Source organism: Mucilaginibacter sp. P1_A3 (genome assembly GCF_056406855.1).
On sequence record NZ_JBFTZJ010000001.1, the window covers coordinates 461,371 to 519,041 of the forward strand.

Below are 57,671 nucleotides of genomic sequence, written 5' to 3' on the forward strand. Positions count from 1 at the left end.
TCCATATCAGGAAAGTAATTAACGCCAGTTGCAGCCCTCCTACTTTCCAGGCAATGCCAACCAGCGTTTGCGTTGATGAAGGCCCCGGTAATACCTGCGAGAGGGCATTCAGCTCCATCAATTCTTCTTCGGTAATATAGCGCCGCTTATGAACAAACTCACGCAGCAATACCGCAATATGAGCCTGCGGACCTCCAAAAGCGGTAAAAGTGTATATTAAAACATCCCTGAGGAATAGCAAATGACGTTTTTTCAAAATCAAAAAGCTTAATAGTCGTCGTCATCTTCTTCAATTCCCATAGCTGATCTGTAAACAGCCTGCAATTCCGAAAAAGCATGATTATCACGCTTCGTTTTGGTTACTTTCATGCCGTTTTCATAGGTTGTAATGGCATCCTGTTTACGATTAAGTGCTTCGTAAAGCTTCCCTAAGTGGTAGTAAGTACCCACATAACCGGGGTGATTATTAATAAGGTCTTCGTAATAACTCAATGCCTTATCTACCTGATTAAGACGCAGATATTCTGTAGCAAGTGCGTATTTTAAAAACTCGTCGTTGGGTTCATTCTTTATAAATTCCAGTAGCTTATCCAATCTGCTCAACTCCATTTTAAACTCTATCTTTTTTAACTAAATTTGCAAAAACCTATTGATATGAAAATCCTGGTATGTGTAAGTAATGTTCCTGATACCACCACAAAAATAACCTTTACTGATAACAACACCCAATTTAATACAAATGGTGTTCAATTTATATTAAATCCTTACGATGAGATAGCACTTGCGCGCGCTATTGAGTTAACCGATGGCGGTAAAGGTACAGTAACTGTTATTAATGTTGGTGAAGTGAGCACAGAGGCCACTATCCGCAAGGCTTTGGCAATTGGGGCTACCGATGCTGTACGTATAAATGCCAAACCTCACGATGCCTGGTATGTAGCTTATCAAATAGCTCAATATGTAAAAGCTAATCCTTTCGATTTAATCCTGACCGGTCGTGAATCAATAGACTATAATGGTTCAAAAGTAGCGGGTATGTTGGGCGAGTTATTAGATCTGCCATCAGTATCTATTATTAAAAAGCTGGATGTAAGCGAAAGCAGCGCTACTGTTGAACGTGAGATTGAGGGCGGTAAAGAGATCCTTACTATTCCTTTCCCCTTTGTAGCGGGTGCGGCTGAAGGCGTGGCAGAACCTAAGATCCCTAATATGCGTGGTATTATGTCGGCACGTACTAAACCATTAATTGTTGTTGAGCCTTTAGAGGTAAAAACATTTTCAGAGATCGTCAGTTATGAAACACTGTCTATTCGTGGGCAGGTAAAACTGGTTGCTGCCGATGACACAGCCAAGCTTGTTGAACTTTTACATACCGAAGCACGCGTTATTTAATTTTACCCCAAATCGACCTTTACAAAACACATGATCATATGTCAGTTTTAATATATGCGGAAAACGCCGGCGGAAAGTTCAAAAAGTCAATTTTTGAAGCAGTGAGTTACGCCCGAGCAATTGCCGATCAAAATAACACCAGCCTTGTGGCAATTTCCATTGGAGATGTAAGCACAGGTGAATTAGCTTTATTAGGTAAATACGGTGCCGAAAAAGTATTAAATGTTACTGGTGAAAAACTTAAAAATTTTGTAAACCAGGCCTACGCCTCTGTGATAGCCGATGCTGCCAAACAGCAGAATGCTGATATAGTGGTGTTATCTAACACCTTCTCCGGCCGTGGTTTGGCTCCCCGTTTAGGTGTAAAGCTGGAGGCAGGACTTGCCGATGGCGCCGTAGCCTTACCCGAGCAAAAAAACGGTAAATTTACCGTAAAAAAGACTGCTTTTTCGGGCAAAGCATTTGCCATAGTTGAATTAACCTCTGCAAATAAGGTTATTGCATTGGTGCCTAATTCCTATAAAGTTGTTGAAACAGGTGGATCTGCGCAGGTGGAAGACTTTAGTGTTGAAACAAAAGAATCTGATTTTAAAGCGTTGATCAAAGAGATCGTACGCTCAACTGATAAAGTTTCATTGCCTGATGCTGAGATAGTTGTTTCTGCAGGCCGTGGGCTTAAAGGCCCCGAAAACTGGGGCATGATTGAAGAGCTGGCCAACCTGTTGGGAGCCGCTACAGCATGCTCAAAACCGGTATCAGACGCTGGCTGGAGACCCCATAGTGAACATGTTGGACAAACAGGCATAGCTGTCAGTCCAAATTTGTATATTGCGATAGGAATTTCAGGGGCTATTCAGCACCTGGCAGGCATCAGTTCTTCAAAGGTTATAGTGGTTATCAATAAGGATCCCGAAGCTCCCTTTTTTAAGGTGGCAGATTACGGTATAGTTGGCGATGCATTTGAAGTAGTGCCCCAATTAATAGCGGCGGTTAAAGAATATAAGGCTTCAGCATAAAATAAAAGGTGCGATGGGTAACAACATGAAAAAAATTAAGCTGGATATAGTAGGATTATCATACAGCCAAACTCAATCCGGCGCTTATGCTTTAGTTTTAGGTGAGGTGAGTGGCAGGCGCAGACTACCTATTATTATTGGCAGTTTTGAGGCTCAGGCTATTGCTATAGAAATAGAAAAAATGACCCCGAGCCGCCCGCTAACGCACGACCTTTTTAAAAGTTTTGCGCAGGCCTACCAGATAGAGGTGCAGGAAATTATTATTTATAACCTGGTTGACGGTATCTTTTATTCCAAGCTCATCTGTAGCGATGGTAAACGTTCGGTTGAGATTGATGCCCGTACATCAGATGCTATAGCAGTAGCTGTAAGGTTTGATTGTCCAATTTTTACTTATGAATTTATACTATCAACAGCAGGCATTGTAATTGAGGGTAACGATTTCGTTTACCTTGAAAATATCAATGAAAGCCAGGACGATAAATCAGCGGGCACATCTGTAGGCAGCGGTTTTGCATCCCTAAGCATTGATGAACTAAAAACAAAATTACAGGAGGCGCTGGCCGAAGAATCGTACGAGAAAGCGGCTAAAATCCGCGACGAGCTAAATAAGCGTAAAGCATCCTGATTTCGGCTTTGAGAATTTCGGCTGGGGATTATCAAATACATATTCCGCAGGCGAAATTCTCAAATCCTATATATCGAAATTCGAATAATAAAACACCTCTCTTGTAAGCTCATCAGCAAGGCGTAACATTTAGGCTCAATTCGCTAAATACTGTCCCCCTTAGCTTTCTGATTTACATTTATTTCACTACTTTTCGCTTTTAATTTAACACAGAAAAATTTATTTAAATCCTGTACTGTATGAATATTAAGTTCCGCTTAATACTGATGAATTTTATGCAATTTTTTGTGTGGGGGGCATGGTTGCTTACTGTAGGTGCTTATTGGTTTCAAAACAAAGGGTGGTCTGGTGCGCAGTTCGGGGCAATTTTTTCAACCATGGGCATTTCATCCATATTTATGCCTGCTCTTGCTGGTATCATATCGGATAAATGGATCAATGCCGAAAAGCTGTATGGTACATTACATATTTTAGGGGCTATAGTTTTGTTTTGCGTGCCAATGGTAACAAGCCCCACAGTATTTTTTTGGGTTATATTGCTCAATATGATATTCTATATGCCAACCTTATCTTTATCTATAACGGTTGCTTATTCGGCTTTAAAAGGCGAAGGTAAAGATGTGGTTAAAGTTTACCCTCCTATTCGCGTATGGGGAACAGTTGGATTTATTGCAGCGTTGTTGGTGGTAGATGTTACCAAAAGCGAGACCAGTGCTAATCAATTTTATATTGCATCCGGCGTGGCATTGGCATTAGGTATATTTTCGTTCTCGCTACCTAAATGCCCTCCATTATTAGGTAAAGCGGGTAAGAAAACATTGAGGGATGCGCTTGGTTTAAATGCGTTCGAACTATTCAAAACACCAAAGTTTGCCATCTTTTTTGGGTTCTCGTTACTTTTAGGTGCAGCCTTACAGCTGACCAACGCTTACGGCACTACATATATTTTAGACTTTGCAAAAACACCTGCCTATAAAGGTTTATTTGCCGTAGAACATTCCAGCGCGATCATTTCCATTTCGCAGGTATCCGAAACGCTTTTCATTTTAGCTATACCCTTCTTTTTACGCAAGTTTGGTATCAAAAATGTAATGCTGTTCAGTATGCTGGCCTGGGTTTTACGTTTTGGTTTATTTGCGTTTGGCAATCCGGCCAGCGGTTTATGGATGATCATCCTATCCTGCATTGTTTACGGTATGGCCTTTGATTTCTTTAATATTTCAGGATCGTTATTTGTAGAAACACAAACCACTCCCGAAATACGCGGCAGTGCGCAAGGCTTGTTTATGATGATGGTAAACGGTTTCGGTGCTTTTTTTGGAAGTATTGCCAGCGGCTTTATTATTGATAAGTTTTTTATTCATGCCGATGGAAGTAAAGACTGGCATGGTATCTGGCTAACTTTTGCTGCTTATGCCTTGGTGATCGCGATTATATTTCCTTTCGTTTTCAGGTATAAACATAATATTGCATTGGAGCGTGCGATACAACACGCTTAAATCAATTGGCCAATAAGTCAATCTTATTCACTAACGCATAGCATTACCCATTTACGAATGAAAAAACATTACCGCGAGGAAAATGATTGCCTAAACTGCGGAACAACCTTAGAGGGTAAGTTCTGTTATAATTGCGGACAGGAAAACCTACAGATAAAAGAGAGCTTTGGGCACATGATGACCCACGCGATCAGCGATTATTTTCATTTTGATCACCAGTTTTTTCATACGTTAAAGCCACTGCTTTTTAACCCGGGTAAACTTACCACCGAGTATATGGCCGGGCATAGAGTACAATACCTGCACCCAGTAAAAATGTACATTTTTATAAGCCTGGTATATTTTGTACTGCTATTTAAAAGCAACACGCCGGAGATTGTAAAAATAACCGATAGTGAAGCTAATACAGAGCAGTCGACCGATAGCCTAAAAACTACCCTCAAAAATGGCATCAACAATAGCGTAATACTTAGTCCTGCCCAAAAGAAAGTTATCAATAACAAAGTTGACTTTAAAGCGGACAGTATTAAAAATGCTAATGCTGTCGCCCATAAAAAAGACACCATTAAAACTTATCAGCAGTATCTTGCGGTTCAGCAAAAGCTGCCGGCTAATAAGCGGGATAATTTTATAGAACAATATTTAGAGAAGAAACAATTTCAATGGGCGCACGATGGCAAATCGGCTAATGAAATAATAAACGAAGGAATGAAACATAATTTACCCAAGATGATGTTTTTATTTTTGCCTTTGTTTGCACTGATATTAAAGATCGCCTTTATTAAAAATAAAAAATTTTACGTAGAATACCTGATATATTCATTTCACTTTCATTGCTTCCTGTTTCTTTTTATTACCATATTAATGGTGATTCAATTGCTTATTCCACACCGCTTTATTGATGTTATCGTGATAATGGATATAGCTGCCCTATTAACGATACTATGGTACATGTATCGATCACTAAGGGTTGTTTATGGCCGGAGTCCTTTAAGAACAGTGACAAAAATGATAGGGATCTCGTTTAGTTATTTTGTGGTTTTTGCTATTTGCCTTACCTTATTAGCAGGGGTTACTGCGCTAACATCATTATAACATCAGCATGTTCAGAATTTAATAATTAACAAGTTGTTAAATCCTGAACATGCACAAATGTTGATTCAGGGACTTATTTCTTCCCTATCGCATATTGAATGCCGCCCAATAAATGTTTCAAATACAATGGGTCAGCGTATGATTCATCTGTATGGCCTAACTCTGTATAAAAAGCCCTGCCGCCATCAAAACTATGGTACCAGCTCATGGGGTGATTGTCGCCATTCTCGCCACCGGTATAGCTTTTTTCATCAATTTTGATCAGTACATGCAGGTCATCACCTATCCATTTGTAGTTGTACCACTCATCCCAGCGTTTCCAATCCTGCGGTAAATGTTTGGTAGCAATAAAATTATGATCAACTACATGCAAAACGGCGTCCTGCTGTTTGGGATGACTTTTAAAATAAGCGCCAACCAATTTCCCATACCAGGGCCAATCATATTCGGTATCAGTAGCAGCATGTACACCTACAAAGCCTCCACCTGCTTTAATATATTGCTCAAACGCAACCTGTTGGGTATCATTTAATACATCGCCCGTAGTGCTTAAAAATATTACAGCTGCATACTGTTTTAAATTTTCGGTTGTGAACTTTTCTGCATTAGTAGTGCTATCCACGTCAAAACCATTCTCTGCCCCTAATTTCATAATGGCAGGTACCCCTACTGCTATTGAATTATGGTGAAAGCCGGCAGTTTTGCAGAAGATTAATACTTTGGTTTTGGCCGCTGCATTAATAATAGAAGCGCCTATTAGGAGGCAAATAATAGTTAGTTTTTTCATATTTATAGTTAGGTTATTTTTAAACATGTTGATCGCCCAAATAACTTTGTTTTTACTTAGAGTTCTTTATTTTCACTCACCTAATCAACCATCTACAAATTCCCCTTTTTCAACTCATCTGCCGCAAAATTTGCTGCACGCGCGGTTAATGCCATATAAGTTAGTGATGGATTTTGACATGCGGAAGATGTCATCGCTGCGCCATCAGTAACAAAAACATTTTTGGCATCCCACACCTGGTTATGTTCGTTCAATACTGAAGTTTTAGGGTCGCGGCCCATGCGCGCTGTACCCATTTCATGAATGCCATCGCCTATGTTATGTCCTCTGTCATGTGTTTGAACGTTTTTAACCCCGGCACTTTCAAGCATTGCTTTGGCTTCTTTAACAATGTCGATGCGCATCTTCATCTCATTCTCTCTTATCACCGCATCCATAGCTAAAATAGGCAAGCCCCATTTGTCTTTACGGGTTTTATCCAACGTAATCTTGTTATCGTGATATGGCAGTAGTTCGCCAAAACCACCGATGCCTATTTGCCAGTCCCCCGGTTCGGTTATGGCATCTTTGTATTGCGCACCAATATTCATCTCTGCAATTTCACGGCTCCAGCCTGTTCTGCTCGCTGCGCCCTGGTAACCAAAGCCACGAAGGTAATCGCGCTTATCGCCAAATAAGTTGGCAAAGCGTACCACATAAATACCATTGGCCCGTCTGCCGTAGTAATATTTATCCTCAAAACCCTCTACCGAACCGGAAGCGCCCAGGTTGTAGTGGTGATCCATAATATTATGCCCTAATTCGCCACTGCTGCTACCTAAACCATCTGGCCAGATATCAGTAGCGGAGTTCATGAGTACCCATGCGCTGTTTAACGCCGAAGCATTGACGAATACAATTTTAGCATGAAACTCATATGTTTGATTGGTCTCGGCATCAAGCACCTCTACACCCGTAGCTTTTTGGGTATCCTTATCATAAATAATTTTAGTAACTATTGAATAAGGCCTAACTGTTAAATTTCCCGTAGCCAAAGCAGCCGGTAAGGTTGATGATTGTGTACTGAAATAGCCGCCAAACGGGCATCCCTCCCAGCACCTGTTCCTAAATTCGCATTTGGTGCGGCCTGGTATCGCTGCCGTAAGGTTGGCCACCCTGCCAATAATCATATGCCTTTTACCCCCATAGTTCTTTTTAATGCGCTCGGCAACATCTTTTTCTACCCAGTTCAGGTCCATGGGCGGTAAATAATGTCCATCAGGTAATTGTGGTATGCCCTCCAATGATCCGCTGATGCCGGCAAATTTCTCCACATGATCATACCATGGTGCCAGGTCTTTATATCTGATAGGCCAGTCTATTGCCCAGCCATCCTTTGCATTTGCTTCAAAGTCAAAATCACTCCAGCGGTAGCTTTGCCTGCCCCATAAAATAGACCGACCTCCCATCTGGTATGATCGCCACCAGTTAAAAGGTTTAACCTCGTGATATGGTGCCTCCTGCTCATTTACCCAATAGTCCATTATAGCTTCCTGCGCGCCCCAGTTACGTGAAATTACAGGCCTTGCTTTACGTTGCTCCTGTGTTACAGTTCCACGGTGTTCAAAATCCCAGGGATCTTTTGCAGCGGTTTTATAATCTTTAATGTGTTCAAAATTTCTTCCGCGCTCAAGCATAATGGTTTTTAGGCCTCTCCCGGTTAATTCCTTAGCCGCCCAGCCACCGCTGATTCCAGAGCCGATAACAATAGCATCATAGGTATTATCGGCTTTAGCTTTGCCGCTTACATTGTTTAATGGCATAATTTCACTAATTGGTTATAAGTAAATTAAGAAATGGTTTTGCAATTGGATAAAACAATATTATCAATTAAAATTAACTAAAGCAATCATTTGAAAATAAAACTACAATCGATTGTTGCGCAGATTTTAAACCATTATGGTTTGATTGTTACTTTTATAATGCCGGCAAGCAATCTGTTTCCATTTTTCTTACTTTTGCTTTGATCACCATTTTGCTACTATGCTCAAAGTAAGTCACCTATTCATCTACCCAATTAAATCCTTAGGCGGTATTGCGGTTAATAGCGCCGAGGTTACCTCGCGCGGCTTTAAGTATGACAGGCGCTGGATGCTGGTTGATGAACAAAACCGCTTTATTACGCAGCGTGAGCATACACAGATGGCATTGATAAAGGTGCAGATAGAAGACGATGGTTTATTGGTGAGTCACCATTTAAATGGATCTGTTAAAATACCTTTTCGATACCAGGAGCAAACTAAACACAATGTTGTCATCTGGGATGATACCTGCACAGGGGTATATGTTGGGGTTGAGTTTGATGAATGGTTTACTAGGGTTTTAGGGTTAAAATGCAGGCTGGTTTTTATGCCCGATGATGCGGAACGCGAGGTTGACCAGCGCTATGCCCTGCCAGGTATGATTACTTCTTTTGCAGATGCCTACCCTTTTTTGCTCATAGGTCAGGCTTCGTTGGACGAACTGAATTCACGTCTTCATGAGGCTTTGCCTATGAATAGGTTTCGCCCAAACATCGTTTTTATTGGCGGAGAGGCTTTTGAAGAAGATCAAATGAACCAAATGGACATTGCCGCTATTAGTTTTTATGGCGCCAAGTTGTGTGCCCGCTGTATCATGACCACTATAGACCAGCAAACCGGTATAAAAGCTAAAGAGCCGTTAAAAACATTGGCCAAATATAGGTTTAAGAATAATAAAATACTTTTCGGCCAAAATTTGATCCATAAAGGTACGGGCACGGTAACTGTAGGTGACGCCATTACTGTTGTAAGTACGCACAATGAGGAGCGGTTTATAGTTGAGGATAAATCATCACTAAAATGAAACCAACCGTCATAATTGAATATTGCCCAAAATGCAACTGGATGATGAGGGCTGCCTATATGGCCCAGGAGTTGCTTACTACTTTTACTGATGATGTGTATGGTATAACGCTTGTACCCAGCGAAGTAAGCGGCAGATATACCATAAGTATTGACGATGTTGTTTTGTTTGACAGAAAAAAAGAAGGTCGTTTCCCGGAAATAAAGGAATTAAAGCAATTGGTAAGAGATAAGGTTAATCCGGAAAAAAGTCTCGGCCATTCAGATAAAAAGTAGTGTTATGTTAACCTGCCGGCCATTTTCATTACAATAATTCATTTTACCATAATTTAAAAACAAACTAAACTTAAGCGCCTCCGTTTTTAATACGAAAGAACAATGATGCTATTAGCTTTCAAAATTTGTTAATTTTAAATCATTAAAAAGGTAAATAATATAGTATAGTGGTACTCTATAGTATTACTCGATATTTTTATTTAATATTGTTTAACTTTGTAAGTTTTATTTTAGAAAATGCTTTCCAAAAAAACTAAGTACGCTATTAAAGCATTGGTAATCCTGGGCAAAAACATGGATCAGCCACCAATGCAAATTTCACGAATCGCCGAGGCTGAACGTATCCCTAAAAAGTTCCTTGAGCAAATACTACTTGATCTTCGCAACGCGGGTTTCCTGTATAGTAAAAAAGGTGCTGGTGGTGGCTACAGTCTTAATCGCGACCCCAAAGAAATATTTTTGGTAAGTATTATGCGTATAACCGACGGCCCTATTGCCATGGTGCCCTGCGCCAGCTTAAATTTTTACCATAAATGTGATGAATGCCATCAGGAAACAACCTGTGGTATCAGGGATGTTTTTGTTGATGTAAGAGACGCAACCCTAAAGATATTAAGCGAAACCAGCATAGCTGATATCATATCGCGCGAGCAAACGCTCATCAACGTTTAATCTCATAAAACTGTCAAATCGATTCTTTTTTCAATTAAATTCTACCATTTCCCTATACTATGTATATATTTGGTAAATGAATAACATGTGCCCAATTCATACAAGTTATAAAATGCCCCTGCGTTGCTATTTGGCAGTTGGCAAGGCACGGCTATAATTTATATTAACCACACATGCCTCTTTAGCCAAAGCCAAAGAGGCTTTTTTATATAATTGATTAAAATAATTAAGATATGCAGAGCTTCAGAACAGAACTGGAGAACCCGATAGTTGAACAGGACATTATAGATCTGGAAAAAAAGATAAGGGCTTTTCGGGAAGGTAAAATTCATGACGAAAAATTCAGGAGCCTCCGTTTAGCACGTGGTGTTTATGGCCAACGACAGCCAGGTGTACAGATGGTACGTATAAAACTACCATTTGGTAAAGTTACATTTAAGCAATTATTAAAGATTGCCGATATATCTGACGAATACGGAAGCCGTAACCTGCACCTTACCACCCGCCAGGATATCCAGATTCATTACGTAAGTCTTGACCGCACTCCGGAACTTTGGGCCCGGCTGGAGCAGGATGATATTACCCTGCGCGAAGCATGCGGAAATACGGTAAGAAACGTGACCGCCTCTCCTACTGCTGGTATCGATCCGCTGGAGCCGTTTGATGTTTCGCCTTACGCTCACGCTACTTTTGATTATTTTTTGCGAAACCCAATTTGCCAGGAGATGGGTCGTAAGTTCAAGATCTCCTTTTCATCAAGTGACGCTGATACCGCATTTTCCTATGTTCATGATATCGGCGCAATACCTAAAGTTAACGCTAAAGGCGAGCGCGGGTTCAAAATATTATTGGGTGGTGGCTTAGGAGCACAGCCCATATTGGCCAGTATAGTTGAGGAGTTTTTACCCGAGGATCAGTTGATCCCTTATATAGAAGCCATCATCCGTGTATTTGATCGCTATGGCGAACGTAATAACCGGAATAAAGCCCGCATGAAATATCTTATTCAAAAATTAGGATTGGATGAGGTTTTACGCCTGGCTAAAATTGAAAGAACTGCTATTAAGGTAAAAAGCTACCCTATTAACCGTGATGCTGTTGCTTTACCCCTCCTTCCTACAGAAACAAACTATGAGCAGGTTGAGGTAAGTAATCCATTCCGTTACGAACAATGGTTAGCTACAAACGTATTTGAGCAAAAGCAACAAGGTTTTTACGGTGTATATATTAAAGTTCCTGTTGGCGATATCTCTTCAGATACCGCCCGCGAGTTGGTTAAAGTTTTGGAGCCATTGGTAGCCAACGAAATTCGCATCACCCAAAACCAGGGCTTGTTGTTAAAATTTGTACGTAACGAGGCACTGCCTGTTTTATATGAAGGTTTGGCCAAGCTGGATCTTGCCACGCCTGGTTTTGATACCGTGGCCGATGTAACTACTTGCCCCGGTACAGATACATGTAACCTTGGTATCAGCAATAGTATGACCATGGCCCGCGTGCTGGAAGACCTGATCTATAATGAATACGAAGACTTTATTTATAACCGCGACATTAAGATAAAAATAAGCGGATGTATGAATTCATGCGGACAGCATGGTTTGGCACATATTGGTTTCCATGGCAGTTCACTTAAGGCCGGCACCAGGGTGTTGCCTTCTGTACAAGTAATGTTGGGCGGTGGTACTGTAGGCGATGGCGTTGGCCGGGCTGCCGAAAGAGTAATCAAGGTCCCATCAAAAAGAGCTACTGATGTTTTAAGGATGGTATTGAATGATTATAAAGAGTTTTCTCCCGAAGGTGAAACTTTCCATGCCTATTATGACAGGCAGGGTAAAGATTATTTTTACCGGATGTTAAAACCTCTTGCCGATTTAACCACCCTTACCGATAATGAATTTGTGGATTGGGGACACCAGGAAACTTATGTTAGTGCAATTGGTGTTGGTGAGTGTGCCGGTGTGGTGATAGATTTAGTTGCTACCCTTTTGTTTGAATCTGAAGAAAAAATGGGTTGGGCTAACGGCTCTTTTAAAGAAGGCGCATGGTCTGATGCTATTTATCATTCTTATAATGTATTTATAAGTTCGGCTAAAGCGTTGTTGCTTGATAAAGGCATAAACAGCAGTACACAGATTGGTATAATCAGAGAGTTTGATGCACAGTATGTTGCAACGGGCGAGTTTGCTATGCAGGGAAGTTTTAATGACGTGGTATTGCAGATTAACCAGAATGAACCATCGGCCGAATTCGCAGCTGCATATTTAGCACAGGCTACTGAATTTTTAGGAAAAAGTAAAGCTCAAAGAGAGGCATTGGTACAATAATGACTGATAAAATAAAAGAACCCAAAATAACTTTAGTGGGTGCGGGTCCTGGTGATGCCGATCTGATTACAGTTAAAGCTATAAAAGCGTTAAAAACGGCCGATGTTGTTTTGTATGACGCATTAGTGAATGAAGAGTTACTTGACTACGCCCCAGAAACAGCTACACGGGTATATGTTGGTAAACGTTCCGGCGATCACACTTACTCACAAGAAGTTGTAAATAAATTGATGGTTGATTATGCCATTAATTACGGTCATGTTGTAAGGCTTAAAGGCGGCGACCCATTTGTATTTGGTCGTGGTTTTGAGGAACTGGATTTCGCGGCATCGTTTAATATTCCGACATCTGTTATTCCGGGGATATCGAGCTCAATAGCGGTTGCCGAATTACAGAATATCCCTGTTACACACCGCGGTTTAAGCGAAAGTTTCTGGGTAGTTACCGGCACCATATCAAACGGTAAAATATCACCTGATATGTATGATGCGGCCCGCAGCAAAGCAACTGTTGTTGTACTGATGGGAATTAACAAATTGGCCGAAATTGCAGAGATATTTAAGAATGAAGGTAAAAGCAAATTACCTGTGGCAGTTATACAAAGCGGCACCACAGTTGATGAAAAAGTTGCTATAGCTACAGTGGATACCATTGTTGATGCTGTTAAGGAAAATAAGATTGGTTCGCCGGCTATAATTGTGTTGGGCGAGGTAGTTTCGTTGCACCCAAAATTTCAGTTGATCAAAGAGATTTATGACGTTGTTGCCCAAGGATAAAAGTTTAACCAAGATTGAGCACGAAGATATCGGCGGCAACCAATTGTTCCCCGTATTTTTGAAGCTGAATAACCTGCATACAGTATTGGTAGGCGGAGGCAACGTGGGCCTTGAAAAGCTAACTGCTATTTTAAACAATAGTAATTACGCCAAGGTAACCATAATCTCCAGGGAGTTTTTGCCAGAGATACATAGCCTTGCATCAGTTTATGAAGGCTTAAACATTATCCAGAAATCATTTACTGATGACGATCTGAATACCGCGGAGGTAGTTATCGCTGCTACTAATGATAGCGACCTGAATAATTACATCCGCCAATCGGCCCATGACCGCAAATTGCTCATCAATGTAGCCGACAAGCCCGAACTCTGTGATTTCTATTTAGGATCAATAGTGCAAAAGGGTGATCTTAAACTGGCCATATCTACCAACGGGAAATCGCCAACCGTAGCCAAACGTTTAAAAGAAGTACTGAACGAAAGCCTGCCCGATGAGCTGGACGCCACCCTGCAACAAATGAGCGCTTTAAGAAATACGCTCAGCGGCGATTTTGCCGACAAAGTTAAAAAGCTTAACAGCGTAACGTCGGTACTGGTTGAACCCAAATCGGCGGTAATTAAGAATTTTATCTGGCTGATATGGTCAACTATTATTCTTTCCATAGCCATAGTTATAACTGCCCTATATTTTAGAGAACCAGCGTTTAAAACATTTGTAGAGGGTGTAAACCCGCAGTTCTACTACTTTTTAGGGGCCGGCTTTTTATTTGCCATGATTGATGGGGCCATAGGCATGTCATATGGTGTTACCTCTACTACCTTCTCCCTGTCAATGGGCATCCCTCCTGCTTCGGCCAGTATGGGTGTTCACCTTTCAGAGATCATGAGTTGCGGTATTGCCGGTTGGATGCACTACCGCATGGGCAATATCAACTGGAAACTGTTTAAATTACTGGTGATACCTGGTATTATTGGAGCCGTAACTGGTGCTTATTTGTTATCGTCGCTGGAGCATTACAGCATGTACACCAAGCCTGTGGTTTCCGTATATACTTTAATATTGGGTTGTGTAATATTATCAAAAGCGTTTAAAGTAAAGCGCAAAAAGTCGGTAGATAAAGTAAAGCGGATTTCGCTATTAGGTTTAGGCGGTGGCTTTATTGATGCTGTTGGTGGCGGTGGCTGGGGATCTATCGTATTATCAACACTAATAGCAGGTGGCCGCAGTCCTATATTTTCATTAGGTACGGTAAAGCTTTCAAGGTTTTTTATAGCGATGATGGGTTCTATTACCTTTATCGCCATGGTAAGCAGCGATCATTGGCAGGCTGTTGCCGGTTTAATATTAGGTAGTGCTTTGGCATCACCTATTGCAGCAAAAATTTCTAACAAGATATCCACCAAAACCATCATGGTATCAGTAGGTATCATTGTAATATTGGTGAGTGTTAAATCAATTGTTTCCTTTATTTTAAAGGTGATATAATATGAACGAGGTAGTTAAACACATACAAGCATCTACAGCAGGTTTAGATCCTGTTGAAGCCCTTACCAGGCTGGCTGAACTTTTCCCTGGCGAAATTGTGTTTTCGACCAGCTTTGGCTGGGAAGACCAGGCGATTAGTCATATGATCTTCGCCAACAAATTGCCTATCAAGGTTTTTACTTTAGAAACCGGCAGGCTTTTCCGCGAGACATATTCTGTTTGGAGCAGTACTATGGACAGGTATAAACAACCTATTCATGCCTACTATCCTAACCAGGAGTTGTTGGAGCAAATGGTAAGCGCCAAGGGGCCAAACAGTTTTTACGAATCAGTAGAGAATCGTAAAGAATGCTGTGGCATCCGTAAGATAGAACCGCTGAAGCGGGCTTTAAAAGGCAATAAACTATGGATCACCGGTATTCGTGCCGATCAATCTGTAAATCGCCACGATATGGAAGATGTGGAATGGGATGAACAAAACCAATTGGCAAAGTATCATCCTATTTTTCATTGGACTTTAGATGACGTGAAGGCCTACATCAAAAAATACAACATTCCTTATAATTCTTTGCATGACAAAGGCTTCCCGAGTATTGGCTGTATGCCATGTACCCGCGCCATAGCCGAGGGCGAAGATTTCCGGGCCGGTCGCTGGTGGTGGGAAGATCAATCCAAAAAAGAATGTGGATTGCATGAAGTAACGGCGAAGTAAATAAAGACACTTTTTAATTATAAATTTATGCCAACCTGTCTGATGATCGGTTGGCTTTTTGTTATGACTCGATTTTAGGATTAGGCGGGACTTCTTATTTGTTTTTTTTGCTGAAGAAACTTTTTATTATCCTGAACGATTTGAAGCATCTGTTATTCGCTATACTTTTCGCCTTATACAGTTTGGGTTAGATCCTTCATTGCTACCTATGACGTTGTTGCAAAAATAACTTTTTGTCATCCTGAACGCAGTGAAGGATCTATTATTCGCCATGCTTATTCGCCCTGTACAGTCTGTGAATAGATCCTTCGTTCCTCAGGATGACAAACTTTTTAAAAGGTCATTTCCCCTTCATAGTTTTACGAAATTTCATTATTCAGGATTGACAAATTTCCTTAACGTCAATTTCCCTTCAAAGTCCCGGAGTTTTTATCTTCATATTGACGTGTCTTGTAAAACAAAAAGCGGATAAGGTTTCCCTCATCCGCTTCTAAAAAAACTATATAAAACGTATTAAAAAGCTGCTATTTATTTACCTGCAAGCAATCCATCCAGAGTAACCGATATATAATACAAGCCGCCAATAGTTGGGCCACCTGCATACTGGTAATAACGTTTGTTAAATATATCGCTTGCTCCTGCTTTAAATGTAGCATAGTATTGCGGCACGCGGTAGGTAACCTGGGCATCAAATGTACCTATTGAAGGAACACTACCGGTTACCAGCGGACTTTCCCACAGGAATGAATTTTGCCATTTGTAAACAATGTTAAAGCCTACATTTTTCGCTACTTCGCGGTTACCAAATGATACGTTACCAGACCATTCGGGCGTGTTAAAGCCAGTAACAAAAATATCCGATTTGGATTGTGCTTTCAATTTATTAAAGCTCACGTTACCAGATACTGTATATCTTTTATAGAAATTGTAGCTGATACCGGCAGATGAGCCATAGTTATTATAAATATTTTTAGCATTGGTGTAAACGCGGTACCTGCTCTGGCCCTGGCTTGCAGCGTTATTTGCTGTAGCTGTAGTTGGGTCGCGGTTGATATCAAGCATAGACAATACGCCTGCATCAGTGCCTACTTGTGTGCCATTTGGCACAAATACCTGTACTTGTCCAAGAAAGCCGTTGTAACGATTTGTATAAGCATCAATATCAATAAATACTTTATTATCTAACACAATACCCTTGTAGCCCACTTCATATGAAGTGATCTGCTCTGGTCTTGATGGTGGCAGGTCGGCTACTTTCAACAGGTTCCTGTTGGCTAACGCAACCTGATCGCTACCTCCTGCTGCATTCACAGCAGCGTTAAAGGCAACTACAGATGATTGTGTATAGCTGTTACCCAAATAGCCTAATCCTTCATTAATAAAAGGTAAGCTACCCACACGTTTAACACGACCGTTGTTTACATAAGACAATGCCTCGAACAATGATGGGAACCTGTAACCGTTCTGGAAGGTAAACCTGAAATTATGGTTCTCATTCACGCTATAAACCGCAGCTAAACGAGGTGTAAATTTAGGTTTAAAATAAGGGTTGTAATCCCACCTTACCGAGCCAAATAATTTTAATTTTTCATCGAAAAAAGTTTTAGTTACCTGGGTAAAGGCGCCATATTTTTTGTAGATCACATCTTTACCAAAGCTACCATCCGCAAGCGGCGTATTTCTATCAGCTATCGCACGACTAAAGTCAACAAAGTTGTTACCATCAGGGGTAATTGAATATACACGCACATCGCCGCCAACCAACAGGTCAACAACTTTCACCTGACTTGTTAAATCCCATTGCGCCTCTGCGTTATACATATGGCTTTTTTGTACCAATGCGGCCCCACCGGTAAGAGGAGCATTTGGCAATAGCTTTGCATTATATATATCCCAATTATTGATACCAATAATTGTTTTTCTTAAAGCATCAAATTCAGGTGTACCCGGTTCTACCCTGCCTTTATCGGCAGCTGCACGTGCAGCTTGTTCAGCTGCAGCAAGGTTTGCTGATGTTAAAACGCCACCATTGTAAGCTTTAAGGGCATTTCCATAAGTTGTACCCCAGGCGGAGTTGCTTGCATGATTCAGGTCAAGGTTATCTGCCAAAGGTTTTACGTTGAATGAATTACCTGTATTCTCAATTGATTCATAAGCACGTACTAAAAATTCCTTTCCTTTTAACTCAACTTTATGGTTTTGCACAGTGGCTCCCTGTAAGGAAATTTTGTTACCGCGTTGAAACACACCATCCATCTTGCCATAGCGATAAGTGTATGATAATATGGTGCTGGGTGTTAATTTATAAGCCAATGTACCATCCAGTTTTAAATTGGATACCTTAGGGTTAACCAGGTCAACTTCATTATATCCTGTACGGGCCACGGTAAGGCCTGGTCTTGCTACGCCATCTACGGTAATGCCTTTTACAACAACAGTATTACTGCCTGCAAGCGCATCATCACCATATTTGTTCCAGCCATCGTAAGCTGCATTGTTTGTTCCGGTTAATTCAGGATAAGCAGGATTTGCAGATTTTAAATTGGTTGGATTCTGATCCTTGCGGGTATCTGATTGCCAATCCTGGCCTTGCAGATAACTGGCGTTCAGTTTAAAAGCAAACTTATCGTTAAAAGCTTTGGCAAAGCGTATAGCAGTTTCGTTAAGTGCACTTGCCCCTAAACGATCGTTACCAACATGGTTTAAACCCTCGCGGTGATAAACGCTTAATCCCTGGTATTTGAAAGGATCTTTGGTTAATAAATTGGATAAACCATTTATAGCGTTAGTGCCATAAAGGGCAGCGGCTGCACCCGGCGTAATTTCAATGCTGGCGATATCCAGCTCGGTTGGGCCAATGGCATTACCAAGCGGTACGCCTAAGGTTGCCGATTGCATATCAACACCATCAACCAGCTGCATGAATCTAAAGTTGTTTGGGCTATTAAAACCACGTGTATTAGGTACTTTCAGCGTAATACTGGTGGTGGTCATTTGTACTCCCTTCACGTTCTCCAATGCGTCATAAAAACTTGGGCCGGGAGATTGTTTCAGGGCATTGATACTCAACTTTTCGATAGCCACCGGCGAGCGTAGTAGTTTTTCTTCCTTGCGGGAAGCCGTAACCACCACCTCGTTGATCAATAACGATTGGCTGACTAATTGGATATTTACGGAACTGTTTGCATTTTTAATATAAAACTCCTGCGGCTGAAAACCTATTGCGGTAAAAATTAAAGTATAGGGTAATTTAGCACTGGTAGTTAAAGAAAATTTACCGGTACTATCAGAAAAAGTTTTGTTTGTAGTTCCTTTTATGCTTACAGTTGTACCTACTAATGGCTCGCCATGATCATCTTTTACAATACCACTTATTATATAGGAGCCATTAAGTTGTGCGTGGCCGACGGCCGGGACAAGAACCAGGAAAAGTACAATGAACTTTAATGAATTAATAAATATTTTCATGAAAAGGGAATAGCGAAAATTTAAAATATGTGTTGATTAATCTGATGTTAAATAGATGTAGGATGATACTATCAACAACAACACATAGTGGAGAGCTGCATTTTAAACAAATTGGAGGCATTAATCAAGTAAATATGATACATAATCTATGGAATTAGTCGACAAAAATATAAATTATTTCTTTTGTACCAAGACTTTTATTCTTTTTTTCGTCTTTTAAGGCCGAATCTGATTATCAGCCCTATTAAATCTACCATTTTAGTGGATATATTTTAAAATAATCCGGCTCTGTTCCACCTCAATTTTGTAATATTGGCGGCTCAACATGTACTAAGCAATGTCTTTTAATTACCAACGCATCATTATTAAAATCGGCTCCAATGTTTTTACCCAGGAAAATGGCTTGCCCGACCTGCAACGTATAGAGCATTTGGTTGGTCAGATAGCCGCGATAAAAAAACAAGGCAAAGAAGTGATCCTGGTTTCATCGGGAGCCGTTGCATCAGGCAGAAGCCTGATCACCATCTCCGAAAAATATGATGCTATTGCCGCAAGGCAGCTTTTAGCTTCCATAGGCCAGGTAAAGCTCATCAATACTTATTCTCAGCTTTTTGAGCGTTTTGGAATCCTTTGTTCGCAGGTATTGGTTACCAAGGAAGATTTTAGGGACAGGATGCATTACCTTAACATGAAAAACTGCCTCGATCTGTTGTTACAACACCAGGTGATACCCGTTGTTAACGAAAATGATGTGGTATCAGTAACTGAGCTGATGTTTACAGATAATGATGAACTGGCCGGACTAATTGCTTCCATGCTGAACGCGCAGGCATTAATCGTTCTAACTAATGTGGATGGTATTTATAATGGCGATCCAAAAGCGCCCGGATCCGCGGTGATTGAGGAGGTTGAAGGCTCTGTGGTTAACTTTGCCGAATTTGTTTCTTCCGGTAAATCGCAATTTGGTCGTGGGGGGATGATAACCAAGTCAACCATGTCGCAAAAAACGGCTCAGTTGGGTATAGCTGTGCACATAGCCAACGGTAAAAGGGACAATATCCTTACCGATGTGCTGGAGAACAAAGTGATTCATACGCGCTTTATTCCCAATAAAACAGCCTCCGGCAAAAAGAAATGGATTGCCCATTCAGAAAAATCGGCCACAGGTGTGGTACTGGTAAATGAGGGTGCTAAAAAGGCCCTCTTATCAAATAAAGCTACCAGCTTGTTACCTATAGGAATTACAGAGGTAATAACCGATTTTAAAAAAGGTGATATTATTAAACTGGTTGATGAAAACCATAAACTGATTGGCCTTGGCATTGCAGAGTACGGCGCGGACAAAACACGCGAGCAAATCGGCCAAAAAAATCAGAAGCCTTTGGTGCATTATGATTATCTTTATTTACAGGGTTAACACATGAATTATAACCAATATTTCGAAAACGCGCTAATAGCAGGCAGGAAAGCTACGCTTGCTCCTGCCCTCATCAACCAGATTTTACATGATGTGGCTGCTGAAGCCATCGCTCAAACTCATTTGATATTAGCCGAAAATCAAAAAGACCTTGACCTGATGGATCCGGAAGATCCAAAATACGACAGGTTGAAACTTACAGCAGCCCGCATTGAAGCTATTGCCGGTGATATGATCAATGTGGCCAACCTGGATAGCCCTTTGGGAAAGCAGCTTTCTGAAACACACATGCCCAATGGTTTGTCCATTACTAAAAATCGGGTACCGCTGGGTGTGGTAGGCGTAATTTATGAAGCAAGGCCCAATGTTACATTCGATGTGTTTGCGCTGTGCTTTAAAACCGGCAACATCAGCATTTTAAAGGGCGGCAGTGATGCCGATCATTCAAACAGGGCAATAGTTACCGTTATTCATAAAGTACTTGCTAAACACCATATAGATCCTAACGTAGTTACCTTGCTGCCGGCAGAGCGTGAAGCAACCGCCGCATTATTAAACGCTATTGGTTTTGTGGATGTGTTGATACCACGCGGCAGCCAGTCGCTGATAAATTTTGTGAGGGATAATAGTAAAGTACCAGTTATTGAAACAGGTGCGGGCATTGTGCACACCTATTTTGATGAGTCTGGCGACCTAGTTAAAGGTGCAGAGATCATTGCCAATGCTAAAACACGCCGGGTTAGCGTATGTAATGCATTAGATTGCTTAATTATTCATGCGGACAGATTAAATGATTTACCGCAGTTAAGCCACATCCTTAAAGAGAAGGAAGTTGAACTTTTTGCCGATGAACGCGCTTACGAGGCGTTAAGAAAAGATTATCCGGAAACGCTGCTTCATAAGGCCAGGCCAGAACATTTTGGCACCGAATTTCTATCGATGAAGATGGCGGTTAAAACGGTTGATAATTTTAAGCAAGCATTAGAATACATTGCAATAAACAGCTCCAAACATAGCGAGGCTATAATATCTGAGGATGCTGAAAACATCGCAACCTTTTTAAATGATGTTGATGCTGCTGCAGTTTACGCCAATGTATCTACCGCGTTCACAGACGGAGCCCAGTTTGGCTTGGGTGCCGAAATTGGCATCAGCACGCAAAAACTTCATGCACGTGGCCCTATGGGCCTGGAAGAGCTTACCAGCTACAAATGGATTGTTAAAGGCGATGGGCAAATAAGAAATTCTTAATACTAAATCAATGCGTTGCTTATATACATTTATAATGAGTTATTTAGGTGGTATCTATATTTCACAAGTAGAAGGGGGAGATACTAACCAGGCAATGGATCTGTGGATAGAGAATTTAGATACAAACCAAATAAAGGGCTTTTCAAAATCAGACAAAAAGAAGCTAATCGAAGTTGGATTTTCAGATGATGATAAAGACGTACCGATTACCGGAGTACGAAATGTATCATGTTTTTGTGTTAGAACAAAAAAAGGGTTTGCAATTATCAACATTATAAAAACAGCAGAAAACTAATATATTTTGTTCCCGTCAAAACCCCAACCGAAAGTTTATTGCATAAAAAAAGGTGCTTCCAAAAAAGCACCTTATTTGTTTCCTGATGAGCTTAGTTACTTAATTAAGTAATTCGCTACAGCAATAAAGCAAATAATCATCAAGATCACTCCTTGCAATTTCTGTTCTAATGTTAACTGGCTTATCATTCTATTAAATTAATTAGGGTAAAGCAAATTTATATTGTAATCTCAATGTTACAATAGGCAACATCATTTTTACGTTTATTTTAATAAATAGTAATAAAAGTTTTAGAATAGTCAGTCCTACATTTATTCATTAAAAAATTAGCAAAAAATATGTTTTAACATTGAAATAGTGTTACCGTAACACCACGTTAAAACCGGTATTTTAAACTATAAAAAATCCATTAAACGCGTTTTTCTTATTCATTGATTAAAAAGCTTTTTTTTATTGAAATTTTATTTTCCCTGAATAAGAAAATATTATCGCCCTATGAATAAAAAATATACCAGGATTTGACTTTTATTCCAAACACGTCAGATATATATTTTCCAAAACATTTGGAATTATTGTATCACCGCTGTTACATTAGTGAATATTATAAACCAATTAAAAATGCCAAACCACATTCTGACCGTATACCTGTTAGTCGCCTTTATGGTGGCGGGCATACTTATCAACTCTCGCATTAAGCAATGGCTAAATAAAAAAAGTTAGTCATTTGCATTAAAGATTCTAATTCGTATAGATTTCTTAACCCATCCAGTTTATAAAAGTATAGCCCGTTGTACAACAGGCTATACTTTTATAAACAAAAAAGTCAATGTGCTAATATTATAATTTACTTCAATTAAAGCTTCATATTGCCATCATAAAACATTGATATATAGATATAATTAACTATAAATTAACTACATTTATAACGGGTTTGCAAATTTGATAATGATGAAATAACCGTTCACGTCATCAAATCTTTAGGCTTACAAACCTCTTTAATAAATTCTTACCCTCTCCTGACCCAAGCCATTATCAATATAAATCACAATACCGTATCTTTGCACCCATTATGAGTAAGCATGGCAGAATCCTGGTGGCAATGAGTGGTGGTGTAGATAGTTCCGTAGCGGCAGTAATGCTGCATGAACAGGGCTATGAAGTAATTGGCCTCACTATGAAAACCTGGGACTATGCTTCATCGGGTGGCAGCTCTAAAGAAACCGGATGCTGCAGCCTGGATAGTATCAACGATGCACGTGCCCTGGCCGTAGGTTATGGCTTCCCACATTATATACTGGATATTCGTAGTGAGTTTGGTGATTTTGTCATCGATAACTTTGTTGATGAATATTTGGCGGGCCGTACTCCTAACCCATGCGTATTATGTAATACCCATATAAAATGGGAGGCGTTGTTAAAACGTGCCGATAAGCTCGATTGTGAATTTATTGCCACAGGTCATTACGCCAACATTCGCCTGCAGGACAGCGGCCGTTATGTAATATCAAAAGGTAAAGACGAAAACAAAGATCAGTCATATGTGCTTTGGGGAGTATCTCAGAAAAACCTGGCGCGTACAAAATTTCCGTTGGGTAGTTTTTCTAAACCCGAGATCAGGCAAATGGCTATGGATATGGGACAAATAGAATTGGCGGGCAAAAGCGAAAGCTATGAGATATGTTTTGTACCTGATAACGACTACAGATCGTTCCTGAGGCACAAAGTTGAAGATCTGGAAGAACGTGTTGCCGGTGGTAACTTTGTACTCACTAATGGCACCGTAGTAGGCAAGCACCAGGGTTACCCCTTCTATACCATAGGGCAGCGCAAAGGTTTGGGCATTGCTTTAGGGCACCCCATGTTTGTTACCAGCATTGATCCTCAAACAAACACCGTTGTTTTAGGTACTGCAGATGAGCTTGAACGCAAACAAGCCTGGGTTAAAAACCTTAACCTGGTTAAATATGCCAGTATTACCGAGCCTATTGAAGCCATCACCAAAATCAGGTATAAAGATGCCGGTACCCAAAGCAGCATTGTGCAAATGGGCGAGCATATGAAGGTTGATTTTCACCATAACGTTTCTGGTATAGCTCCGGGTCAGTCTGCCGTTTTTTATGAAGGTAATGATTTATTGGGCGGTGGTTTTTTAATGTAATCCTTTATGTTTTAAGGTTGGAGTGCTGCAATGTTATCGATTGCGGCATCCGGTGTTTAACCTTCCGATTTTATTACAGTATATGCTCGCCAAAGCAACATTTCAACCTTAAAACATTCCAACTTTCCAACATTTTTAGCAAAAACAAATTGGCGTTTCGCTTTCTTTATGTTTTATTTGCAAAAAATAACTGCTTAAATGGCCAAAAATTTACTAATAGTTGAGTCTCCGGCGAAAGCCAAAACCATCGAGGGATACCTTGGTAAAGACTTTGTAGTGAAGTCGAGCTACGGGCATATCCGCGATTTGGTAAAGTCTGAAGATGCGATAGATATAGGTAATAACTTCGCTCAAAAATACGAGGTGCCTGCCGATAAAAAACAGGTAGTGAGCGAGTTGAAGAAATTGGCTAAAGAAGCAGAGATGGTTTGGCTTGCATCGGATGAGGACCGCGAGGGAGAAGCCATATCATGGCATTTATTTGAAACCTTAGGGTTAAAAGATGAATCGACCAAGCGTATTGTTTTTCATGAGATCACTAAACCTGCAATATTAAAAGCAATTGACACCCCGCGTAAAATTGACTACAACCTGGTGAATGCCCAACAGGCGCGCCGTGTTTTGGACAGGCTTGTGGGTTTCGAACTCTCCCCTGTTCTGTGGAAAAAGGTTAAGCCATCACTTTCTGCAGGCCGTGTGCAATCGGTAGCTGTAAGGTTAATTGTTGACCGCGAACGCGAGGTAAATAAATTTACATCAGAAGCCGCTTTTAAAATAGTGGCCATATTTGGCAAGGGTAAAGAAGCTTTTAAAGCAGAACTTGCCGAGCGTTTTTCTAAACAGGAGGATGCTGAAAAATTTTTACAGGATTGTATAGCTGCTGATTTTGATGTGCGCTCGCTGGAAACCAAACCAGCCAAACGTTCACCTGCTGCGCCGTTTACTACATCAACCCTGCAACAGGAAGCAAGCAGGAAACTGGGCTATTCTGTAGCACGTACCATGCAGGTTGCGCAAAGGTTATATGAATCTGGTTATATCACCTATATGCGTACAGATTCGGTAAACTTATCCGAAACCGCATTAGATGCAGCTCAACAGGAAATAGTATCAGCTTATGGCCAAAAATACCATCAGCTAAGAAAATATAAAACCAAGAACGCAAGCGCCCAGGAGGCTCACGAAGCTATAAGGCCCACCTATTTTAATAACCATACCATTGCCGGCGAATCTAATGAAAAACGCCTATATGAACTGATCTGGAAACGTGCCATCGCTTCTCAAATGAGTGAAGCGCAATTTGAGAAAACTGTTGCAAAAATCAGTATATCAACACGTAAAGATGAGTTGACGGCCAATGGTGAGGTAATGAAGTTTGATGGCTTCCTGAAGGTTTACCTTGAATCTCAGGATGATGAGGATGAGTCACAGCAAGACGGAGAAAATGCAATGCTTCCTCCCTTAACCACAGGGCAGCGCTTAGCCTTACAGGAGATGTCGGCTACCGAACGTTTCTCCCGTCCGCCGGCACGATATACGGAGGCAAGTTTGGTTAAGAAACTCGAGGAGCTTGGTATTGGTCGCCCGTCTACCTACGCCCCTACCATTTCTACCATACAAAACCGCGGTTATGTTGTAAAGGAAGAGCGCGAAGGCAAATTACGCAACTTTAGGGTGATGACTTTAAAAGGTGATCTGATCACGAAAGAGCAAAAATCTGAGAACACCGGTGCCGAGCGTGGCAAATTGTTCCCTACCGATATTGGCGCTGTTGTAAATGATTTCCTGGTACAATATTTTAAAGAAATAGTCGACTTTAATTTTACTGCAAGTGTTGAAAAGCAATTTGATGAAATTGCACAGGGACTAAAAGAGTGGACAGATATGATCCGCAAGTTTTATGATCCTTTTCACAAAGGCGTTCAAAGCACAATAGAAACTGCTGATAAAGCCACCGGCGAGCGCGAATTAGGTGTTCACCCCGAGAGCGGTAAAAAAATATCTGTACGTATTGGCCGTTACGGCCCGTTTGTACAGGTTGGTGAAAGTGCTACTGAAGAGAACAAAGAAGAAAAACCGCTTTATGCCAGTTTAAGAGCAGGTCAAAGTATAGAAACCATCAGCATTGAGGAAGCTTTAGAACTGTTTAAACTACCTAAGGTTGTTGGTGAATATGAAGGCAAAATAATGAAGGTTGCTATCGGTCGCTTCGGACCGTACATTAGCCACAACAGTGCGTTTGTATCTTTACCAAAAGAAATTGATCCGCATGATGTAACAGAAGAGCAAGCTATAGAGCTGATTAATGCAAAGCGAAAAAAAGACGCCGAAAAATTAATTAAGGCTTTTGACGAAGATGAAGAAGTAAAAATACTGAACGGTCGTTGGGGCCCGTATATAGAGTTTGGCAAACTTAACGTTAAAATCCCTAAGGATAAAGATCCATTGACCTTAACCTACGAAGAATGCAAAGCCCTGGCAGATGCCATGCCTAAGGATGCAAAAAAAGGAAGGTTTGGTAAAGCTGCGGCTGCAAAACCCGCTGCTAAAAAAGCTCCTGCCAAGAAAAAAGTAGCAGCTAAGAAAAAGTAATTATCTGAAATAAAAAATGATAAAAGACCTCCCCGATAACAGCGTTAAAGACATTGCCATTGCAGTAGCCCTGGAGCGTGAAAGCGTGGAGAGTAAAATCTGGTACGTATATCTCATCAACTTAAAAAATGAGCCTATCGAGAATGTACTTATCACTTCAAAAGGTTACGGGGAAAAAAATGGAGAGCAAATAAAAACCTCTACTTTAAGGCACATGATCCCGGTTGTTGATAGCAAAGGCTATAAGCTTATTGAACCTATTGATGAGCAAACCTTCGGACTGAATAATGAGTATTGGCTGAGTTATTATATCGGCACCAATATTTTCGATAAAAAATTTATTTTTCTGCCCGAAAGTATTGTCGAAATGAATTTCATCAAACTACCGGTGCTCAATAAACCAGGTGTGATGATATTGTAACAACAAATTAATAGATAAAACTATAATATACGAGCCGGGAGATTTCATTTTCCGGCTCTTTTTGTGTGTAAAGATCATCCGGGAATGACAGGCTATACCTTACTCCTGTATCGTATTTCCTCAATCCATCTTACGTCTGGATTTGTATTAAATATATTTTTCAATTAATTATTTGTTGCTATAAATTTTATACATTCATGCAATAAATAAACCTATTTCATGGATAACGGGTACACCAGGTTCCGCAAGCGTAAAAGCTTGATCACAATTGGTACTGCACTCGCAGTACTATTAATTATAGCCTATCTTATTGCAAATGGCCGCAAAAAAACCATAGTCGACCCTGCCTTTAGCAGGTACATCGAATCTTATACAACCGGTGTTATCTCCAGGGAAAGCACTGTAAGAATCCGGCTTGCAAGCACAGTTCAGATAACCCATCAGCAAAATGAAGTGGCAGACAATGACCTGTTTGATTTTTCTCCATCAGTAAAAGGAAAGGCTTATTGGATTGATGCCCGCACTATTGAATTTCGTCCTGATAAAAAGCTCGATCCTGATAAAAGCTATAGTGCCGAATTTAAATTGGGTAAACTTATTGATGTACCCTCTAAATTTAACAGGTTTAAGTTTGGCTTCCAGGTGGTTAAGCCCGATTTTAATGTAGCATTTAACGGATTGCAAACCGCTACCAGTACTTCTATTGATGAAATGAAGCTGGAAGGCAATATTCAGACTGCAGATACAGAGGATCCCGCATTGGTTGAAAAAATCATCACAGTGAATTATTTGTGGCCTGTTAAAATCAGCTGGACTCATAATGCTACTACAAGAAACCACGCATTTAAGATAACGGGGCTAAAACGCCAGTCGGGTGCGGTTGCGCCTGTTACCATTAACTGGGATGGTAATGCCCTAAACGTTGATAAAAAAGGCGATCAGCATTTTGATGTACCCGCTATCGGCGATTTTAAGGTATTAAATATTCGGGCTGTACAGGATAACGACCAATATGTACTGGTACAATTTTCAGATGCTATCATGGTTGGGCAGGAATTAAATGGCCTTATTGGTATTACTAATGTAAACGACGCTGCTTATACCATTGATGGCAGCACGGTTAAGGTATATGCACCCGAACGCTTACAGGGCGATTATGGTGTATTTGTAAATGAAGGGGTAGAAAACATCTCACACAAAAAAATTACCAAAACTTACAGCGCCAATGTGTTTTTCGAGAATCGTCTCCCCAACGTGACTATCCCGGGTAAAGGTGTTATTTTGCCCGATTCCGGTAAATTGATGATGCCATTTGAGGCGGTGAATTTAAAAGCTGTTGATGTAAGTATCATTAAAATATACGAGAGCAACGTACCCCAGTACTTTCAGAATAACGATTTTAACGGTGGCCAGGAGTTGCGGCAGGTGGGTAAACCTATTATTCAAAAAACCATTCGCCTGGATACAGATAAGGGACTAAACCTGAATAAAAAGAACCGTTTTATGTTGGATCTCGACCAGATGATCCGAACTGAACCGGGGGCTATTTACAGGGTGATCATCGGTTTCAGGCAGGATTATTCACTGTATAACTGCAGTTTAGGCGGTACAGTTAAAAAAGGCAGCGGTGACGAAGAATACGAAGGAGGAGAAGATTACAGTAATAACGCCAACAAAGTAAGCGATGAGGATGATGATTTTTGGTCGAGATATGACAATTTTTATCCCGACGGCTACAGCTGGCGGGATAGGGATAATGCGTGCACCCCATCCTACTACACTAAAAAACGTTGGGCTACCCGCAATATAATTGCTTCGAATATTGGGTTAATTGCTAAACGCGGCAATGATAACAACGTGTTAATTGCGGTTACCGATATAATGAGTGCCAAACCGATGGATGGTGTAGAGTTACAATTGCTCGACTATCAAAAGCAGGTGATCTTAAAAACAACTTCGGGCGCTGACGGATTGGCCAGCTTTGATCTGAAACGAAAACCTTATTTACTGGTTGCAAAAAAAGGCAGGCAGCGCGGTTATTTGAAACTTGATGATGGCAACTCGCTGCCCCTCTCCCGTTTTAATGTGAGCGGAGAGCAGATTCAAAGCGGATTAAAGGGCTTTATTTATGGCGAACGTGGCGTTTGGCGTCCCGGCGATAGCATATTCATGACTTTTATGCTGGAAGATAAGCTGAAAACCCTGCCAGCAGATCATCCTGTTGAGTTTGAACTGACAGATCCAAACGGAAAACTATACAGGCGCATTACGCAAACAAGATCACTGGATAATTTTTATAGTTTCCATACCGCAACCGAAACTTCATCGCCCACGGGCAACTGGACAGCTAAAGTAAAAGTCGGTGGTGCCTCCTTTGAGAAAAAGATCAAGGTAGAAACCATTATGCCAAACCGCCTAAAGCTAAGCCTCACATTTGGCGGCGCAAATGAACTCACCAAGGGCAATAATGCAAATGGCAAATTAAGTGCGCAATGGCTGTTTGGTGGTGCCGCCCAAAACCTTAAAGCCAAAGTAGATGCTTTTTTAACACCGCAGACAACCACCTTTAAAAACTATAAAGATTATGTTTTTGATGATCCTACACTGGCTTTCAATACCCAAACACAAACCGTTTTTGATGGTAAACTAAGTGCCGATGGCAACGCCAATATCGATGCTAATGTAAATGTTGAAAAACAGGCGCCGGGACAACTGAGGGCCAATTTTTTAGTAAAGGTATTTGAGCCAGGTGGTAATTTCAGCATTCAGCAGGTTACCATGCCATATAATGTTTACAAAGGTTATGTGGGCATAAAAACACCATCAGGCAGCGAACTTTCTGGTATGTTGGTTACAGATAAAGATCATCAGATTGATATTGCCGATGTTGATGTAAATGGTAATGCTTTTAGCGGTAGCCGCGATGTGGAGTTGGAATTATACAAAGTACAATGGCGCTGGTGGTGGGATCAAACCGGGAATGAGATGAGCAATTTTACCCAGGATAAGTATAACAAGCTCATCAAAACCCAAAGCATTCAATTAGTAAACGGGCGTGGCAAATGGACATTGCGTATTCCTAAAGCTGATTGGGGACGTTATCTTATCAAAGTAAAAGACCAGCAAACAGGCCACTCAACCGGCAAGATCATTTATGTAGATTGGCCAAACTGGTCAGAAAGGTTGCAGCAAAGTAACCCAACAGAGGCCGCAATGTTGTCATTTACTTCGGATAAAACAGCCTATAAGGTTGGGGAACAGGCAACTTTAACCATACCTACTGCTGCAGATGGGCGTGCTTTAATCAGTTTTGAAAATGGTAGCAAGGTTTTAAAAACAACCTGGATAGATACAAAAAAAGGGCAAACTCAATATAGCTTTACCGTCGCCCCGGAAATGGCTCCTAATGTTTTTGTGAACGTAACCTTATTGCAACGGCATTCACAAACAATAAATGACCTCCCAATCCGCATGTACGGAGCAATACCACTTACGGTGAATAATCCCGAAACGATCCTGAAACCGGTAATCAGTATGCCAGATAAGATCAGGCCTGAAACACAATCAGACATAACGGTATCCGAATCTTCGGGCAAAGAAATGACCTATACCATTGCCATTGTAGATGAAGGTTTACTGGATATTACCAATTACAAACTCCCCGATCCGCACGATACTTTTTATGCCCGTGAAGCTTTGGGCGTAAAAACATGGGATCTGTTTGATTATGTAATAGGTGCCTGGGGCAGCGGCCTGGAACGGATATTAAGCATCGGTGGCGATGGCAACCTTGGCACCAACAAGAATGTATCTGTAAATCGATTTAAGCCCGTTGTTAAATTCATGGGGCCCTTTCATCTTGGCGCAGGCGAAAAGCAAACCACGCCCTTTAAACTGCCTCAATACGTAGGCTCTGTAAAGGCAATGATTGTAGCAGGGCACAATGGCAGCTATGGGGTGGCCGAAAAAGTTGTGGCAGTTAAAAAGCCGCTGATGATATTGGCCACATTGCCGCGGGTACTTGGCCCATCAGAGAAAGTGCAATTACCTGTTACTGTTTTTGCTATGGAACCCAATATAAAAATGGTTACAGTATCTGTACAAAGTAACGCGTTTAGCAACCTTGCCGGTAATAACATACAAACGCTCACATTTACTAAAACCGGCGACCAACTGGCTACTTTTGACCTCGTGGTTAAAGATTTTGTTGGTATAGGCAAAGTAAAGATCATCGCCAAAAGTGGATCAGAAACAGCTGCTTATGATGTAGAACTGAATGTACGCAACCCTAACCCACCAATAACCCGCATTATTGAGAAAGAACTTAAACCGGGCGAGGCATGGAGCACAGCTTACCAGGCAATAGGTATAAGCGGCACCAACAAAAATACCATGGAGGTAGCCTCCATCCCACCGCTAAACTTAGATAAACGGTTGGACTACCTGATTGATTACCCGCATGGTTGTGTGGAGCAAACTACTTCGGCGGCATTCCCGCAATTGTATTTGGGGCAGTTGCTTGATCTTTCTCCAAAGCAAAAGGCAGAATCAGAAAGAAATATCAAAGCAACAATTGCCCGGCTGAACGGCTTCCAGGTGGCAAGCGGTGGTTTAAGCTACTGGCCGGATGGAGGCGATGCCGATGAATGGGGAACAAATTATGCCGGCCACTTTATGCTGGCGGCACAGGCAAAGGGTTACAGCATGCCTTTAGGGTTTATAGAGCAATGGAAAAAATATCAAAAGCAAAAAGCTTTAACATGGGCACCAGATAGTAAGCGTTTTTATGGCGATGACCTGAACCAGGCTTACCGCCTGTATTTGCTGGCATTGGCCCGTTCACCAGAGTTAGGCGCAATGAACCGGCTGCGTGAGTTTAGATACCTCAGTATCGAAGCCAAATGGCGGTTAGCTGCGGCCTATAAACTGGCCGGGCAGCCAGAGATGGGCATCGGGATGATAGCGAGTTTACCAACCACAATAAAACCCTATAATACCATGTTTGGCACCTATGGTTCCGACCTCAGGGATGAGGCTATGATCTTAGAGACCCTTACCCTGCTCGGCCAGCAGGCAAAGGCTGCCAGCCAGCTCAGAACTGTTGCGGCGAAGCTTTCACAGGATGATTGGTATAGTACCCAAACAACGGCTTATTCGCTGATAGCTATTGCCCAATATTGCGGGCAGAATAAGGCAGCAGGTAAGTTGACATTCAATTTTCAGTCGGACGCTGCCAGGTTTGATATCAATTCACAATCATACATTTGGCAAAGCTCCTTAGCTACAAATGGAGGTAAAGTAAACATCAGGAACATGGGTACAAACCGACTGTATGTAAGGCTGATACAAAAAGGACAGCCATCATCTGGTCTTGATGTTAAAACGTTTATTGATCCACAGGTGCTACAGATGCGTGTAGGCTACTTTACCCTTGGTGGTAAGCCAATAGATCCATCCTCATTAAAACAGGGAACCGATTTTGTGGCACAGGTTAACATTAAAAACCCCGGCAGGCGTGGCCGATATGATAATTTGGCGCTCAGCCAGATCGTCCCATCGGGATGGGAAATATTGAACAGCCGGATGCTGAATAGTGACGAGGCATTTAAATCATCGCCTTCAGATTATCGTGATATCAGGGACGATAGGGTAAACACTTATTTCAGTTTGCCAGAGGGCCGTGAGGTTACCTACTATGTAATGCTAAACGCGGCCTACGCAGGCAAGTACTATTTACCAGCTGTATATTGCGAGGCGATGTATAATAATTCGATCAATAGTTTGATTAAAGGACAATGGGTTGATGTGCTGAAATAGAGAAACTTTCACCCTACCACAAGTTGTGTAGTCCAGATTTACGAAGTTTCTAAAACTTCGTAAATCTTTCGCCGTTTTGTAAGCATCCCAAAGAATTAAATAATAAAAACAGAAAATTAATTAGCAAACGCATCCAGCGCGGCGGTTGGTTTACCAGAATTATCAAAAGCGCCTAAACCATAGCGCTGCCAGTTGTTATAAGACTCCGGCTCCCAGTAAAAAACACCCTTACCGCCATTGTTATTAACCGATTTTACTTTGCCGATGATATCTGAAAGGAAAGCCTTGCCCTCAGTTGGCGCATCGGCCTCCATCCCTACTTCAACTACCATTACCGGCGTAGAATACCGGGAAACCATATCATTCATATTGGTAAGGCACTGCGCATTTAACGTTTGCCAGTTGTTTTTTGAGGGATAAAGTGACATGCCTATGATATCCCATTTGGCGCCATTGGCTTTCAACCCATCGAACATCCAACGGAAAAGATTATTATCATAACCATTGGAGAGATGCACAATTACCTGCGTTGTTGAACTAACTTCTTTAACTGCTACGTAACCGCTTTTGACGAGGGCGGCGAAATTGGCCATATTTTTAGATGCGCGGCCATCTTCCCATAGCACACCATCGTTAGTTTCGTTGCCAACCTGTACCCATACAGGGGTTATGCCATTATCTTTTAGCGTGTTCATTACACTTTTGGTATAATCATGCAAGGTGGCAGTCAGTGTTGCAAAATCAAGGGCGGTCCAAGTGGCGGGTTTGGTTTGCTTACCAGGATCGGCCCACCAATCGCTATAATGAAAATCGATCATGATTTGAAAACCCTGAGCTTTGGCACGAATTGCCTTCGCCACTAAGTCGACCGTATTACAATAGCCATCTGTTGGGTTAACCCAGGCGCGCAGTCTAATGGAGTTAAAACCTAAACTTTTTAATATTACAAAAAGATCCTGTTGTGTACCGTTCTTATCGTAAAACTTTACTCCTTTAGCTTCCATTTCGGTTACCCAGCTAATGTCAGCTCCCTTGGCTTTGGTTTCTGGTGGTTCAATTATAACAACAGGAATATTTGACTTTCTTTTTGAGCAGGAAAAGCTCAAACAAAACAGGATCAAAAAACACGAACACGAAAAATTCTTCATAATAGCCACGAATTTCATAGGCACGAATCTCACAAATTGGTTCGAATTTCACGAATTAGATTTTGGCACGAATTATAATGCAAAATGTTTAAAATAATAAGTTCCATTAGAGACTATATAAATAAACGAATAAAAAATACCGCCATTGCGAGGTGCGAAGCAATCTCTAAACTATACAGAGGGGCTCTACAAGGGCGATCTGCCTATGTAGAGATTGCTTCGTTCCTTGCAATGACGTGGTTATTTTTGTGTTCTAAAACCACAGCGTCTTAGGTATATTTATTTAGTTGATCCGGATTTAATTGGTACACTTAATTCATGTTGCAGGGCTTCTATAGCATTTGCGAGGTAGGCCATTGGGGCATTCCAGTTAATGGTGATCTCATTGGCGGCATAAGCGCGGGTATCGTCAATATAAGCTTCATCCGGTACCTTTGATGGTACTTTTATGCCATCCTGCATACCGGGATTAGGGCCGCCTACCAATAAACCGGGTACAGGATCAATTATCCCATCGCTTGCCGAAGGGCGATGATGCGGATTCATTGGTGTTTTACTACCGTAACCGGTTACATAAGAATAACCGGTAGCATTCCGGCCTAAAATGTAATCAAGGTCCGCCAAAGCATTATTAAGGTATTTTTTATCATGCGATAATTTGTAAGCCTGCAACAGTAAAACGCCTTCATTTGCCGCATCGGAATTACTGCCCCAGCCAAAATGTTTTGGAGATAGTGTCATCGATGTTTGATAGGCGTTATCATTAACTCCATTAATTAAATCATCCGCAGTATTTAGCAACCTTTTTTTTATTTCGGGTAGATCGTTAATGGTTTTACCGTTTGCATTTTTTACAAGAGCATAATACCCCAATAATTTTACCTGCGCCCATGAAGGTACAGGCATCTTATCGTCAGGAAGCAGGTTTATATTTTTAAAAAATCTAACATCATTTGTGGTAACAAATAACTCGGCTGCCGCCCAGATAAACTCATCCGTAAAGTTATTATCACCATAGCCGCCTGTAGTTATAGCCGGGGTATACTTCTTATTTATTTCATCCTGCCGGTAAGCTATATTGGGATTGTTCTGAGCCCATAACCAGGCATTTTTGGCTGCTATAAGGCATGAATCGGCCAGACCGGGCACCTGTTTAGGAAAATGTCTCATTATCCGGGAAGCCTGGGCCATAACCGCGGCAAAATCCAATGTTGCTGCCGTGCCTTTTTGCACCACATAGCGGGGTTCTGTACCTTTATCGGGCATTTCAAACTTATCAAAAGCGGCATTGGTTAATTTATGGTAAACACCGCCATCGTTGGGGTCTTGCATGGTGAGCATCCATCGTAAATTCCATAAAGACTCGTTCAATACATCGGGCATTCCGTTGCCACTTTCGGGAATATTAAGCTTTACCGAATTCATATGAACAGGAAAATCTTCATACAAAGAAAGCAAAGTACTTGTAGAAATGCCGCTGTTAACAATGTATTTATTATAATCACCGGCATCATACCAACCTCGGGGCGATGAGATATTTGTACCTGCGGGCCTTTTTTCGCTTGCTGCAGAAGGATGGATCAACACCTTATTATCCGGGTGACCTTCGGCCCTGTTCCATTTGCCCGCAAATTTCTCAGTCAATGGAGTTGAGGCCCGCATAAAGTAATAAGCCTTGATAACAGCATTGGCTACTTTTGCATGAACATCATTTTTTATCCAAAAAGAATAAGAAACAACACCATCAATATAGAGACGGTATGCTCCAGGCTTTTTAAAATTACTAAAATCGGCTATGTAGGTTGTTTTTCCCGCAAATGAAGGTGTTGCCGATGCCTTAAGCGTACCTCTGAACACGATGTGCTTATTTCTATTTACGATAGAAAACTTCCCGACTCCAACCCTATTTAAAACAATCGCCTTTTTAATAGCATTAGGATAAAAACCAAGTTGATTTAATCTTATAGGATTGGATACCGTATCTTTTGTTTGTGCCAAAGCCGTTTGGAAAACGAATATTGCCAAAACAAACAAGAGCCATTTTCCCGGCACAATTTTCTTATTATTTAAATTTATAGGCATGGGATTAAACACATTTATAGATTTTTCAAGCGTTATAATGGTTGTATAAATATAGGTGTACGTTTTACAATAAGTATAATACTATTATGGCTAATTAGCTTAAAAACATAATACAAAAAAAACATATTGTGATGTAAAAAAAAACGATCTAAACCCATATAAAACTTTAAAATCAAGACTCAGAAAAAACGTGCAAAAAAATGACCCACCGATACCGGCAGGTCATTTCCTATGTTGTATTGGGGATTAACGCGGAATTTATAACGAAAATATTTTGTAAGCCAAGGAAAGGCTGAAAACACTTACACGTGTGTGCGAGTACTCAGGTGATCCGTAACCGATTTTATTTAACCCTCCTTCGTATCTCAAATCGACAGAAAAGTCTTTAATATCTACACCTGCACCTACTTGAATACCGTAGTTTGCATCTTTATAATTTAATTTTACAGCATTTCCAGCAGCAGCGCTATAATTCTGGTCTTTATTTACAGCAAAAGACAAAACAGGTCCTCCATAAAAACGGCCTCCAAAACCAAAAGCGCCAATCTTGGTACCTACTAACAATGGAAGATCTACACTGGTAAATTTAGCTTTGTTAACATTTCCCAAATCATCTTTAACGTCGATATTTTTTGATGTGAGATATAACTCTGGCTGAAAATTAAGGCCAAGTCCTCCTACCCTTGCCCATACCCCTGCAAGATAGCCGGCTTTGTTACTATTATCATATCTTCCATTTGATGGAAAGCTTGAGAAGTTTAATCCCCCTTTTGCACCAAAAGAGAAGCTTGGTATTACCTGTGCCGACGCCATGCCTATAGTTACCAGGCAAATAGTTAATGTAAGTAAGATTGTTTTTTTCATTTTCAAAGGATTATGTTTATTAAGGTAAAATATATTAAAACGGGTTAGATGATGCTAAAGATGAACAATTTAGATACCTGATAAATTAGGAATATCCGGTTTATAAGGCTTGCTTTTAAATACAAGGCTTTATAAACCGGATATCATGAAATTAATCTGCGTTAAAAGTAGAACTTTTTTGTAAATACTACAGCTTTACTGTTCTTTTTTAAAGTGTTAATTTACCCTGGTAATAATCCAATATTTTATTGTAGATGTAGCAATCATAACGGGCGTTAATAAGGTTGATTTTTGACCTGTCGAGGTTATTTTTGGCAAGTACAAAATCGTATGATGTTAAAACACCTGCGTTAAAGCGAATCTCGGCTATCCTGAATGATTCGCCGTAAGCTTTTACCTGGTCGGTAAGTACGCTATATCTCTCATAAGCCGAAGTCATGTTTAAATACGCCTGTTCAACATTTTGCTTTAAAACAATTTTGGTGTTATTTTCTACATACCTGGCTTCCTGCAGGTTTATCTTAGCTAACGCAACTTTATTGCGGTTTTGAAAGTAATTTAAAATTGGGATATGTAAACTTAAACTAACCTGTGTATTATAATTGTTTTTAAACTGATCATAATAGCCTATGTTTTGGTTGTTATAATTGGCCTGCCTGCTGTATACAGGTAGTTTAGAACCACCCGCACCATTTACAAATGCACCGGTATTTACAGTAGTTGAATCAATAAAGGTTGCTTTTTGGGCCGCGCTTGAGTAGTTGGTGAAAATACCACCACCCAAAGTAAGCGTAGGCAACAAGGCTCCCTGGGCAACCTTAACACCTTTTTCGGCACTTTTGCTCCTTAACTCTGCGGCCTTAATGTATGCCAGTTGTTGTAAGGCGGCATCATACACCATGTCTGATGATGCATCAGTTTTACTTGATACATCCTGAACGGTTAGTGGCTCCAATTTAAGGTTTTTGTTGTAAGGGATATTAAGCATTTGCATCAGGTTAAGCTTTGAAACTTCCAACGCGTTTTTTGCTGATACAAGGTTTAGTTGATTATCGCCGTATGTACCTTTAAGGTCATACAAATCTGATGGTAACTTGTTAGCTCCTTCTTTTTCCAATATATTCAGGCGTTCAACCTGTTTTTTTGATACATCTAACTGATTAGATACCTGGTTCAATAATTCTGCATTATCCAGCACCAGCAGGTAAGCGGTGATCACGTTTATGGTTACCTGATCTTTAGCCTGCTGAAAATCCATCTTGCCCGCCTGGAAGGAAAGCGATGTTTGTTTAATGTTATTTAAATTTTGGAAACCGCTAAATAAAGTAAGGTTACCATTTAAACTGTAGTTACCATAAGTAAGGGATTGAGTGACATAGCTGTATGTATACGGGTTAAGGTTACGCCCGTTATTAATGCCATGATTAACATCGCCACTAATGGAGGGAAGCAAATACTCTTTGGCTTGTTTATAGCCAATATTAAGTCGTTCCATTTGCAGCTCGCTTTTCTTTACATCAAGATTGTTTTTTATGGCGATGTCAACACATTGCCTGATGGAAAGAACAGAATCTGTTTGTGCCTGTGCATTTATTGCCTGCAGGGCTACCAAACTAAAAAATATAAATTTAAAATATCGCATTACTATATGATGATCAGAGTTGTTTTGAGGATTCTATTTTCCCGTCGAGCAGGTTAATGATACGGGTACCGTATTCGGCATTTTTTTCAGAGTGTGTTACCTGGATAATTGTTACTTTATCCTCCTTGTTCAGCTTCCGAAACAACTCCATAATGTCTTCGCCTTGTTTAGAGTTAAGGTTACCGGTTGGCTCATCGGCCAGTAAAAGTTTAGGTTTGGTAATTAATGCACGCGCTATACCCACCAGCTGTTGTTGCCCGCCCGATAATTGCGCCGGGAAAAGATCTTTTTTACCTACGATGTTGAAACGATCAAGTATATCAGCAACCATGGCTTTACGTTCGGCACTTTTGTAGTCCTGGTAAATTAGCGGTGTTTCGATGTTTTCATAAACAGTAAGTTCATCAATTAAATGGTAGGCCTGGAAAACAAAGCCGATATACTGCTTGTACAAAGCCGAGCGCTGTTTTTCTTTAAGCTGATGTACTGCATGGCCGGCAAAGTAATGAAAACCATCTGAAGGCTCATCAAGCATACCGATAACGTTTAGTAAGGATGATTTACCTGAACCTGAAGGGCCCATTATCGAAATAAATTCGCCTTCATCAACCTCGAGGCTCAAGTCATTAAGCACATAATTTTTAAGTCCGCTTACCTGGTAGTATTTTGAAATATGCTGAAGTGATAACATGTTTAGTTAGTGAATTAGTAGATTGGTGAATTAGTGATTTGCATTTTAGTTAAAGCAATAATAGTGATCATTTTAATATTAAAGTATCAATAATATACCAAACTTTCAATACGTTGATTATTAACATATTATACAAAAACAGATAAGTAAAGACTGTTCGCTTACGTAACAGGGTGCGTACGTTTATGATACACCGGGGAATAGAATCAAGAAGTTAGAATCAAGATACAAGATAAGTAAGTTAGTAAAACAACACAGAAGTCGGGAGCATAATGCAGCCCGACTTCTATCTTGATTCTTGACTCTAACTTCTTAACTCTTTCCCCTATTCGCTCCTCAAACTTTTAACTGGGTTACTCGTGGCTGCCCTGATGGCCTGGAAACTGATAGTGCCCAGTGCTATCACGAGCGCCAGGGTGCCGGCAATGGCAAATATCCACCAACTTTCGTCAATGCGATAGGCAAAACCTTTGAGCCAATAATAGTTCATAAAAATTCCTGCTAAAGGCGATGCCACCAGGAAGGATATGGCGACGAGTATAAGAAAGTCCTTAGATAGCAGGTTAACAATACCCGGCACTGTAGCCCCTAATACCTTACGGATACCAATTTCACGGGTACGCTGTAGCGTACTGTATGATGCCAGGCCTAACAACCCAAGGCATGATATAAATATGGCCAGTACAGCAAAATTTAAAAATAATTTGCCAAATCGCTGCTCGGCACGATATTGCCTGTCAAAAAATTCGTCTAGAAAGTAATAGCTAAATGGCCTGTTGGGGATAAAGGTTTTCCATTTACTTTCTATAGCTGCCAGCGTTGCAGGAGTGTTTTGCGAAGATATTTTTACCGAAATAAGACCCAGGTTTTTCAGTTCGATACGCATGCTCAAAGGTTTTATAACCTCCTGCAACGAGCGGAAGTGGAAATCCTTCATCACCCCTACTATCTTACCCTCGCGCCCCCATTGTTTAAAGCGCCTGCCAACTGCCTGCTGCGGCGAACTATAACCAAATAGCTTAACAGCGGCCTCGTTCAATAACATAGCCTGGGCTGTATCGGTTCCAAATCCTCTCGAAAATGCCCTGCCAGCTACCATTTTAATTTTAAACTGGTTCACATAATCCCAATCAACAAAGTACAGATCGAGGTTGGCTATCTGGAGATCACCTTTTTTATTTTCAATCTCAGAATAGGCTCCGGGATTGCCACCACCCGGCACACTTGATGAGTTTGCTGTTGATTTTACACTGGGTATTGTTGCAATAGCCTCTTTTAAGGCATTACCTGCCGGGTCGCCATTGGTATCCAGGATCAGCATCTGATCTTTGGTAAAACCAAGGTCGCGGTTTTGCATGAAACTCATTTGTGTATATACAATGATAGTACCTATAATGAGTGCAATTGAAATGGTAAACTGTGCTATAACCAGCGTTTTGCGTAACGCATTACCTTTGGTACCACTGCTAAACCTCCCCTTTAATACCGAAACCGGTAAAAAGGCCGATAATACCAAGGCCGGATACAAACCTGCAATTAAGCCAATACCAACCGATGTGATAAATAATAGCGTTACATAATACCAATTTGAAAAAATACCAGCGCTTATAGTTTTGCCAGCCAATTGGTTAAATAAAGGCAGAAATAATACCGACAACACAATGGTAAGTAAAAAGGCAATCAGGCATAATACTACAGACTCGCCTATGAACTGGCTGGCCAGCTGCGACCGTTCGGCACCTACTACTTTACGGATACCGACTTCCTTTGCACGCTCAACAGAACGTGCTGTAGTAAGGTTTACAAAGTTAACACAGGCTATAAGCAATATAAAAATGGCCACAATACCAAATACATATACATTGGTTATACTGCCTGACTCCTGGCCATTTCGTTTGGAATACAGATACACCGTTTTCAAGGGTTCTAACAGTAATTTAAAAAACATCTGCTGTTTCTTTTCTTCGGCACCATTCCTGCGCTCAAGGAAAGCCGGTAATTGGGCTTCAAGCGTTTTTGGATTTGTTCCCGGTTTCAAGAGCAGGTAGCTTGATGCGCCGAAATTGCCCCATTGGTTATCGAGGCCCTTATTGAATTTTTGTGTGAGCGATACCATCGAGATCAGCATATCAGCTTTGATCTGCGAGTTTTCGGGTATATCCTTCATGATGCCGGTTACTTTGGCAGGGATCGCATCACCTGTAATCAAAACGGTTTGCCCCATAGGATCCGTATTACCAAAATATTTTTTTGCGGCCGACTCTGAAAACACGATGGTAGCTATCTCAGATAGTGCTGTTTTAGGATCGCCTTTTACCAGCTTAAAATCAAAAACCTTAAAAAAAGTGGAATCTGCAAAAGCAGACCGCTCCTCCTGGAATTTAACGTTTCCTTTTCGCACCAAAAAGCTACCGCCGCTTATGCGTACAAACGATTCAACAGCCGGGAAATCATTCTTGATATTTGGCGCAAAAGGCCAGGCTGTAACACCTGTATTAATGGTTTCTGTAGGCGTTTTAATATCGGTTACTAACCGGTATATTCTATCGGCCTTGCTATGCATATTATCATAACTTAACTCAAAGCCTACATACATAAAAATAAAAAAACAGGCCGTTATCCCTATGGATAAGCCTGTTATATTAATAATAGAAAACGCCTTGTGTTTCCACAGGTTGCGCAAAGCGATCTTGAAATAGTTTTTTATCATTTTATTGGTTCATTAGTTCACTGGTTCATTGATGGCATTGTTTATTAATTCACAGGTATTTGTTATAGAAGTATCAGGTCATTGTAGCTTTGAACAGACGAGCACCAATGAACCAGTGAACCAATTAACAAATTATTCGCTCCTCAGGCTTTTCACCGGATTGGCAATCGCTGCCTTAATAGATTGAAAACTCACTGTTGCAAAAGCGATTATAACAGAAACTCCTCCGGCAAGGGCAAATACCCACCAATCGATGTTAATACGGTACGCAAAATCCTGAAGCCATTTATTCATTGCAAAAAAAGCTATTGGCCAGGCTATGATGTTGGCTATAAATACAAGCTTAATAAAATGGCTGGAAAGCAATAAAACAATATTTTGAACAGATGCTCCTAATACTTTACGCACACCAATCTCTTTAATTCGTTTTTCGGCTGAGTATGATGCCAGGCCAAATAAGCCCAGACATGATATAATAATGATGAGGCCAGCCAGGATGCTTACCACGTTGCTAACCTGGTTATCCACCCGGTAAACTTCGGCGAAATGATCATCTAAAAATTGGTATTCGAATGGAATATCTGGAAACGTGCTTGTCCACGTGGATTTAATAAAGGCAAGCGCTTCTTGAGTTCTGCCACCATTTATTTTGACAGACATGGTACTAAAACCCCACTCCTGCTGACTAAACATGAACATTGTTTCAATTTTATAATGAAGCGAATTAAAATTAAAGTCTTTGGCTATACCTGTTATTCTACCTAAAGAATCGTACCCAAAACGTTGACCAAGCAACGAGCTAACTGGCATGTTTTTATGATCCTTTAACAACTCCTTTGCTAAGGCCTCATTAATGATGTATTCCCTGCCGTTAGTTGTTTTTTCTTTAGAGAAGTTGCTGCCGGCTACCATTTTCATCTTGTAGAAACTGACATAGTCATGGTCTACAATTAATTGAGTTGAGGTAAGGTCCCGCACCGGCGAATCGTTCATCTTAAATCTTATCCCCGACTGATCTAAATGGCTACCCAATTGATCCTGCGACCCGGTAACGCCCTGTATCAATGAATTGTTTAATAACTCATCTTTAATAAGTGCGTATTTTGCCGGTGTAACCATGTTAAGCGGAACATTAACTACCTGTTCGCGGCTAAAACCGGGATCCTTTTTTTGCATAAAGCGTAATTGCTTAATAACAAATATGGTAGCTATCATTAATACAATAGCACTGGTAAACTGCCCCACTACAAGGATATTGCGAAGCGACCCCTTGTTTTTGCCAGTTTCCACGCTGCCTTTTAATACTTTAACTGGTTGAAAAGAAGAAAGAAATAATGCCGGGTAGATACCAGAAATTAAACCAATAAAAATAGTTGCTATAAAAATAGATGCTATAAGCCCCCAATTATTTGTCAACGGTAAACTAATATCGCGCTGGCTTAAGGTGTTAATATAAGGCAATACGAGAGAAACAAATACAGTAGCAAAAACAAGCGCTATTAATGAAAGCAGCACGGTTTCGCCCAAAAACTGAATAGCCAATTGAAAACGCTGAGCTCCAATTGATTTTCGCACCCCTACTTCTTTAGCACGTTCTGCCGACCGTGCCGTAGATAAATTGATAAAATTTACACATGCGATAGTCAGCACAATTAGCGCTATCATAGCAAACAGATTGGTAAGCTTTTGATCAAACTTTTGATAATTTATATAATCCAGTCCTATATCCGCGGAGTTAGCATGAACATCTTTGAGTGATAGTAAAAACAGATCATAAAACTTCCAGTTATCTTTATTCATGTACTTTTTTTGATAGGCTGGAAATTTCTTCTCGAGCGCTTTCACATTAGTACCTGGCGCAAGTTCAAAATAAGTGTTTAGCCAATTGCCTCCCCATGCATTAAACATCCATGGTTTCATGATGGTATTAAAAGAAAACAATGCATCAAATTGTAGCTGGGAATTTTTGGGGATATTGGCCAATATCCCCGTTACAGCATAGCTTGTAGTATCATCGCCATAATGGGTAATGGTTTTGCCCATGGGGTCTTCCTTGCCAAATATTTTTTGCGCGGCTTCCTGTGTCAGCAAAACGCTGTGTGGTTTCAATAAAGCTATTTTCCTATCTCCTTTTATCAGCTTAAATTCAAACATATCCATGAAGGTAGAATCAACAAAAAACACCTGCGGCGAAAACATCTTCTTTTGGCCGTACGTGATTTGAAACTTTTGCTGCCAGCGTACACGCGTGAAATTCTTTACCTCGGGAAATTCATTTTTAATCGACGGCCCCATCGGGAACATAGATAACGCGACTTTTTGAGAAGCGGTCATTCCCGGAAATTTCTGCACCTCGTTTAATCGGTAAATGTTTTTAGTATGCAGACTGTCAAAACTCTTTTCATAAAGAACAAAAAGCATAATAACTATGCAGGCGGCCATACCTATGGAGAGGCCGATTATGTTAATAGCCGAGAAAACCTTGTTCTTCCAGATATTTCTCCATGCTATTTTGAAATAGTTCTTTATCATTTTATTTTTTATTAATCAATTCGATATGCTGTCATAGCCATTTGTTCGTATCTATCATCAAGTACTTGTAGCCAGATTGAAAACTATTCACTCCTTAAACTTTTCACCGGATTTGCTATAGCCGCTTTAATAGCCTGAAAACTTATGGTTATTAATGTAATCACAATTGCTACTATAGCCGATATTATAAACACGCCGGGGCCAACACTTATCCTGTATTCATACTTTTGCAGCCAGCCCTGCAAAAAGTATAAAGCAACGGGCGAGGCTATTACACAGCTGATGATCACCAGTAATACAAAATCTTTAGATAGTAAAAACCAGAGCTGACTAACCGTAGCGCCCAATACCTTGCGCACACCAATCTCTTTGGTACGTTGCTCTGCTATATAAGCCGCTAACCCGAAAAGGCCGAGGCATGAAATGAATATAGCCAGCAAGGCGAAAATGCCCGATAGCTTACCCACTAACACTTCCTGCCCGAATTTTCGATTATAATCGTCATCAACAAACCTATAGGTATAAGGGTAAGCGGGATTATATTTAGCAAAAATCCTGTTAAGCTGGTCAATTGCCTGGTGCGGATTGATGTTTGACGATAAGCGATAAATAAGGTTATCCTGCGGAACAGAGCTATATAAAAACATAGTTGGATCGGCTTTGGCAAATGGCGAGAGCATGAGCGCGTCTTTTACAACACCAATGATCCTTAGCTGCCTTCCACCATACTTTATCACTTTACTAATAGGATCTTTTAAGCGCAGGCGTTTTATGGCTGCCTGGTTAAATACCACGTTTTGAGTATCAGAAGCTACATTACCATAATTCCGTCCCGATTGCATTTGCATGCCCAAGGTTTTAAAATAGTCGTCGGATACCGTTATGGTACCCATTTCAACAGTTTCAGCTCCCAATTTACCTGGCCAGTAGTCGATATTATTATGCAGCCAAATATCAGTTGCGGGGCTTGATGATTGTGTGATACTTTGCACTACGCCGCTTTGAAGCAGGTCATTTTTAAGGGCATTGTAATTTTTCCCAAGGTCCGCGTTTGAATAAGTAGTAAGCAAACGACTTATATTATAACCCGATTCTCTGTTTTTAGCAAATTGAATCTGCCTGTAAATTACTACCGTACTGATAATTAAAGCGATAGAACAACTAAACTGCATTACCACCAAAATCTTCCGGGAATATGTTGCCGAGCGACCGACCTTTATAGTTCCCTTTAGCACTTTAACGGGGTTAAATGATGAAAGGTAAAACGCTGGTCTGCTGCCTGCCAGGAGAGCAGTAACCAAAACAAATCCCATCATGATCAGCCAAAACGAGGTACTTTTAAAAGGAATCCCGATGGTAGTACCTGTTAAGGCGTCAAACGGAGCTAATGCCAATTGTACAAACAACAATGAGCACAAAAATGCTATAAATGTAATTAAAGCCGACTCAGTAAGAAATTGAAATATCAGGTTACTACGCTGAGAGCCAATGGCCTTGCGGATACCTACTTCACGCGCACGTTTTTCTGAACGGGCTGTTGTAAGGTTGATAAAGTTTACGCAGGCTATCAGCAATACCAAAATACCTATAATGCTAAAAATTCGGACATATTCAATAAAGCCGCCACTAGCTATGCCATTTTTGTAATCAGCGTATAAGTGCCAGTCTTTTAATGGCTGCATGATCACCTCGGAGTTTTTGGCGTTGATGTTATCTTCGCCCTTCTCCATGTTTTTAATTTTAGGGGCGAGTTGGGCGTAAGTGATCCCGGGCTTTAGCTTTACAAATATGTTAAATCCATTATTCCCAAAGCTATCATGGGCACCTTTCATATACGGATTAGTTTGTTCAAGCAAGCTAAAAGGAATAAGGTACTTAAATTGCAATGATGAGTTTAACGGAACATCATCAACCACACCTGTTACTTTTAAATTAAAAGCATTGTCAACTTTTACCACCTTGTTTATTACGTTGATATCCCCAAATAAAGCAATTGCTGTAGCCTTTGTAAGTACTATGGAATAAGCATCCTTTAATGCCGAACCCGCATTCCCCTGCAGCATACGATAAGGAAAAACCTTTAAAAAATCGCTGCCAACCCGAGGGCCATCCAAGAAAAGTTTTTTATCACCTACCAATAACCCATGCGAGCCAATGCCATCTGTTGGTACAACATATTCAACCTCGGGATAGTTGGTTTTTAATGCGTCGGCCAATTTAAGTGAGGTTGAGCTGAACGTTAAAGTTTCGCCATTGCTGTTAAAATTGCGGCGCACCTGGTAGGCCTGCTCGTAACCGGGCAAAAACTTATCGTATGAGTATTCATTATTAACCCATAACGCAATCAGCAATGCCACAGCCATCCCGGCTGCCAACCCCAATATATTTATTGCGCTGTAAACCTTGCTGTTAACGATGTTTCGCCAGGCGATTTTTAGATAATTCTTTATCATCTCATTTAATCATTTCGTTTCACTTCATTAATGCGTTGAGCTTCCACCCTACCTTTCGCCTTTAACCTTTATCCTTTCACCTTCTCACTACTCGCTCCTCAAACTCTTAACCGGGTTAGCCAGCGATGCCATTACAGACCGGTAACCAACCGTTATGCTTGCGATAATAAATGTTAACAATATAGATTCAAGGAAAATAACCGGACCGATGGTTATGCGGTATTGAAAATCTTTCAAATAATTATGCATGGCCCACCAGGCAAGTGGCGCAGCTATAACGAAAGCGATCAATAACAAAAAGGTAAACTCCTTTCCAAACAACCAAAGGATATTCTTTATTTCGGCACCAAGCACTTTTCGTACACCAATCTCTTTTGTTTTGCGCACGGCCATAAATGATACTAATCCATATAAACCCAAACAGCCTATAACAATGGCAATACCCGCAAAAGCTTCAATCAGCGTAAGTAAAATATTATCCATTTCATAAAACTTCTTAATGCTATCATCTAAAAACTGGTATGAGTAAAAATCTTCGGGGAAGGTTTGGTTCCAGATCTTTTCGAACGATGCCAACGAGGCTTTGGCATTACGCATATTTATTTTGATAGCCACAGTGGAGTAGTTATTAAAATTGGGCATAATGCATATCGGCGAAATTTCTGTATGGAAAGAATAATTATAAAAATCTTTAACCACTCCTACAATAGGTGCCTTGGTAGATTTACCGTTTATGGCCAGTACCTTACCAATAACATCCTGTGGTTTTAAATTTAGTTTTTTAACAAAGGTTTCATTTACCACAAACTCCCGTGTTGTATCTGCAGGGAAAAAATTACGACCTGCAACCAGTTTTAAACCAAATGTCGACAGGTAATTTTCATCAGCTGTTTTGATATTTATGCCCCAGTGTTCATCTTCTGCACGATGATCATAGTTAACACCTGTGGTATTATTTGATTGTGATGCCGGCGGACGAAAGCAATAAGAAACCTTTTCTACACCCTGAACTTCGTTCAGCCTGTTTTTCATGGTGCTTAATTTCACTTTATCGTTTGATGGAACAGGCAATAAAACAATCCCGTCTTTCTTGAAACCAAGATCGGCAGTTTGCGAATAGTGAAGTTGCGATACAATAATGATGGTACCAATAATTAAAACCTGCGAAATAGCGAACTGTGTTACCACCAAAACGCGGCGTAATGAAAAGCCCCCAATATGTTCTTGTGATAGCTTGCTTTTAAGCGCCATTATGGGTTGAAACCTGGCCAATACCAAACCCGGGTATGAACCGGAAAGGAAAACCACTGCGATACCTATTAAAATGATAAAAACAGATAGATCAGCGAGATTAAACTGCATCTCTGACTGGAACAGATGATTTATTGCAGGTAAAGCCACATAGGATATCCCCACAGCCAACACTACAGCTACTACTGTTATTAAAGCAGTTTCGGCAATAAATTGCCAAAAAAGCTGGTAAGGTAAGCTCCCCATTACCTTGCGGATGCCAACTTCTTTTGAGCGGTTAAGCGCTTGTGCTGTTGCCAGGTTTACAAAGTTTACGCACGCAGTAATTATCAGGAATATACCTATAAAAAACAGCGCCCATAAATACTTTTTATCTGCATAGCCGTCAAGCTCGGCATTAAAGTGTATATCGTTAAGGGGCTGAAGTTTAAAAAACCACACTTTCAAGTCGCGGCCTGTGTAATGTTTTTTTACAATTTCCGCCAAAGCTTTCTCAGCCTGCGCTTTGGATACGCCCTTTTTTAGTTTTGTAAATGCCTCGCTGCCGCTGTATACCCCACCCCAATTTTCTTCCCGGCGCTTATCGGTGTACTCATTCATGTTACCATATGATAGATAGATCTGCTGCCTGCGGTCGGTATTGTTGGGCAGGTCCTTTAAAATGCCTGTAATGGTAAAGTTTACTTTATTATCCAGGCGGATCACCTTACCTATAGCATTATCACTCCCAAAGTATTTATGTGCTATTTTTTCGGTAACTATCGCTTCGCCGGGGGCTACCAATACCGTTTTTTTATCGCCTTTCAATAAAGGGAAATTCAATATATCAAAGTACGGGGTTTCGGCAAAAGCCACGCCGTCCTCTTCCTGGAACTTTTTAACCTCGTTGCCTTTGGTTATGGTAATTAAAGGGTTATGAAAATTAATTACCCTTGCCGTTTTTTCGCCCAGTGTAAAATCACTCCTGAAGGTTTTTCCTAAGGGTTGCGGTACACCGTTTGATTTGCCGATGCCATCATCATGCCACTCGGTATACAAGCGAAAAACCCTGTCCTGATCTTTATGGAAAGTATCAAAACTGAGGTGATAGGTTATCAGCGTAAAAATTAAAATACCGCAGGCAATACCCAGTGCCAGGCCAATAACACTGATGGCCGCGTAAGCTTTGTTACGCTTTAAATTTCTCCAGGCAATTTTTATATAGTTCTTTATCATGTTTTTCGTTCAATTAGTAATTAGTTTATTGGTATTTTACTTTGCTCCTGTTAGTGTTTTTATTTCTTGACTCTTATTTCTTGACTCTTGATTCTCATTTCTCCTCCTTATTCACTCCTCAAACTCTTAACCGGGTTAGTCAACGCAGCCTTTATGGCCTGGAAACTAATAGTTATAAGGGTGATCATAATAGCCACCAATCCCGAAAGCATAAATACACCAGGAGCGATGGTAATGCGATATTCATATTTCTGCAACCAGCTTTGTAAAAAATATAGCGCTACCGTCGATGCTATTACACAACTGATGATGACAAGCAGGATAAAATCTTTTGATAATAGCAGCCAAACCTGGGCTATAGAAGCACCCAATACCTTGCGGATACCAATCTCCTTGGTGCGCTGCTCGGCTACATAGGCAGCCAAACCAAAAAGCCCCAGGCACGATATAAATATAGCTAAACCGGCAAACACACCCGCCAGTTTCCCTACCAATACTTCAAGGTTAAATTTGTGGTTGTATTCATCATCAACAAACTGGTAAATAAATGGATAGGCCGGATTATAAGTGTCAAATATTTTATTGATCTTTTTTATGGCATCCTGGGTGTTTACATTTGGCGATAACCTGTACATGATGTTATTGCCGCCCCTGCCATGATTAAAAACTGCAGGCGCAACCGGTGTAAACGGCGATTCCATAAGGGCGTCTTTTACTACACCGATGATGCGTACAGGGCCTTTACTGCCATTCCACATCACAAGCTGGTTTATTGGATTTTTAAGGCCAATTTGTTTTACGGCAGCCTCGTTAAGAATAACGCTGGTTGTATCATCGCTCCATTTGGCAGAAAAATCGTGACCTTCTTTTAAGGTCATCCCCAGGGTTTTAAAATAGTTATCAGATACAGAAATGGCCCCCACATTAACAGCTTCTTCATCGGCGGCCTTACCGGGCCATTTATCAAGCGACATGTGGCTATAAATATTAGTAACAGGGCTTGATGCTGACGCTACACTTTCAACCACGCCGCTACTCATTAATTCGTTTTTAAGGGCTCCATAATTGGTCTCGAGGTCGCCGCTCATATCAGTCATCATCAGTCGCTCGGCGCTATACCCGGTTGGCCGGTTTTTGGCGTACTGAATTTGCTGATACACAATTACAGTGCTGATTATTAAAGCTATTGAGCAGCTAAACTGAAGCACAACCAGTACTTTGCGTGGTAATGATGCCGCTTTACCTATTTTGACACTGCCCTTTAAAACCTGTACAGGATTAAATGACGACAGGTAAAACGCCGGCCTGCTACCCGCTAATAAACCGGTTAACAGTACATATAATAGCATACCGATCCAGAATAAAGGATTTGCAAAAGGTATGGCTATTGAGCTACCTATTACGGTATTAAATGAAGGCAAAGCCAGTTGCACAAAAACTATCGAAAATAAAAATGCGATAAAGGTGATCAGTATAGATTCGGCCAGGAACTGGATAATAAGATCTTTACGTTGTGAGCCGATAGCTTTACGTACACCTACCTCGCGCGCCCGTTTTTCTGACCGTGCTGTAGAAAGGTTCATAAAATTAATACAGGCAATCAGCAATACCAATATGCCAATAATGCAGAACATGCGGACATAATCAATAAAACCACCAACCGGTTTACCCATCTTAAAGTCGGAATATAGATGCCAGTCTTTCATTGCATGCAATATCACCTCCGGCTTTGCAGGTCGCATTTGCACACTGCGCTGGTAAACTATATTCCTTATTTTAGGAGCGATTTGTTCAGCGGTTACACCTGGCTGTAACTCTACGTACATGTTGAACGAGTTATTTGTCCAGGTAGTTCGGGCGTTCTTCATCCAGCCCTCTGTTTGCTCCTTAAAAGTAAAAGGCGTCAAAAAACTAAACTGCCGGGTAGCATTTTTAGGAATATCTTTTATAACGCCGGTAACTTTCAGGTTTTGCTTATTATCCAAACGAATAAATTTATTGATGGGGTCGGCATTACCAAACAACGCTTTGGCAGTTGCTTCATCCAGTATAATAGAATAAGGATCTTTAAAAGCATCCTTAGCACTTCCTTTTACAAATGGATACTGAAATATCTTTAAAAAATCAGGATGTGCTGCCCCTCCTCCAAGGTACAGTTTTTTGGTACCCACCAACAAGTCATGATATTGCCAGCCAACCCAATCCGTTTCGGCAACATATTTAATGCCTGGCACTTCCTTACGCAGCACGTCAGCAAGCGGAATAGCTAAAGCAGCTTGGGTATGCTCTTCGCGCTGAGTAGTAAAATGTAGCTGCACCTGGTATAACTGCTTATAGTTGGGCAAAAACTTATCGTACGAAAACTCGTTGATCACCCATAGGCCTATAATAAGGGCCACAGCCATACCAGCTGCCAAACCCAGAATATTGATAGCGCTATAAACCTTATTGTTTAAAATATTACGCCAGGCTATTTTCAAATAATTCTTTATCATCTCATTTCACCGTTATTAGAGCTTTTGTTTTATTCTTCTCTCTTATGCTTTCTGCCAACTGAAAACTGCCAACTGTCTACTCGCTTCTCAAACTTTTTACCGGGTTGCTTAACGCTGCTTTTATGGCCTGGAAACTTACTGTTGCCAGCGCTATCAGCATGGCCAATACTCCTGCAATTGCAAATACCCACCAATGCATAGTTATGCGGTACTGGTAATTTTGCAGCCATTTGGCAATAGCCCACCAGGCTACCGGGAACGCTATCAGGCATGAAATACCTACCAGCTTTAAAAAGTCTTTTGATAACAAAGCCGTTAAACCAACTACAGATGCACCCAGCACCTTGCGAATCCCTATTTCCTTTATCCTGCGCTCGGCGGTATAAGCGGCAAGACCAAATAAACCTAAACAGGAAATAACTATGGCAAGCGATGCAAAAACACCCGCCAGTTTACTGGTTAGTGTTTCGGTTATAAATAGTTGGTTAAAATCCTCATCAACAAACTTGTATTCAAAGGGATAGCCGGGATTGTTTTCTTTTAAAATATCTCCTGTTTTGGTTAACGCATTTTTAAGGTTTGCACCTGCCTTTAACCTGATACTTAAAACCCTTGTACCTTCGGGGTGATTATACAACAACAGCGGGGCGCCAGATACATACATATCGTTGTACAAAAAATCTTTAATGATGCCGGTTATCGTAAGTGTTTTGTTACTTCCTTCCCTTATTATCCCACCTACATGACCCTCTTTTCCCATTTGCCTGGCAAATGCTTCATTGATGATCACATTATTACTGTCAAGTTTTGGATCGGTATAAAAATCCCGACCTGCTGTAAGCTTCATATCCATGGTTTTAACAAACTGTGCGCTAACATTTTCCCACGTGATCAATGGATTTTTTGACGCATCCTTACCTTTCCATGAATAGTTATCCGTATTATTCCAGATCTGCACCACCGGGTATTCACTCAGGGAGGCTTCCTCAACTAACCCGGATTGTTTTAAATCATTGTATATCCCCGCAAAATGATCTATTAATTTGCCTTGTGCGTTAATATAGATCAGGTTACTTTTATTATAGCCAAGCTCCCTGTTTTTTACATGCTGAATTTGCTGGTAAATCATCACCGTTCCTATAATGAGTATAATAGAAACAGAAAACTGCGTAATAACCAGGCCTTGCCTGATGAAACCGGCACCAGCACCAGATTTTAGTTGGATGCCCTTTAAAACAGTTATCGGGTTAAATGATGATAGATAAAACGCGGGATAACTGCCGGCCAGCAGACCTGTAACAGCCCCTATTGTAACGAGGTAAATTAAATGTGATGACTCAAAAATATGGATAGCAAGCTCTTTTTGTACCAGGTTATTAAATAATGGTAACGTAACATAGATAAAGCCAACCGCTACAATCACGGCTATGAATGCCATGATAACAGCCTCGCCTATAAACCGGCCTATCAGCTTACCCTTACCCGCCCCCATTACTTTACGCACGCCTACCTCTTTAGCACGTTTCTCTGACTGAGCGGTAGACAGGTTCATGAAGTTGATGCAAGCGATAATTAAAATGATAAAAGCTATGGCTGCAAAAAGGCGCACATATTCAATACGACCGCCATCCATTTTACCATTGGTGAAATTGTCATACAGATTCCAATCATTCATGGCAAAAAGAAACGAAGGGGTTTTATTTTCCTTTTTTTTGGTGCCGAGATAAGTAGATAGCTTTTTGTTAACCGCATTAACATCTGCCGATGGTTCCAACTCCACATAGGTGCGGGCCCAGTTGGCGCCCCAATCCTGCATCCAGGGCATTTTATGCTCGATATTTGTTAATGGAACCAGCCAATGAAATTGCAGGGTGGAGTTTTTTGGCAGATCCTTAAATACCCCTGTTACTGTAAAATCCTGCTCATTGTTCATTCGGAGGGTTTTTCCCACAGGATCTGTATTACCGAAAAACTTTTTAGCCATGGTTTCGCTAACCACAACCGAATGTATTTGTTGTAGTGCATTTTCGCTTTTTCCATATATAAAAGGTAAAGTGAGCATTGGCAATATTTCCGCATCGGCATAACTACCGGGCTCATTAATTACCTTATCGCCAAGTGAAAATAACTGATTATCACTACCTGCTGTACGAGCCGCGTTTTTTATACCGGGAATATCTGCCTTTAAAGCCTTGGCCATAGGCCCCGGGGTAGCGCGAAATGTAGATATTTTGCCATTATAGGTCTGGTTTTCAAATATGGTGTACAGGTTGTTCCGCTTCTCAAAATTATGATTAAAGGTCAGTTCATCCTGCACCCACAAAAATATCATAGACGCGCAAGCAATGCCTATAGCTAAACCGGCAATATTTATACTTGAATAGGCCTTGTGCCGCACAATATTTCGCCAGGCAATTTTGATATAATTTTTGACCATATTATCTGCAGATTTTGACACATAGTTTAAAACATATACCAAAACATTAAATACCTAATAATCAATACATTAACATAAGTTAACAATGCAAATGTGTGCGTAAGTGTAACAGTGAGTGTACGGTAATGTTACAACCGTGAAAGGTGAAAGGTGAATCAACCAGGCAAAAACTTTTCACCCTTTACCTTTCTATTTAACCTAAAAGAACCTTTTACCTTTCGCCCTTTACCTTTCACCTTAAAGTCACTCATTTCTGAGGCTATTTACCGGGTTGGCCATGGCAGCTTTTAGTGATTGGTAACTAACAGTTGCAAAAGCAATAAGTATGGCAATAGTTGCGGCCAGTGCAAATACCCACCATTGAATATCTATCCGGTAAGCAAAATCCTGCAGATATTTGCTCATCATAAACCAGGCAATTGGCGAGGCCACCACTACGGCAATAAGTACCAGCTTAATAAAATCTACAGAAAGTAAGGTTGTAATACTGGTTACCGATGCGCCCAACACCTTGCGGATCCCTATCTCTTTGGTACGTTGAATGGTGAGCAAAGAGATCAGCCCGAGCAAACCCAAACAACTGATGAAAATAGCGATCACCGTGCTGGATGTGATAAGTTTGTTCAGCAGATCTTCCTTCTGATAAAAATCGGCAATCTGCTCATCAAGGAAATGGTATTCAAAAACATTATCAGGAAATACAGATTGCCATACCTTTTGTACCTGTGTCAAAGCTTCGGCACGGTTTTTCATATCTATTCTGATACCGGCATATTGATAAGCGCTACGGAAGGAACTGATGTAGGTTGGCTCAATTACCTTATATAATGATTTGGCATGAAAATCTTTCACTACGCCAACTATTGTACCGGGCTTATCGCTAAGATCGCCGGCAGTAAATTTATGGCCAATAATTTGTTGCGGATCTTTTACGCCTAATTTTTGTACCAACTGTTCGTTTACCAAATATTCCTTAGCTGAGTCGGCCTCTGAGATGTTTCTGCCCGCAATGATATGGAGACCGAAAGTTTTGGCATATCCGGCGTCGCCCATTACGGTACGGCCTACAAACTTTTCCCATTCCCGGCCGTCGTATTTTATTGATCCGCCTTTATCTGCTGTTGATGATGGCGCCCGGTAACAAAAAGATACCGCACTGATACCCGGATTGGCCAGCAGCTGGTTACGCAGGAAATCTGTTTTGCTCTTGTCAAAATCGGGCAGTGGCAGCATAATAACTCCCGTTTTATTGAAGCCCAGGTTGGCCGTTTTAAGATACCGCACTTGCATAGTAACAATGATAGTGCCTATAATGAGTACCTGCGCAATAACGTTTTGAATAACGATTAAACTTTTGCGGCTAAACCCTGCAGATTGCGACTGCCCGCCTACCTGGTTCTTCAAAGCGTTCACAGGTCTAAACCGACTCAATATTAAGGCGGGGTAAAAGCCTGCGGCCGTAGTAATCACCGCCAATAACAAGGCTATGTAAACAAACAGCACTTCATCATGCGCAAAATTAAATGTAAGCGTTGTTTGCAGCCAGGAGTTTAAAACAGGTAAAAACAGCCATACCGATAAAACAGCCAATAAACCGGCAGACAAAACGATTAACGAAGTTTCGGCCATGAACTGGATAAATATAGCAGATGGCGTGCTGCCCAAAACCTTGCGGGTGCCAATCTCTTTAGCCCGTTTAAAACTTTGAGCGGTTGCCATGTTGATGAAGTTAACACAGGCGATGACTATAAGCAATAGGCCCACAATACCCAACGTAGTTAACAACGATTTCTGTATCACACCGCTATACCTGCCATCAAAATGAACTTCGTTTAAAGGCTGCAAGAGAAAATAATAGGATTTTGTTACCTCTTTTCCAGCGGCTTTGACAATGGCTGCCTCCACGGTTTTTGGGGAAAGATTATCCGGCAACGATAAGAACACCACATTACGGGAGTCTACCCAATACCAACTATTCTGAAAATCCTTTTCAACATCAGGATAAAGTGTTTTAAGCGAAGTAAGCGATAAAAACATATCGCACTTAAAGTCAGTATTATCTACATTATCCTTTAGTACTCCGGTTACATTAAAATTGTATTTATTATCAAGACGGATTACCCGGCCGACTACATCATCCGTACCAAAATACTTTTGAGCAAGTTTGTGGGTGATAACAGCGTTGTCTGGATCGTTAAAGGCAGTTTTTACATTTCCGTTAAGCCAGGTATAATTAAGTATATTAAACAAATGGCTATCGGCAAGTCCCACGTTCTCTTTTTCATAAAATAGGTTTCTGCCTGTGCCATTACTTTGTGGTACAGCAACAGTGAATGATCTTTTCTGAACCAATACCGCCGCATCCTTTATCTGTGGTAATTCAGTTTTAATGGCCCGGGCCAAAACCATTGCCGCATCGCGTTCATACAAGGTAGTGCCATCTTCGAGATGTATCTGCGTAACTATTTTATATAGCGATTTTGCATTGTGATGGTAAGTATCAAAACTGAGGTGATAGGTAATAAATTGAAACAATATTATACTACAGGCTACCCCCAATGATAAACCGAAAATATTGATGAGCGTATAAAATTTATGCTTCAATAAATTACGCCAGGCTATTTTAAAGTAGTTTTTGATCATAATATTTACTTTATACGATGATAGCTAAAACTCTTTAAATGAGAAGTTAAAATGTGTTAAAAAGGCTAAAGGCTAAAGGCTAAAGGCTAAAGGCTAAAGGCTAAAGGCTAAAGGCTAAAGGCTAAAGGCTAAAGGCTAAAGGCTAAAAAAATAGCGATGGTAAAACCATCGCTATTTTTTTAGTTAATTTCCAGAAAAGCTTTCTGCTTTAAGCCTTACGCTTTCTGCTTTTTACTCACTCCTCAAACTCTTAACGGGATTAGCCACTGCCGCCTTTACTGTTTGAAAGCTTAGCGTAAACAGGGCGGTTAATAGCATACCCGCTCCACTTACAGCAAATATCCACCAGCTTATTGTTGTACGGTCGGCAAAATTTTCCATCCATTTATTCATGGCGTACCAGGCAGCAGGCGTTACTATTACAAAAGCCAGTACAATCAATAATACCAGCTCGGTTGAAAGCAGTCTTACTATTTGAGCTACAGATGCACCGAGTACCTTACGTACTCCTATTTCCTTAGTACGCAGGCTGGTGGTATACATGGCCAAACCTAATAAACCT

The 57,671-nt window shown here is 40.8% G+C and carries 37 protein-coding genes (2 of these 37 only partly in view); 19 read left to right on the forward strand and 18 right to left on the reverse strand.

The genetic code is table 11. The features are described 5' to 3' along the window. Positions 1–256, reverse strand: the 5' end (the start) of a protein-coding gene (gene chrA, locus AC1D0K_RS01960; protein ID WP_477398597.1) for a chromate efflux transporter. Its footprint begins 944 nt before the window's first position; the window shows 256 of its 1,200 coding nt (coding positions 1–256); the start codon lies at positions 254–256; its stop codon lies beyond the left edge, outside the window. 11 nt (positions 257–267) lie between these two features. Beyond that, a complete protein-coding gene (locus tag AC1D0K_RS01965) occupies positions 268–609 on the reverse strand; it encodes a tetratricopeptide repeat protein (protein ID WP_477398599.1) in 342 nt (113 codons plus the stop codon). A gap of 45 nt (positions 610–654) precedes the next feature. On the opposite strand from AC1D0K_RS01965, the gene AC1D0K_RS01970 reads away from it, so the two are divergent. From AC1D0K_RS01970 to AC1D0K_RS01990, 5 genes are all read left to right on the forward strand, one after another. Continuing rightward, entirely contained in the window at positions 655–1,392 is a 738-nt protein-coding gene (locus AC1D0K_RS01970) for an electron transfer flavoprotein subunit beta/FixA family protein (RefSeq protein WP_477398601.1), read from the forward strand. Between the two features lie 38 nt (positions 1,393–1,430). Next, on the forward strand, positions 1,431–2,408 hold the full coding sequence (locus tag AC1D0K_RS01975; protein ID WP_477398603.1) for an electron transfer flavoprotein subunit alpha/FixB family protein: 978 nt from the start codon (positions 1,431–1,433) through the stop codon (positions 2,406–2,408). A 25-nt stretch (positions 2,409–2,433) separates the two neighbouring features. Then, complete coding sequence (locus AC1D0K_RS01980; protein WP_295713152.1) at positions 2,434–3,036, forward strand: bifunctional nuclease family protein; 603 nt, start codon at positions 2,434–2,436, stop codon at positions 3,034–3,036. A gap of 239 nt (positions 3,037–3,275) precedes the next feature. Next, entirely contained in the window at positions 3,276–4,535 is a 1,260-nt protein-coding gene (locus tag AC1D0K_RS01985; protein WP_295713154.1) for a nucleoside permease, read from the forward strand. A gap of 57 nt (positions 4,536–4,592) precedes the next feature. Next, on the forward strand, positions 4,593–5,630 hold the full coding sequence (locus tag AC1D0K_RS01990) for a DUF3667 domain-containing protein (RefSeq protein ID WP_477442810.1): 1,038 nt from the start codon (positions 4,593–4,595) through the stop codon (positions 5,628–5,630). Between the two features lie 73 nt (positions 5,631–5,703). On the opposite strand, the gene AC1D0K_RS01995 is transcribed toward AC1D0K_RS01990, so the two are convergent. Both AC1D0K_RS01995 and AC1D0K_RS02000 read right to left on the reverse strand, forming a co-directional pair. Next, the gene (locus tag AC1D0K_RS01995; RefSeq protein WP_477399684.1) at positions 5,704–6,417 is read right to left on the reverse strand and encodes a ThuA domain-containing protein; all 714 of its coding nucleotides are present in this window, start codon (positions 6,415–6,417) and stop codon (positions 5,704–5,706) included. 92 nt (positions 6,418–6,509) lie between these two features. Continuing rightward, the gene (locus AC1D0K_RS02000; RefSeq protein WP_295713160.1) at positions 6,510–8,219 is read right to left on the reverse strand and encodes a GMC oxidoreductase; all 1,710 of its coding nucleotides are present in this window, start codon (positions 8,217–8,219) and stop codon (positions 6,510–6,512) included. A 220-nt stretch (positions 8,220–8,439) separates the two neighbouring features. On the opposite strand from AC1D0K_RS02000, the gene AC1D0K_RS02005 reads away from it, so the two are divergent. The 7 genes from AC1D0K_RS02005 to AC1D0K_RS02035 all read left to right on the forward strand — a co-directional run bounded on the left by AC1D0K_RS02005 (position 8,440) and on the right by AC1D0K_RS02035 (position 15,527). Beyond that, complete coding sequence (locus AC1D0K_RS02005) at positions 8,440–9,282, forward strand: MOSC domain-containing protein (RefSeq protein WP_477399681.1); 843 nt, start codon at positions 8,440–8,442, stop codon at positions 9,280–9,282. Then, on the forward strand, positions 9,279–9,557 hold the full coding sequence (locus AC1D0K_RS02010; protein ID WP_477399679.1) for an Rdx family protein: 279 nt from the start codon (positions 9,279–9,281) through the stop codon (positions 9,555–9,557). Before AC1D0K_RS02005 ends, AC1D0K_RS02010 begins: the two co-directional genes overlap by 4 nt. 237 nt (positions 9,558–9,794) lie before the next feature. Beyond that, entirely contained in the window at positions 9,795–10,229 is a 435-nt protein-coding gene (locus AC1D0K_RS02015) for an RrF2 family transcriptional regulator (RefSeq protein ID WP_295713166.1), read from the forward strand. A 233-nt stretch (positions 10,230–10,462) separates the two neighbouring features. Further along, on the forward strand, positions 10,463–12,553 hold the full coding sequence (locus AC1D0K_RS02020; protein ID WP_477399406.1) for a nitrite reductase: 2,091 nt from the start codon (positions 10,463–10,465) through the stop codon (positions 12,551–12,553). Continuing rightward, on the forward strand, positions 12,553–13,329 hold the full coding sequence (cobA, locus tag AC1D0K_RS02025; RefSeq protein WP_477399404.1) for a uroporphyrinogen-III C-methyltransferase: 777 nt from the start codon (positions 12,553–12,555) through the stop codon (positions 13,327–13,329). The genes AC1D0K_RS02020 and cobA overlap by 1 nt, the downstream gene beginning before the upstream one ends. Then, positions 13,307–14,815, forward strand: coding sequence for a TSUP family transporter (locus tag AC1D0K_RS02030; RefSeq protein ID WP_477399402.1), 1,509 nt, complete (start codon positions 13,307–13,309; stop codon positions 14,813–14,815). The genes cobA and AC1D0K_RS02030 overlap by 23 nt, the downstream gene beginning before the upstream one ends. Before the next feature lies 1 nt (position 14,816). Then, complete coding sequence (locus AC1D0K_RS02035; RefSeq protein ID WP_477399400.1) at positions 14,817–15,527, forward strand: phosphoadenylyl-sulfate reductase; 711 nt, start codon at positions 14,817–14,819, stop codon at positions 15,525–15,527. A 528-nt stretch (positions 15,528–16,055) separates the two neighbouring features. On the opposite strand, the gene AC1D0K_RS02040 is transcribed toward AC1D0K_RS02035, so the two are convergent. After that, positions 16,056–18,995: a TonB-dependent receptor gene (locus AC1D0K_RS02040; RefSeq protein WP_477462984.1), complete on the reverse strand. Its 2,940-nt coding sequence runs from the start codon at positions 18,993–18,995 to the stop codon at positions 16,056–16,058. Positions 18,996–19,332: 337 nt separating this feature from the next. On the opposite strand from AC1D0K_RS02040, the gene proB reads away from it, so the two are divergent. From proB to AC1D0K_RS02075, 7 genes are all read left to right on the forward strand, one after another. After that, entirely contained in the window at positions 19,333–20,412 is a 1,080-nt protein-coding gene (gene proB, locus AC1D0K_RS02045) for a glutamate 5-kinase (RefSeq protein WP_477399467.1), read from the forward strand. Positions 20,413–20,415: 3 nt separating this feature from the next. Beyond that, positions 20,416–21,663: a glutamate-5-semialdehyde dehydrogenase gene (locus tag AC1D0K_RS02050; RefSeq protein WP_477399469.1), complete on the forward strand. Its 1,248-nt coding sequence runs from the start codon at positions 20,416–20,418 to the stop codon at positions 21,661–21,663. A 34-nt stretch (positions 21,664–21,697) separates the two neighbouring features. Then, positions 21,698–21,958 carry a hypothetical protein gene (locus AC1D0K_RS02055; protein WP_295713182.1) on the forward strand — a complete coding sequence of 87 codons (261 nt, stop codon included), beginning with the start codon at positions 21,698–21,700 and terminating at the stop codon, positions 21,956–21,958. A gap of 1,069 nt (positions 21,959–23,027) precedes the next feature. Continuing rightward, a complete protein-coding gene (mnmA, locus tag AC1D0K_RS02060) occupies positions 23,028–24,116 on the forward strand; it encodes a tRNA 2-thiouridine(34) synthase MnmA (RefSeq protein WP_295713184.1) in 1,089 nt (362 codons plus the stop codon). Between the two features lie 198 nt (positions 24,117–24,314). Continuing rightward, entirely contained in the window at positions 24,315–26,708 is a 2,394-nt protein-coding gene (gene topA, locus AC1D0K_RS02065) for a type I DNA topoisomerase (protein ID WP_477398627.1), read from the forward strand. Positions 26,709–26,724: 16 nt separating this feature from the next. Next, positions 26,725–27,129 (forward strand): hypothetical protein, encoded by a 405-nt coding sequence (locus AC1D0K_RS02070; protein ID WP_295713190.1) that lies wholly within the window; start codon positions 26,725–26,727, stop codon positions 27,127–27,129. A gap of 219 nt (positions 27,130–27,348) precedes the next feature. After that, positions 27,349–32,946, forward strand: a complete 5,598-nt coding sequence (locus AC1D0K_RS02075; RefSeq protein WP_477398624.1) for an alpha-2-macroglobulin family protein — start codon at positions 27,349–27,351, stop codon at positions 32,944–32,946. 116 nt (positions 32,947–33,062) lie between these two features. Here the strand turns inward: AC1D0K_RS02075 and AC1D0K_RS02080 are convergent, their stop codons facing one another. The 13 genes from AC1D0K_RS02080 to AC1D0K_RS02140 form a co-directional block, all read right to left on the reverse strand. Then, positions 33,063–34,094, reverse strand: a complete 1,032-nt coding sequence (locus AC1D0K_RS02080; protein ID WP_477398622.1) for a glycoside hydrolase family 53 protein — start codon at positions 34,092–34,094, stop codon at positions 33,063–33,065. Positions 34,095–34,373: 279 nt separating this feature from the next. After that, positions 34,374–36,176, reverse strand: a complete 1,803-nt coding sequence (locus AC1D0K_RS02085) for a glycoside hydrolase family 9 protein (RefSeq protein WP_477462985.1) — start codon at positions 36,174–36,176, stop codon at positions 34,374–34,376. Positions 36,177–36,434: 258 nt separating this feature from the next. Continuing rightward, complete coding sequence (locus AC1D0K_RS02090) at positions 36,435–37,040, reverse strand: porin family protein (RefSeq protein ID WP_477442970.1); 606 nt, start codon at positions 37,038–37,040, stop codon at positions 36,435–36,437. A gap of 208 nt (positions 37,041–37,248) precedes the next feature. After that, on the reverse strand, positions 37,249–38,682 hold the full coding sequence (locus tag AC1D0K_RS02095; RefSeq protein WP_477442968.1) for a TolC family protein: 1,434 nt from the start codon (positions 38,680–38,682) through the stop codon (positions 37,249–37,251). A gap of 13 nt (positions 38,683–38,695) precedes the next feature. Beyond that, a complete protein-coding gene (locus AC1D0K_RS02100) occupies positions 38,696–39,373 on the reverse strand; it encodes an ABC transporter ATP-binding protein (RefSeq protein WP_295713207.1) in 678 nt (225 codons plus the stop codon). Between the two features lie 325 nt (positions 39,374–39,698). Further along, positions 39,699–42,083, reverse strand: coding sequence for an ABC transporter permease (locus AC1D0K_RS02105; RefSeq protein WP_477398261.1), 2,385 nt, complete (start codon positions 42,081–42,083; stop codon positions 39,699–39,701). Positions 42,084–42,215: 132 nt separating this feature from the next. Then, positions 42,216–44,615, reverse strand: coding sequence for an ABC transporter permease (locus tag AC1D0K_RS02110; RefSeq protein ID WP_477398259.1), 2,400 nt, complete (start codon positions 44,613–44,615; stop codon positions 42,216–42,218). Positions 44,616–44,698: 83 nt separating this feature from the next. Continuing rightward, positions 44,699–47,068, reverse strand: coding sequence for an ABC transporter permease (locus AC1D0K_RS02115; protein WP_477398257.1), 2,370 nt, complete (start codon positions 47,066–47,068; stop codon positions 44,699–44,701). Positions 47,069–47,155: 87 nt separating this feature from the next. Then, entirely contained in the window at positions 47,156–49,534 is a 2,379-nt protein-coding gene (locus AC1D0K_RS02120; protein WP_477398255.1) for an ABC transporter permease, read from the reverse strand. A gap of 107 nt (positions 49,535–49,641) precedes the next feature. Continuing rightward, entirely contained in the window at positions 49,642–52,029 is a 2,388-nt protein-coding gene (locus AC1D0K_RS02125; protein ID WP_477443528.1) for an ABC transporter permease, read from the reverse strand. A 76-nt stretch (positions 52,030–52,105) separates the two neighbouring features. Continuing rightward, on the reverse strand, positions 52,106–54,466 hold the full coding sequence (locus AC1D0K_RS02130; RefSeq protein ID WP_477443527.1) for an ABC transporter permease: 2,361 nt from the start codon (positions 54,464–54,466) through the stop codon (positions 52,106–52,108). A 243-nt stretch (positions 54,467–54,709) separates the two neighbouring features. After that, on the reverse strand, positions 54,710–57,109 hold the full coding sequence (locus tag AC1D0K_RS02135; protein ID WP_477462986.1) for an ABC transporter permease: 2,400 nt from the start codon (positions 57,107–57,109) through the stop codon (positions 54,710–54,712). A 231-nt stretch (positions 57,110–57,340) separates the two neighbouring features. Next, on the reverse strand, positions 57,341–57,671 hold the final stretch of the coding sequence (locus AC1D0K_RS02140; protein WP_477442907.1) for an ABC transporter permease. The gene runs 2,135 nt beyond the window's last position; 331 of the gene's 2,466 nt are visible here — the last part of the coding sequence; its start codon lies beyond the right edge, outside the window; its stop codon occupies positions 57,341–57,343.

Coding starts and splice junctions, on each gene's coding strand:
- AC1D0K_RS01990 (WP_477442810.1), top strand. CDS start 4,593: ATGAAAAAACATTACCGCGAGGAAAATGATTGCCTAAACTGCGGAACA.
- AC1D0K_RS01975 (WP_477398603.1), top strand. CDS start 1,431: ATGTCAGTTTTAATATATGCGGAAAACGCCGGCGGAAAGTTCAAAAAG.
- AC1D0K_RS01965 (WP_477398599.1), bottom strand. CDS start 609: ATGGAGTTGAGCAGATTGGATAAGCTACTGGAATTTATAAAGAATGAA.
- AC1D0K_RS02050 (WP_477399469.1), top strand. CDS start 20,416: ATGAATTATAACCAATATTTCGAAAACGCGCTAATAGCAGGCAGGAAA.
- AC1D0K_RS02010 (WP_477399679.1), top strand. CDS start 9,279: ATGAAACCAACCGTCATAATTGAATATTGCCCAAAATGCAACTGGATG.
- AC1D0K_RS02035 (WP_477399400.1), top strand. CDS start 14,817: ATGAACGAGGTAGTTAAACACATACAAGCATCTACAGCAGGTTTAGAT.
- AC1D0K_RS02030 (WP_477399402.1), top strand. CDS start 13,307: ATGACGTTGTTGCCCAAGGATAAAAGTTTAACCAAGATTGAGCACGAA.
- AC1D0K_RS02090 (WP_477442970.1), bottom strand. CDS start 37,040: ATGAAAAAAACAATCTTACTTACATTAACTATTTGCCTGGTAACTATA.
- AC1D0K_RS02020 (WP_477399406.1), top strand. CDS start 10,463: ATGCAGAGCTTCAGAACAGAACTGGAGAACCCGATAGTTGAACAGGAC.
- AC1D0K_RS02115 (WP_477398257.1), bottom strand. CDS start 47,068: ATGATAAAGAATTATCTAAAAATCGCCTGGCGAAACATCGTTAACAGC.
- AC1D0K_RS02000 (WP_295713160.1), bottom strand. CDS start 8,219: ATGCCATTAAACAATGTAAGCGGCAAAGCTAAAGCCGATAATACCTAT.
- AC1D0K_RS02075 (WP_477398624.1), top strand. CDS start 27,349: ATGGATAACGGGTACACCAGGTTCCGCAAGCGTAAAAGCTTGATCACA.
- AC1D0K_RS02120 (WP_477398255.1), bottom strand. CDS start 49,534: ATGATAAAGAACTATATAAAAATTGCCTGGAGAAATTTAAAGCGTAAC.
- AC1D0K_RS02100 (WP_295713207.1), bottom strand. CDS start 39,373: ATGTTATCACTTCAGCATATTTCAAAATACTACCAGGTAAGCGGACTT.
- AC1D0K_RS01985 (WP_295713154.1), top strand. CDS start 3,276: ATGAATATTAAGTTCCGCTTAATACTGATGAATTTTATGCAATTTTTT.
- AC1D0K_RS01980 (WP_295713152.1), top strand. CDS start 2,434: ATGAAAAAAATTAAGCTGGATATAGTAGGATTATCATACAGCCAAACT.
- AC1D0K_RS02015 (WP_295713166.1), top strand. CDS start 9,795: ATGCTTTCCAAAAAAACTAAGTACGCTATTAAAGCATTGGTAATCCTG.
- AC1D0K_RS02040 (WP_477462984.1), bottom strand. CDS start 18,995: ATGAAAATATTTATTAATTCATTAAAGTTCATTGTACTTTTCCTGGTT.
- mnmA (WP_295713184.1), top strand. CDS start 23,028: ATGAGTAAGCATGGCAGAATCCTGGTGGCAATGAGTGGTGGTGTAGAT.
- topA (WP_477398627.1), top strand. CDS start 24,315: ATGGCCAAAAATTTACTAATAGTTGAGTCTCCGGCGAAAGCCAAAACC.
- AC1D0K_RS02130 (WP_477443527.1), bottom strand. CDS start 54,466: ATGGTCAAAAATTATATCAAAATTGCCTGGCGAAATATTGTGCGGCAC.
- AC1D0K_RS02080 (WP_477398622.1), bottom strand. CDS start 34,094: ATGAAGAATTTTTCGTGTTCGTGTTTTTTGATCCTGTTTTGTTTGAGC.
- AC1D0K_RS02070 (WP_295713190.1), top strand. CDS start 26,725: ATGATAAAAGACCTCCCCGATAACAGCGTTAAAGACATTGCCATTGCA.
- AC1D0K_RS02135 (WP_477462986.1), bottom strand. CDS start 57,109: ATGATCAAAAACTACTTTAAAATAGCCTGGCGTAATTTATTGAAGCAT.
- AC1D0K_RS02125 (WP_477443528.1), bottom strand. CDS start 52,029: ATGATAAAGAATTATTTGAAAATAGCCTGGCGTAATATTTTAAACAAT.
- AC1D0K_RS02095 (WP_477442968.1), bottom strand. CDS start 38,682: ATGCGATATTTTAAATTTATATTTTTTAGTTTGGTAGCCCTGCAGGCA.
- AC1D0K_RS01970 (WP_477398601.1), top strand. CDS start 655: ATGAAAATCCTGGTATGTGTAAGTAATGTTCCTGATACCACCACAAAA.
- AC1D0K_RS02110 (WP_477398259.1), bottom strand. CDS start 44,615: ATGATAAAGAACTATTTCAAAATAGCATGGAGAAATATCTGGAAGAAC.
- proB (WP_477399467.1), top strand. CDS start 19,333: ATGTCTTTTAATTACCAACGCATCATTATTAAAATCGGCTCCAATGTT.
- AC1D0K_RS02005 (WP_477399681.1), top strand. CDS start 8,440: ATGCTCAAAGTAAGTCACCTATTCATCTACCCAATTAAATCCTTAGGC.
- AC1D0K_RS01995 (WP_477399684.1), bottom strand. CDS start 6,417: ATGAAAAAACTAACTATTATTTGCCTCCTAATAGGCGCTTCTATTATT.
- cobA (WP_477399404.1), top strand. CDS start 12,553: ATGACTGATAAAATAAAAGAACCCAAAATAACTTTAGTGGGTGCGGGT.
- AC1D0K_RS02085 (WP_477462985.1), bottom strand. CDS start 36,176: ATGCCTATAAATTTAAATAATAAGAAAATTGTGCCGGGAAAATGGCTC.
- AC1D0K_RS02105 (WP_477398261.1), bottom strand. CDS start 42,083: ATGATAAAAAACTATTTCAAGATCGCTTTGCGCAACCTGTGGAAACAC.
- AC1D0K_RS02055 (WP_295713182.1), top strand. CDS start 21,698: ATGAGTTATTTAGGTGGTATCTATATTTCACAAGTAGAAGGGGGAGAT.